Source organism: Streptomyces sp. SID14478, from assembly GCF_010548525.1.
In the GTDB taxonomy this organism is placed as follows: Bacteria; Actinomycetota; Actinomycetes; order Streptomycetales; family Streptomycetaceae; genus Streptomyces.
Window position 1 is genome coordinate 1 of sequence record NZ_JAAGMG010000424.1, and the last position, 53,715, is coordinate 53,715.

Below are 53,715 nucleotides of genomic sequence, written 5' to 3' on the forward strand. Positions count from 1 at the left end.
CACGCCAGGGTCGAGGCGCCCGCCCCGCCGCGGCCACCGATCACCCCGACGGTCGTCGCGGGCCGGCCCACGCCCTCGACGACGTCGGCGATCCGGTCCATCAGCCACTGCTCGCCGTCCGGGAGCATCAGCACGTGGTCGGCGCCGATCTCCACAGCCCGCTTCCACACCCCGGAATCGTCCTGATCCCGCCCAACCAGGACGACGCCACGCCGTCGGGTCACCCCGCGCAGCCGCCCCGCGGCGTCGTCCCCGACCAGGACCAACGGCGCCGCCTCCCAGCACCCCCTGCCCTCCGGTACTCCATGTCCGACCTCGGGCCGCACTCCCGCCGCCGCGCACAGGCGCAGCAGGTCGTCCAGCAGGTCCACGTCCTCCGTCACGATCAACGGCGCGCGCCGCGCACCCCGCGCGTCCGACGCAATGACTCCCGTCACGGTCCGATCCCCCTCTCCGCACTCGCCCGCACCCGCGGACGATCCGATCCGCCCGCGAAGCAGCGGCGCGACAGGCGCCGAATACCGGCCGTCTCATCACCGTCCGGCCATAACGAACCGGCCATGAACACCGATCCGAACTTCGCGTGCGGAATCACCGTGCAGCGATCCCGGAAATCATGTGGATCTTGGTCAATAACTGTGGACGCGAGAAGGGTTGTGAATATCCCCCTCACCCATACCGGTGAGGCCGTGGAAGGCGGGCCGAGATCTCCGCAGAGCAGCCCCACGGTCACGGAGAGTGACATCTGCGCGGCGCGCCAACTCCCGTACTCAGCACGGGAATCGGGGGCGCCGAGGCAAGAAAAAAGGACCCGAAAACGGGTCCGGACATGCGACGACCCCCGCCGGGGGGGAGAGCGGGGGTCGTCCCCACGGTCCGACTCGGGGGGGGAGGAGCCAGACCGGGTTAGCACGGTCGCGAACGATCCGTGACTTCCATGGTGTACCCGAGAGCCTTCTCAGGCAAACCCACGCGCCACACCTTACGCCGAATGGTGGGCGCCTATGCTCAACCTCGTGGAAAACCACTCCTTGACGCACTCCATGCCCCGCACGGCGGCGTTCTTTGACCTGGACAAGACCGTCATCGCTAAGTCGAGCACGCTCACCTTCTCCAAGTCGTTCTACCAAGGCGGGCTGATCAACCGCAGGGCCGTGCTGCGTACCGCGTACGCGCAGTTCGTCTTCCTCGCCGGGGGTGCCGACCACGACCAGATGGAGCGGATGCGCGCGTACCTGTCGGCGCTGTGCCGCGGCTGGAACGTGCGGCAGGTGAAGGAGATCGTCGCCGAGACGCTGCACGACCTGATCGACCCGATCATCTACGACGAAGCGGCGTCCCTCATCGAGGAGCACCACACGGCCGGACGTGACGTCGTCATCGTCTCCACCTCGGGCGCCGAGGTCGTCGAGCCGATCGGCGAGCTGCTGGGTGCCGACCGGGTGGTGGCCACGCGCATGGTCGTCGGCGAGGACGGCTGCTTCACGGGCGAGGTGGAGTACTACGCGTACGGGCCGACGAAGGCGGAGGCCGTCAAGGAACTCGCGCGGTCCGAGGGGTACGACCTCGCGCGCTGCTACGCGTACAGCGACTCGGCGACGGACCTGCCGATGCTGAGCGCCGTCGGACATCCGCACGCGGTCAATCCGGACCGGACCCTGCGCCGCGAGGCTCTCGCGCGGGAATGGCCGATTCTCGACTTCCACAAGCCGGTGCGGCTCAAGCAGCGGCTGCCGAACCTCTCCGCGCCGTCCCGTCCGGCCCTGGTCGTGGCGGCCGCGGTGGGCGCCGCGGCTGCCACCGCGGGCCTGGTCTGGTACGCCAGTCGGCGCCGCGCACCGGCCGCCTCGCGTTGAAGCCCCGGCGGCACCCCGGAAATGGGCGCCCGATTCGCCCCTTATTGAACCTAAAAGTAAAGAAGTGCAGCCAGGACTTCCGCTTCCTCCAGGGGAGGAGTACAAAGGAGTCAACGGCCCGCGAGACCAGGGACATCCGAGAGGATCACCTTCAACCGCAACCAAGGCCCCACGGACCGAAGCATGAACACCGGGCACCCACGCGACGTCGACCCGTCGATTACGGGCCAGCCGCACCAGGTGACGGGCACACGTCCCGACCTGATGGGCAACACTTCGAGGACGCTTGGTAACCCGGCGCATCATGCCAGCGGCGGTACGAGAACTCGTACCGCCGCACCCCTTTGCGGAGGCCTTTACGCGGCGCCGCGCTGCAGCGCCTCGCACACCGCGGTCGACTCCCGCACGCCGAGCTCGACGGCCTTGCCGCAGTGGGCGATCCACGCGGCCATCCCCTCCGGCGTACCGGACACATAACCTTCGAGCGCGGCCACGTACGCCGCGCGCCCCCGCTCCGCGTGACCGACCTCCGCGGGGCAGATCGACTTCGGGTCGAGACCGGAGCCCACCAGGACGATGCGCTCGGCGGCGCGGGCGACCAGGCCGTTGTGCGAACCGAAGGGGCGCAGCGCGAGGAGTTCGCCGTGCACCACGGCGGCGCTCACCAGGGCGGGGGCCGAACTCCCCGCGATGATCAGCTGCGAGAGCCCCTCCAGGCGGCCCGCCACCTCGTCCGCGTCCGGCAGCGCAAGCTCGATGAGCGGCTCGTCGACCGGCTCGCCCGGCGTGCGCGGCCGACCCACAGCGCCCCCCTGATCGGCGGCCGCGACCAGATGCAGGCGCGCGAGCACCCGTAGTGGCGACTGCCGCCAGATGGACAGGAGTTGGCCGGCCTCTGCGGTCAGCCGCAGGGCGGCGCCGACCGTGCGTGCCTCGCCGTCGCCGCCCCCGCCGCTGAAGTCGGTCCGCCGCCGCACCTCTTCGAGGGCCCAGTCGGCGCCGGACAGCGCCGCGCTGCCCCGCGCACCGCGCAGCGCGGCCTCGGAGGTGACCTCATTGCTGCGGCGCCGCATGACCCGGTGCCCGTAGACCCGGTCCACCGCCTTGCGCACGGAGTCCACGGAGTCGCCCACACCGGGAAGCGTGCCCAGCGCGGCAAGGGGGTCGGCTGTCGTACTCATGAGTACGACCCTACGGGCCGGAGGGCCGCGCCCCACGAAGGAGTGGTCTTCTTCACGCGGCAAGGACACGCACAGCAATCACGCCGCTACCCTTGGTGAACATGAAGATCGCTTTCGTGGGGAAGGGCGGCAGCGGCAAGACCACGCTGTCCTCGCTCTTCATCCGTCACCTCGCCACCACCGGATCGCCGGTCGTCGCCGTCGACGCCGACATCAACCAGCACCTCGGGCCCGCGCTCGGCCTCGACGAGGACGCCGCCGCCGAACTGCCCGCCATGGGCGCGCGGCTGCCGCTCATCAAGGACTACCTGCGCGGCTCGAACCCGCGGATCGCCTCGGCCGACACGATGATCAAGACGACACCGCCCGGAGAGGGCTCCCGCCTGCTGCGCGTCGGCGAGAACAATCCCGTGTACGACGCCTGCGCCCGGCCCGTGGAACTCGACGGCGACGCCGTGCGTTTGATGGTCACCGGACCCTTCACCGAAGCCGACCTCGGTGTCGCCTGCTACCACTCCAAGACCGGAGCGGTGGAGCTGTGCCTGAATCACCTCGTCGACGGCCGCGGCGAGTACGTGGTGGTCGACATGACCGCGGGCTCCGACTCCTTCGCCTCGGGCATGTTCACCCGCTTCGACATGACGTTCCTGGTCGCCGAGCCGACGCGCAAGGGGGTCTCGGTCTATCGCCAGTACAAGGAGTACGCCCGGGACTTCGGCGTCGCGCTGAAGGTCGTGGGGAACAAGGTGCAGGGCGAGGACGACCTGGACTTCCTGCGCTCCGAGGTCGGGGACGACCTGCTCGTCACCGTCGGGCACTCGGACTGGGTGCGCGCCATGGAGAAGGGGCGGCCGCCGCGCTTCGCGCTCCTGGAGGAGGACAACAGGGCGGCCCTGCGGGCGCTTCAGGCCGCGGCCGACGCGACGTACGAGGCCCGCGACTGGGAGCGCTACACGCGCCAGATGGTGCACTTCCACCGGAAGAACGCCCAGAGCTGGGGCAACGAGAGGACCGGGGCCGACCTCGAAGTTCAGGTCGACCCCGGTTACGTCCTTCAGGAGAGCGTCACCGCAACGGCCTGACGGGCCTCAGGACTTGGCGGCCGGTGCGCCCGGCACCCCCTTGGGGGCCGGGGCCGGCTTGTCGGTGAGGAAGGACGCCCAGCCCTGCGCGGGCGCCTGCCCCACCTCGAGGCCGGTGAGCTTGGCCAGCGTCTTCGGGTCCTGCGCGTCGAGCCAGTCGGAGAGCTGGCGGAAGGAGACGCAGCGGGTCTCGGGCTTGCTGCAGACCGCCTTGACCGTCTCCTCGACGGCGCGCATGTAGTTGCCGCCGTTCCAGGACTCGAAGTGGTTGCCGATGACCAGAGGGGCGCGGTTGCCCTTGTAGGCGCGGTCGAAGCCCGCGAGCAGGCTGTCGCGCATCTGGTCTCCCCAGTACTGCTGCTTGTCGGGGTCGCCCTGCGTCGCCGTGCCCGACTGGTTGACCATGAAGTTGTAGTCCATGGTCAGCTGCTCGTAGGAGTGGCCCCGGAAGGGGACGAGCTGCATGGACAGGTCCCACAGGCCGTTCTTCTTCTTGGGCCACAGCTGGTTGTTGACGCCGCTGGTGTCGTAGCGGAAGCCCAGTTCGGAGGCCGCGCGCATGAAGTTCTTCTGCCCTTCGAGGCAGGGCGTGCGGGCGCCGATGAGCTCCTTGTCGTAGTCGAAGGGCAGCGGGGCCGCCTTCTTCATGCCCGTGTTGGTCTTCCAGCCCTTCACGAAGGACTTGGCCTGCTGGATCTCGCTCTTCCACTCGGCGACCGACCACTCGCCGACGCCGCCGCCCTTGCCGCAGAAGTGGCCGTTGAAGTGGGTGCCGATCTCGTTGCCCTCGAGCCAGGCGCCGCGCAGCTGGTCGACTGTGTCCTTGATTCCCTTGGCGTCGTTGAAGCCGATGTCCGAGCGGCCCGGCGAGTGCTGCGGCGCGTGGTAGAGGTCCGCCTTGCCCTCGGGGAGCATGTACACGCCGCTGAGGAAGTACGTCATGGTCGCGTTGTTGGCCTTGGCGACCTTGCGGAAGTGGGAGAACAGCTTCTGGCTGTCCTCGCCCGCGCCGTCCCAGGAGAAGACCACGAACTGCGGGGGCTTCTGGCCGGGTCTGAGGCGCTCGGCCCTCGGCAGGTGCGGCTGCGTTCCGGTGTACGCGGTCGAGCCGTCGCCGATCAGGCGCAGCACGCTGCCGGGGGCGGCGGGCGCGGCCTTCTTCGGGCCCGGGGCGCCTTGCTTGGGGGCGCCCGCGGCGCCTTGTTCGCTGTTCGCGCACCCGGCAAGGACCGCGGCGCATGCCGCGGCGGCGGCGATGGCCGCGGTGATCCTCAGGGTGACGATCCTCTGGGTGGCGGCCATCTTCCGCCCACCTACTTCCTTGGAGTCGGCCTACAAGACGGTGAATGCGAGAAATGCCCGCTTTGTGCGAGCGGCTCCGCCAACGTCGCACGAGGTCACCGTGATGCTTGTACGACAAGCCGACCAAGATTCTTATTCACTCCCTGGAGTGAATGATTGCCCCATTTGCCCGGTAAATCCGTCCACAAACTTTACTCTGCATTACGATCCATTTACCGAGCGTCACTTTCATCCCGCCGCTGCACGCCGTGAACCACGGCCGCGATCGACCCCTCCCACCACCCGGGGTCCCCCACATTCCGCGACCGCGCTGCACCCCGGAGGAGACGGGAAACATGTCAGCCTGCGTACCCACTCGCGCCAGTGACTCCGACCGCACGGACGAGCCGACAGAGGCCGCCCGTCACGCACACAGTCCCCCACCGCCGCCACACCGGCGCTTCCGCATCGCGGGCGCCGACCTGTCGGCGTCCATCGCGGTCTTCCTGATCGCACTGCCCCTCTCGCTGGGCATCGCCCTGGCGACCGGCGCACCCCTCGAATCGGGGCTCGTCGCGGCCGCCGTCGGCGGGCTCGTCGTCGGCCTGCTGGGTGGCGCCCCGCTCCAGGTCAGCGGCCCCGCCGCAGGCCTGACCGTCGTCACCGCCGAGCTGATCCAGCGCTACGGCTGGCGGACCACCTGCGCGATCACCGTGATGGCCGGTGCCGCCCAGATCGGGCTCGGCTGCCTGCGGGTGGCCCGCACGGCGCTCGCCGTCAGCCCCGCCGTCGTGCACGGCATGCTCGCGGGGATCGGGATCACCATCGCCGTCGCCCAGTTGCACATCGTCCTCGGCGGCACCCCGGAGAGCGCGGTCCTCGACAACCTCGCGGCGCTGCCCGCCCAGTTGGCCAACGTGCATCCCGCCGCCCTGGGCATGAGCGCCCTCACCCTCTCCGTGCTCTTCGCCTGGCCGCGCATCCCGGGACGCGTCGGGCGCCTCACGCGCAAGGTGCCCGCGGCGCTCGTCGCGGTGACCTCCGCGACCGTCGTCACCGCGGTGTTCGGCCTCACCCTGCCCGAGGTCGACCTGCCGTCCTGGAGCAGCCACGCGCTGGCCGGGCTGCCGGACGGGCCCGTGCTCGGGATCGCCGCCGCCGTGCTGACGACCACCCTGGTGTGCAGCGTGCAGTCGCTGCTCGGGGCCGTCGCCACCGACAAGCTGGCCACCAAGCGGACCGATCTGCCACCCCGGATGCGCCGTGCCAACCTGGACCGGGAACTGCTCGGCCAGGGCGCCGCGAACATCGTGTCCGGATCGCTCGGCGGTCTGCCCGTCGCCGGTGTCGCCGTGCGCTCGGCGGCGAACGTGAACGCGGGCGGCGTGAGCCGGAACTCCACGATGCTGCACGGCGTTTGGGTAGTAGCGGCCACGCTGTTCCTGGTCCCCGTCCTGGAGCTGATCCCGCTCGCCTCGCTCGCCGCCCTGGTGATGGCGGTCGGCATCCAGATGGTGTCCCTGAACCACATCCGCACGGTCACCCGCCACCGTGAGGTCCTGGTGTACGTCGTGACCACCCTCGGTGTCGTCGTGTTCGGCGTCCTGGAAGGCGTGGGGCTCGGGGTCGCGGTCGCCGTCGGTGTCGCACTGCACCGCCTCGCGCGCACCCGCATCACGCACGAGGAGGACCGCGAGGGTGTCCACCACGTGCGCGTGCGCGGGCAGTTGACGTTCCTCGCCGTGCCGCGGCTGAGCCGGGTGCTGCACCAGGTGCCCCACGGGGCGGACTGTGTCGTGGAGTTGGACGGGTCCTTCATGGACCATGCCGCGTACGAGGCCCTGCAGGACTGGCAGAAGTCGCACGCGTCGCAGGGCGGACGGGTGGAGATGACCGGGCGTTCCGGGAGCCGTATCGCCGAGCCCGCGCGCGCGAGCCACACCTGCTGCCGGCCCTGGACGCCCTGGCGCAACCACCACTGCGACCGGCCGCACGCGCACGCCCCCGAGGCCGCCGAGCCGCGGCGCGGCGGGCATCAACTGGCCAGTGGGATCAGCGCGTTCCAGCGCAACACGGCTCCCCTGGTCCGCGGGGAGCTGGCACGGCTGGCGAGAGAAGGGCAGCAGCCCACGCAGCTGTTCCTGACCTGCGCCGACTCGCGGCTCGTCACGTCGATGATCACGTCCAGCGGCCCCGGCGACCTCTTCGTCGTACGGAACGTGGGCAACCTCGTCCCCCTGCCCGGCGCCGAGAGCGGCGACGACTCGGTCGCGGCAGCCATCGAGTACGCCGTGGACGTGCTGAAGGTCCGGTCGATCACCGTGTGCGGGCACTCCGGATGCGGGGCCATGCAGGCGCTGCTGAGCAGCCCACCCGCCGAGGGGTCCGGCGCGCTCACTCCGCTCAAGAGGTGGCTGCGGCACGGGATGCCGAGCCTGGCGCGCGTGGCCGACGACGGACTCCCGTGGGCGCGGCTGGCCGGGCGGGCGCCCGCCGACGCGGTCGAGCAGCTCTGCCTGACCAATGTCGTCCAGCAGTTGGAGCACTTGCGGGCGCACGAGTCGGTGGCCCGCGCCCTGGAGCAGGGTGCGCTCGAACTGCACGGGATGTACTTCCACGTCGGTGAGGCGCAGGCGTATCTGCTGCAGGACTCGGACCCGGTGTTCGGTCAGGTCGCGGCGACCTCCTTCGAGGACAGCGACGCCAGTGGCGTCAGCGAAGTCAGCGACGTCAGCGGCGCCGCGCGGGCCTGAACCGGCCCCTGCCCACCCGCGTGTCACGGGTGAGAACGTGTGGCTCCCCGCCGATCACGGCCGGGAGCCACCACCCGTCGCCCTACAGGTCGCCCTACAGGTCTAAACCAATTCGCCGACCCCCCTTGTCACCAGGGGTCGGCGTCTGATGAGCTGTGGGCTGGGACACAACGGTCGCCCCGGCAAAGCACCGTAAGGGAGATGTCGTGAGCAACGAAAGCCTGGCCAACCTCTTGAAGGAGGAGCGACGCTTCGCGCCGCCGGCCGATCTGGCCGCGCACGCCAACGTCACGGCCGAGGCGTACGAGCAGGCCAAGGCTGACCGGCTCGGTTTCTGGGCCGAGCAGGCCCGCCGGCTGACCTGGGCCAGCGAGCCGACCGAGACGCTGGACTGGTCGAACCCGCCGTTCGCGAAGTGGTTCGCCGACGGCACGCTGAACGTCGCGTACAACTGCGTCGACCGGCACGTCGAGGCCGGCAACGGCGACCGGGTCGCCATCCACTTCGAAGGCGAGCCGGGCGACAGCCGCGCGATCACCTACGCCGAGCTCAAGGACGAGGTCAGCCGGGCCGCGAACGCGCTGACCGAACTGGGCGTCCAGGCCGGCGACCGGGTCGCCGTCTACCTGCCGATGATCCCCGAAGCCGTCATCTCGATGCTGGCCTGCGCCCGCATCGGCGCCGCGCACTCCGTCGTCTTCGGGGGCTTTTCCGCCGACGCGATCGCCAAGCGCATCGAGGACGCCGACGCCAAGGTCGTCATCACCTCCGACGGCGGCTACCGCCGCGGCAAGCCCTCCGCGCTCAAGCCCGCCGTCGACGAGGCCCTCACCCGCGTCTCGGTGGAGCGGGTCCTCGTCGTGCGCCGCACCGGGCAGGACGTCGCCTGGACCGAGGGCCGCGACCTGTGGTGGCACGAGGTCGTCGCCCGCCAGTCGGCCGAGCACGCGCCGCAGGCCTTCGACGCCGAGCAGCCGCTGTTCATCCTGTACACGTCCGGGACGACGGGGAAGCCGAAGGGCATCCTGCACACCTCCGGCGGCTACCTCACCCAGGCGTCCTACACCCACCACGCGGTCTTCGACCTGAAGCCCGAGAGCGACGTGTACTGGTGCACCGCCGACATCGGCTGGGTCACCGGGCACTCCTACATCACGTACGGGCCGCTCTCCAACGGCGCCACCCAGGTCATCTACGAGGGCACCCCGGACACCCCGCACCAGGGCCGGTTCTGGGAGATCGTGCAGAAGTACGGCGTCACGATCCTCTACACCGCCCCGACCGCGATCCGTACGTTCATGAAGTGGGGCGACGACATCCCCGCGAAGTTCGACCTGTCCAGCCTGCGCGTCCTCGGGTCGGTCGGTGAGCCGATCAACCCCGAGGCCTGGGTCTGGTACCGCAAGAACATCGGCGGCGACAAGGCGCCCATCGTGGACACCTGGTGGCAGACCGAGACCGGCGCGATCATGATCTCGCCGCTGCCCGGCGTCACCGAGACCAAGCCGGGCTCGGCCCAGCGGGCACTGCCCGGCATCTCGGCGACCGTCGTCGACGACGAGGCCCACGAAGTGCCCGACGGCGGAGGCGGCTACCTCGTCCTCACCGAGCCGTGGCCGTCGATGCTGCGCACCATCTGGGGCGACGACCAGCGGTTCATCGACACCTACTGGTCGCGTTTCGAGGGCAAGTACTTCGCCGGTGACGGCGCGAAGAAGGACGACGACGGCGACATCTGGCTGCTCGGCCGGGTCGACGACGTCATGCTCGTGTCCGGGCACAACATCTCGACCACCGAGGTCGAGTCCGCGCTCGTCTCGCACCCGGCCGTCGCCGAGGCCGCCGTCGTCGGCGCCAACGACGAGACCACCGGACAGGCGATCGTCGCCTTCGTGATCCTGCGCGGCACCGCGAACGCGGAGGACGAGTCCCTCGTCGCCGACCTGCGCAACCACGTCGGCTCCGTGCTCGGCCCGATCGCCAAGCCCAAGCGCGTCCTGCCCGTCGCCGAGCTGCCCAAGACCCGCTCCGGCAAGATCATGCGCCGCCTGCTGCGCGACGTCGCGGAGAACCGCGCGGTCGGCGACGTCACCACCCTCGCCGACTCATCCGTCATGGACCTCATCCAGACCAAGCTGCCGGCGGCACCCAGCGAGGACTGATCCGCGCACCCGCGCGACCACGGAACGGGCACCCGACGAGCGAGCCGGGTGCCCGTTTCGTGCGTATCGTGACGATCACCAGGTACGCCCGCGCGTACACCCGGTAGGGTGAAGGCCGCGTCAAGGACGCGACAGGAAGTCCACAGGGTGTGCCGGGAAGTCTGGTCGGCGTAGGTATCAGCCGTACCTGACCGGAGGTTTCACGCGTGAGCGCGCCCAGCAAGAACGACCGCAAGGCACTCGGCCGGCTCACCCTGCCCGAGCGCAATTTCGTGGCCAACGCGCTACGGGCCGAGACGGTCGGCGGCGTGCTGCTGCTCGTCGCCGCGATCGCCGCCCTCGTCTGGGCGAACGTGCCCGCCCTGCGACACAGTTACGAGACGGTCAGCCACTTCCACCTCGGCCCGGCCTCGCTCGGTCTCGACCTCTCCCTGCAGCACTGGGCCGCCGACGGACTGCTCGCCGTCTTCTTCTTCGTCGCGGGCATCGAGCTCAAGCGCGAACTCGTCGCCGGCGATCTGCGCGACCCCAAGGCGGCCGCCCTCCCGGTCATCGCCGCGGTCTGCGGCATGGCGGTGCCCGCGCTCGTCTACACCGTGGTCAACGTGGTCGGCGACGGCGCGATGGACGGCTGGGCCGTGCCGACCGCGACCGACATCGCGTTCGCGCTCGCCGTCCTCGCCGTCCTCGGTACGTCGCTGCCGAGCGCGCTGCGGGCCTTCCTGCTCACCCTCGCCGTCGTCGACGACCTCTTCGCGATCCTGATCATCGCGGTCTTCTTCACCAGCGACATCAACTTCGCCGCGCTGGCCGGCGCGGTCGTCGGGCTCGGCGTCTTCTACCTGCTGACGCGCAAGCGCGTGCGCGGCTGGTACCTCTACGTCCCGCTCGCCCTCGTCATCTGGGCCCTGATGTACAACAGCGGCATCCACGCCACCATCGCCGGTGTCGCCATGGGCCTGATGCTGCGCTGTCACAGAGAGGAGGGCGAGCGGCAGTCCCCCGGCGAGCACATCGAGCACCTGGTGCGGCCGCTGTCCGCCGGCTTCGCGGTGCCGCTGTTCGCCCTGTTCAGCGCCGGGGTCGTGGTGTCGGGCGGGGCGGTCGGGGACGTCTTCACCCGGCCGGAGACGCTGGGCATCGTGCTCGGTCTCGTCGTCGGCAAGGCGGTCGGCATCTTCGGCGGTACGTGGCTGACGGCACGGTTCACCAAGGCGTCGCTGTCGGACGAGCTGGCCTGGCCGGACGTCTTCGCGGTGGCCTCGCTCGCCGGCATCGGCTTCACCGTCTCCCTCCTGATCGACGAACTCGCCTTCGACGGCGACGCCACGCTCACCGCCGAGGGCAAGGCGGCGGTGCTGATCGGCTCGTTGATCGCGGCCGTCCTCAGCGGCGTACTGCTGAAGATGCGCAACGCCAAGTACCGGGCGCTGTGGGAGGAGGAGGAGCGCGACGACGACCTCGACGGCATCCCCGACATCTACGAGAAGGACAAGCCGGAGTACCACCAGCGGATGGCCGAGATCTACGAGAAGAAGGCCGCGGAGCACCGCAGGCTTGCCGAAGCGGCGGCCGGGGCAAGCGACGGGGACGAGCGTCCGGCATGATCTGACATCAAGCCCGCTTCTACAGGAAAACAGAGGGAGTACGCGATGAGCGCACCCGACGACAGCCCGGTCGGCGCCGAACGCAGCATCGGCCAGCTGTTCGCCTCGGCGACGACCGAGATGTCCGCACTGGTGCACGATGAGATCGCCCTCGCGAAGGCGCAGCTCAAGCGTGACGTGAAGAAGGGCGCGGCGAGCGGTGGCGCCTTCTCGGCGGCACTGATGGTGCTGATCTTCTCGCTGCCGATGCTGAGCTTCGCTCTCGCGTACGGCATCAACACCTGGACCGGCGGGCACAACGGCAACGGCGGCTGGAACCTCGCCTGGTGCTTCCTGCTCTCCTTCGCCGCGAGCGTGGTCCTCGCCGGCCTGCTCGCCCTCATCGGCACCGTCTTCGCCAAGAAGGCCAAGAAGGGCAAGGGGCCGCAGAAGGTCGCCGCCTCGGTCAAGGAGTCGGCGGGCGTACTGCAGAACGCCAAGCCGCACCCCCGTCAGGTGACGGCCGGCGACCGTGTCCCCGAGGCCATCGAGGCTGTGGCACGCTCGTCCTCATGACGGACCCCGCCACACCTTCGGCCCAACCGCCCTCCTCTGTCGTGCGCCTGGACATCCCCGGCGGACACGAGGTGATCCACCGGGACGTCGCGGCCAACGGCGCCCGCTTCCACATCGCGGAGACCGGTGACGGGCCGCTGGTGCTGCTGCTGCACGGCTTCCCGCAGTTCTGGTGGACGTGGCGCCACCAACTCGGCGCGCTCGCCGACGCGGGCTTCCGGGCGGTGGCCATGGACCTGCGGGGTGTGGGCGGCAGCGACCGCACGCCGCGGGGTTACGACCCGGCGAACCTCGCGCTCGACATCACCGGTGTCGTGCGTTCGCTCGGCGAGCACGACGCGGCACTCGTCGGGCACGATCTCGGCGGCTACCTCGCCTGGACCGCGGCCGTGATGCGCCCCAAGCTGGTGCGCCGGCTCGCGGTGGCGTCGATGCCGCACCCGCGGCGCTGGCGCTCGGCCATGCTCTCGGACGTCAAGCAGACCACAGCCGGGTCCTACGTCTGGGGCTTCCAGCGGCCGTGGCTGCCGGAGCGTCAACTGGTCGCGGACGACGCGGCGTTGGTGGGCAAGCTGGTACGGGAATGGTCGGGCCCGCACCAGCCCGACGACGAGAGCGTCGAGACGTACCGGCGCGCCATGACCATCCCGTCGACGGCCCACTGCGCGATCGAGCCGTACCGGTGGATGGTGCGCTCGATGGCCCGGCCGGACGGCATCCAGTTCAACCGGCGGATGAAGCGGCCGGTGCGGGTGCCCACGCTGCACCTGCACGGCTCGCTCGATCCGGTGATGCGCACGCGCAGCGCGGCGGGCTCCGGCGAGTACGTCGAAGCCCCGTACCGCTGGCGCCTGTTCGACGGTCTCGGGCACTTCCCGCAGGAGGAGGATCCCGTCGCCTTCTCCACGGAGCTGGTGAACTGGCTGAAGGATCCCGAGCCCGACCGGTAGCCGCGGGAACGCCTGTCCTACGAACAGCCAAATGCCTGGCGCATACGCCAATTTGGGGACCGTGGGGGTGATTACCGACCATGGGGCCCGGGCAGACGTCGAGGTATGGGCTGGACGCACGACTACAGTGACGCAGCACGCAACAGCCGCCCAGCGATGACGCTGGGCTCTCCCCGGAGGGGGGCGCCGGAGGGGAATCCGGCGCACGATCCCCATCTGGGTATTCCGCACATTCTGCGACGCCGGGCCCGGTGGGTGTCCGCGCGGCTGCGGCACAGCGGCCGCACCTGAGCGACCCCGCGGATCACCTCACGAGGCACGGCGGGTCACCTCACAAGGCGCAGGCGTCCGTGTCCACTTGCTGGACCGCGGTACGGCCCTGGGTGATGTCGGTGCGGATCTCGTCTCCCGACAGGGCGTACCCCGTGTCCGCGTCGTCCAGGGACTTGGCGAAGACCACGCCGTAGACCCGGCCGTCGGGGGTCAGCAGCGGGCCGCCGGAGTTGCCCTGACGGACCGTCGCGTACAGCGAGTACACGTCACGCTTGACCGTGCCGCGGTGGTAGATGTCCGGGCCGTCGGCCGAGATGCGGCCGCGCACGCGTGCGGGACGCACGTCGTACGCGCCGTTCTCCGGGAAGCCCGCGACGATCGCGCCGCCGCCGCGCTCCGCGTCCGCCGCCGTGAACCGGAGCGGGGGTGCCTTCAGTGCCGGCACGTCCAGGACGGCGATGTCGCGCTTCCAGTCGTAGAGCACGACCTTCGCGTCGTACTTGATGCCTTCGCCGCCGATCTGCACGGTCGGCTCGTCGACGCCGCCGACCACGTGCGCGTTGGTCATGACGCGGCGGTCGGAGAAGACGAAGCCGGTGCCCTCCAGGACCTTGCCACAACTGGGCGCCTGGCCCACGACCTTGACGATCGAACGCTGGGCGGTCCGGGCGACCCGGCTGTTCGCCAGGGCGGGGTCGGGGGGCGCGACCTCGGTGATCGGCTCGTTGGCGAACGGGCTGAAGACCTGGGGGAAACCGTTCTGCGCAAGAGTGGAGGAGAAATCCGCGAACCAGGTGTCGGCCTGGGTCGGCAACGCCTGGGAGACCCCGAGCAGCACTTTCGAACTGCGGACTTCCTTGCCGAGCGTGGGCAGCGTCGTACCGGCGAGGGCGGAACCTATCAGCCAGGCGACCAGGAGCATCGCCGCCACGTTGACCGCGGCGCCGCCCGACGCGTCGAGCGCGCGCGCCGGGGACCAGGTGATGTACCGGCGCAGCTTGTTGCCCAAGTGGGTGGTGAAGGCCTGGCCGACCGAGGCGCAGACGATCACGACGGCCACGGCGACGACCGTGACGGTCGTGGTGACCTCGGCGTCGTCGGTGGCCGCGCCCCAGATGACGGGCAGCGCGTAGACCGCGACGAGACCGCCGCCCAGGAAGCCGATCACCGACAGGATGCCGACGACGAAGCCCTGGCGGTAGCCCACGATCGCAAACCAGACGGCGGCGGCGAGCAGCAGGATGTCCAGCACGTTCACCGAATTCAGGCCTCGCCTCGCATCGCAGGTTTCCACTTCCGTGCCCGGGTCCCGGGTGCGGTCCCCGAGGCGGCCCGGCACGGGGCCCACCCTGTCATGTGCGCCAGTCGAGTGGGACCGTCTTCTCCCGGTCCCAGGGGCGCTCCCACCCCGCGTAGTGCAGGATCCGGTCGATCACGCCGGCCGTGAAGCCCCACACCAGCGCGGATTCCACGAGGAAGGCGGGGCCCTGGTGGCCGCTCGGGTGGACGGTCGTCGCCCGGTGGGCCGGGTCCGTGAGATCCGCCACGGGCACGGTGAAGACGCGGGCCGTCTCCGCCGGGTCGACCGCGGCGACGGGCGTGGGCACCCGCCACCATCCCAGTACGGGCGTGACGACGAATCCGCTCACCGGGATGTACAGCTTCGGCAGCACTCCGAAGAGCTGGACGCCCCTCGGGTCCAGGCCCGTCTCCTCCCAGGCCTCCCGCAGGGCGGCGCGCAGCGGGCCCTCGGTGCGCGGGTCGCCGTCCTCCGGGTCGAGGGCGCCGCCGGGGAAGGAGGGCTGGCCCGCGTGCGATCTGAGCGAGCCCGAGCGCTCCATCAGCAGGAGCTCGGGGCCGCGCGCGCCCTCGCCGAACAGGACGAGGACCGCGGACTGGCGGCCCGCGCCGCTCTTCGGGGGCAGGAAGCGGCTCAGCTGGTCGCCGCGGACCGTGCGGGCCGCGTCCGCGACCGGGGCCAGCCAGTCGGGCAGGCCCTCCGTGCGCAGCGTGACGTCCGGGACCGGCGGGGCGCCGCCCGTCCCGCCGGTGTCACCGGCGCCGCCGGTCCTGCCCGTCCCGTCGATCTCGCTCACGTGCTTCATCCCGCCGCCCCCGTACCTGTCGTGATTCGCCCAACGCCTGACCGTCCCCGTTTCGTTCCGTCACCGGGCTCGCTTCACCCGGACGTGCCGCCGCCCAGCGGCGGGGCGGGGATGCCGCCCGCGTCCAGGTACGACTGCGGCGGGTTGAGGCGCTGGCCCGGGAAGCCGCCCTTCTCGTACTTGAGCAGCTTCTTCGCCTTCTCCGGGTCCGTCTCCCCCTCGCCGTACGCCGGGCAGAGCGGGGCGATGGGGCAGGCGCCGCAGGCCGGTTTGCGGGCGTGGCAGATGCGGCGGCCGTGGAAGATCACGTGGTGGCTGAGCATCGTCCAGTCACTCTTCGGGAACAGCTCGCCGATCGCCTTCTCGACCTTGTCGGGGTCGGTCTCCTGCGTCCACTTCCACCGGCGCACGAGGCGCCCGAAGTGGGTGTCCACAGTGATTCCCGGCCTGCCGAACGCATTGCCCAGGACGACGAACGCGGTCTTGCGCCCCACGCCGGGCAGCTTGACCAGGTCCTCCAGCCGCCCGGGCACCTCGCCCCCGAAGTCCTCGCTCAGCGCCTTGGCCAAGCCCATGATCGACTTCGTCTTGGCGCGGAAGAAGCCGGTCGGCCGGATCAGCTCCTCGACCTCCTCCGGGTTGGCCGCGGCGAGGTCCTCCGGCGTCGGGTACTTGGCGAACAGGGCCGGGGTCGTCTGATTGACCCGCAGGTCGGTGGTCTGGGCGGACATCACCGTGGCCACCACCAGCTGGAACGCGTTCTGGAAGTCCAACTCCGGGTGCGCGTACGGGTACGCCTCCGCCAACTCCCGGTCGATCTTGCGCGCCCGCCGCACGAGCGCGGCATGCGACTCGCTCTTGGCCGCGGCCGGCTTCTTCGCGGTGGGCTTCTTCGCGGCGGGCTGCTGTTCTCTGGCGGGCTGCTTCGCCGCGGACTTCGCTGCTCCGGATTTCGCCGCGGCAGGCTTTGCCACGGCAGGCTTTGCCACGGTCTGCTTCACGGGGGTCTGCTTCGACGCGGTCTGCTTCTTCGCTGCGGTCTTCCCCACGGCGGATTTCGCCGCAGCAGACTTCGCAGCGGGCTTCTTCGCCGCGGACGTCTTCGCGGCCGACTTCTTCGCCGCAGGCTTCTTCCCGGCAGGCTCCTCCGTAGAAAGCTGCTGCTCCCCGGCGGGCGGCTTCGACACGGACTGCTTCACGGGAGCCTGCTTCGACGCGGTCTGCTTCTTCGCTGCGGACTTCCCCACGGCGGATTCCCCTCCGGCGGACTTCGCCGCGGACTTCCCCGCGGCGGGCCGCTTCGCAGCCGGCCTCTTCGCCACGGACTTCTTCACAGCAGGCTCCTCCGTAGAAGACTGCCGTTCCCCGGCGGGCGGCTTCGACGCGGACTGCTTCACGGGGGTCTGCTTCGACGCAGCTTTCTTCTCCGCCGCGGGCTGCTTCATGGGGGTCCTCTTCACCGCTGACCTCTCCACGGTGGCCTGCTTCGCCACGGGCTTCTTCATGGGGTCCTCTTCACCGCGGACTGCTCCGCCACAGACTTCTTCACCGTGGCCCGATCCACCACAGAGTTCTCCGCCCCGGGCTGCTCCGCCGCCGCCCTCTGCACTGCGACTTCCCCCGCAACGGGCCGCCTCACCGCAGACTTCCCGACCGCCGGCCTCGTGCCCGAGAACCTCCCGACCGCCGGCCTCCCCGCCGCGGGCCTCGTCCCCACGGACTTCCCGACCGCCGGCCTCGTCTCCGCGGGCCTCCCCGCCGCCGGCAACGACGCCGCCGGAAGCGTCCCCGCGAACCTCCCCGCGGCGACCTTCTTCGCGGGCCGGAGTGGAGCGGTCTCTCCCTGGTCGGGCAAGGTCTCGGGCCGGGGTCGGTGGGCCGAAGCGGGGGTGCTGCGACCCTGTTCGCCCACAGCGGAATCTTCCTTGGCCGACACCGTCCCCGCCCCCTCTGCCTGCGCTGTCACCGGCTTTTTGGACACCCGGCCAGCCTAGAGCCCGGCACTGACATCCGCCCCGGAGCCTTCGGATCGGCCCCCGATTGGCCCCCTCCCCCTCGGGTTGTGACGCAGGTGCGGCAGACTTGTGCCTGAGTGACTGATCACACTGTTTGGACCGTCCGGCAAAATGGGCGGCGGGAAGCATCCGTCCCCCACGGTGCAGGCGACATAGGAGAGAAACTCGTGGACGACGTTCTGCGGCGCGCCCCGCTCTTCGCGGCGCTCGATGACGAGCAGGCCGCGGAGCTCCGCGCCTCCATGAGTGAGGTGACCCTCGCACGGGGCGATGCCCTGTTCCACGAGGGCGATCCCGGTGACCGCCTGTACGTGGTCACCGAGGGCAAGGTGAAGCTCCACCGCACATCCCCCGACGGCCGGGAGAACATGCTGGCCGTGCTCGGCCCGGGTGAGCTCATCGGAGAGCTGTCGCTCTTCGACCCCGGTCCGCGGACCGCCACCGCCAGCGCGCTGACCGAGGTGAAGCTGCTCGGCCTCGGCCACGGCGACCTCCAGCCCTGGCTGAACGCACGGCCGGAGGTGGCCGCCGCCCTGCTGCGCGCCGTCGCCCGGCGCCTGCGCAAGACGAACGACCAGATGTCCGACCTGGTCTTCTCCGACGTGCCGGGCCGCGTGGCCCGCGCGCTGCTCGACCTGTCGCGCCGCTTCGGCGTGCAGTCCGAGGAGGGCATCCACGTCGTGCACGACCTCACGCAGGAAGAGCTGGCCCAGTTGGTCGGCGCCTCCCGCGAGACGGTGAACAAGGCGCTCGCGGACTTCGCGGGCCGCGGCTGGCTCCGCCTGGAGGCCCGCGCCGTGATCCTGCTGGACGTGGAGCGCCTCGCCAAGCGTTCGCGCTGAGCACCGCAGGCAGTGACGCAGACGGGCCCCGCCACACCTCGTGGCGGGGCCCGTCCGCGTATCCGTACGGAACTGCATACGTGCGGAACCGCAGGGGCACGGAACCGCGGACGTACGGAAGCGCATGCGCACGGAACCGCAGACGTACAGAACTGCAGCCGTACGAAGCCGCAGACGTACAGAGCCGCGGACGTACGGAAGTGCATGCACACGGAAACCCATGCACACGGAAGGGCAGCCCCACGGACCGGCAGCCGCTCAGAAGCGCAGCCGTACGGAAATGCCGTGCCCCGTGCGGTGCTTCCCTGCACAGTTGCCCCATGAGCAACCCCACCCGTGGGCTCGACCCCCAGGGATACATCGCGCGCGAGGGCTCCTTGGCCCGCGTGCAGGAACCGTTCCGCCCCGTCGTCGCCGCGGCCCGCGACCGGCTGCTCGACGTCTTCGGGGCGCGCATGGAAGGCGCGTACCTGTACGGCTCCGTGCCGCGCGGCACCGCCCGCCCCGGCCGCTCCGACCTCGACCTGCTGCTCGCCCTGCGCGCCGAGCCCACCGAGGCCGACCGGGCCGACGCGCGGACGCTCGAAGCGGCGCTGGACAAGGAGTTCGCGCAGATCGACGGCGCGGGCACGCTCCTGTACAGCCGCGCCCGGCTGCTGAGCGCGGCCGAGACGTACGACCTGGGCTGGTTCGTCTCCTGCCTGTGCACGCCGCTGCTCGGCGCCGACCTGGCCGAGGACCTGCCCCGCTACCGGCCCACGTCACTGCTCGCCCGCGAGACGAACGGCGACCTCGCGCTGTTGCTGCCGCGCTGGCGCGAGCGGATCGCAGCGGCCGCCGTCGAGGAGCGCCCCCGCATCCAGCGGTTCATGGCCCGGCATCTCGTGCGCACCGGCTTCACGCTCGTCATGCCGCGGTGGAACGGATGGACCAGCGACCTGCACGAGATGGCCGAGGTCTTCGGCTCGTACTACGCGCACTGGGCCGGGCCGATGCGCGCGGCGGCCACGGCCGGGTACGAGCCGACCGGGGACCTGGCCGCGCTGCATACGTACACACAGGACATCGGGCCGTGGCTGGCGGGCGAGTACGCGCGCGTGCACGGCATCAAGAACTCCCGAGAGGAGAACCCGGCATGACGCAGTCCGACCCCGGTTCCGACCTGGCGACCCGCTTCGAGGCGGAGCGCGGGCGGCTGCGGTCCGTGGCGTACCGGATGCTCGGCTCGCTGACCGAGGCGGAGGACGCCGTCCAGGAGAGCTGGCTGCGGCTGCAGAGGAAGCAGGAGGCGCAGCTCCTCGAAGGCGCGGTGGCAGGGGACGCAGGAGACGACCTCGCCGACGTGCGGAACCTGAGCGGCTGGCTGACGACCGTCGTCGGGCGGATCTGCCTGGACATGCTCCGCACGCGGGCGTCCCGCCGCGAGGACCCGCTCGACCCGGGGTCCGCCGAGACCCACGTCCCCGACCCGGTGGTGCGCCCCGCCGACCCGCTGTACGAGGCCGAACTCGCCGATTCCGTGGGGCTCGCGCTGCTCGTCGTGCTCGACACGCTGGCGCCCGCCAAGCGGCTCGCGTTCGTACTGCACGACATGTTCGCGGTGCCCTTCGAGGAGCTCGCGCCGATCGTGGAGCGCACCCCGGCGGCGACCCGGCAGCTGGCGAGCCGGGCCCGGCGCCGGGTGCAGGGCGCCACCGTGCCGCCCGCGACCGACCTGGCCCGCCAGCGCGAGGTGGTCGACGCCTGGCTCGCCGCCACCCGCGCCGGCGACTTCGAGGCGCTGCTCGCCCTCCTCGACCCCGAGGTGCTGCTCCGGGTCGACGCGGGCCCCGGCACGGCGTCCAAGCTGGTGCGCGGCGCCCTGGAGGTGGCGCAGCAGGCGGCGCTGTTCGGACAGCTGGTGCCGACGGCGTACCCGGCGTTCGTGGGCGACGGCATGGGCATCGTGCAGGTGCCGCGCGGCCAGGTCGTCACGGTCCTCGCCCTCACGTTCCGGGACGGCAAGGTCGTCGGGGTCGACATCATCGCCGACCCGCCGCGGCTGGCCGCCATGGGCGTCAGCTGGCCCCGGGAGCGTTAGATCAGCCCGTGTTCGCGCAGGTAGTCGAGCTGGGCCAGGACGGACAGCTCGGCCGCCGGCCACAGGGAGCGGTCAACATCGGCGTACACGTGCGCCACGACCTCGCCCGACGTCGCGTAGCCGCTCTCCACGGCGGTCTCCACCTGGGCGAGGCGGTTCGCGCGGTGCGCGAGGTAGAACTCGACCGCTCCTTGCGCGTCCTGCAGCACGGGGCCGTGGCCGGGCAGCACCGTGTGCACCCCGTCGTCGACGGTCAGGGACCGCAGGCGGCGCAGCGAGTCGAGGTAGTCGCCGAGGCGGCCGTCGGGGTGGGCAACCACGGTGGTGCCGCGCCCCAGGATCGTGTCGCCGGTCAACACGGCATGATCGGCGGGGAGATGGAAGCAGAGCGAGTCGGCGGTGTGGCCGGGGGTGGGGACGACCCGCAGTTCGAGCCCGCCGGTGCGCACCACGTCTCCGGCCGCCAGGCCCTCGTCGCCGAGCCGCAGCGCCGGGTCGAGCGCCCGCACCTTCGTGCCGGTGAGCTCGGCGAACCTGCCCGCCCCCGCGGCGTGGTCGGGGTGGCCGTGCGTGAGGAGGGTCAGGGCGATGCGCCTGCCCGCCTTCTCGGCGGTGGTGATCACCTGCGTCAGGTGGGCGTCGTCGAGCGGGCCCGGGTCGATGACGACGGCGAGTTCGCTGTCCGGCTCGGCGACGATCCAGGTGTTGGTGCCGTCGAGGGTCATCGCGGACGCGTTCGGCGCGAGGACGTTGACGGCGCGGGCGGTGGCGGGGCCGGACAGCACCCCGCCCCGCGGCTGCCCGGGCAGGGCTGCTGCTTCGGTCATGACGTGCTTCCCCCGGGGGTCGGGATGTGCTTGGTGAATTCGTCGTGCCCCGGCCAGGACAGCACCAGCTCGCCTTCTTCCAGGCGCGCGCGGGCCAGTACGGGGGTGAGGTCGCACGCGGCGGCACCGGCCAGTGCGCCGGCCGCCGAGCCGTGCGCCGCGAGGGTGCGCAGCGTCGCGATCGTCGGCGGCATCATCGACAGCTCGCCGCGGTCGTACGCCGCCGCGGCCTGCTGCGGGCCGATCCACACGGTGCGGTCGGCCTCGGAGGAGTCGTCGCTGGTGCGCTGGCCGGGCGGGAGCGCGGCCACGAAGAACCAGGTGTCGTAGCGGCGCGGTTCGAACTCCGGGGTGATCCAGCGGGCCCAGGCGCCGAGCAGATCGGAGCGCAGCACGAGCCCGCGGCGCTGAAGGAACTCGGCGAAGGACACGTCCCGGTCGATCAGGGCCTGCCGGTCGGCGGTCCAGTCGGCGCCGGTGGTGTCGTCGACGACGGTGTCCGGGGTGGGGCCCGCGAGCAGCACGCCGGCCTCCTCGAAGGTCTCGCGCACCGCGGCACAGACGATCGCCTGGGCGTCCCGCTCGGGCACGCCGAGACGCAGCGCCCACTCCCGGCGCGAGGGCCCGGCCCAGCGGACCTGCCGGTCGTCGTCACGGGGGTCGACGCCGCCGCCCGGATACGCGTACGCCCCGGCCGCGAAGGCCATCGACGTACGCCTGCGGAGCATGTGCACCTCGATGCCGCCGGCGTCGGCCGCGTCCCGCAGGAGCATCACGGTCGCGGCGCGCCGGGGCGTCGTGGGCGTGAGCGTGCCGTCGGCGAGGGCGCGGATGCGGTCCGGCCACTCGGGGGGATACCACTGCCCGTTTGCCATGGCCGGAGGCTATCCGGTGCCGGGCGGATGTTCGAGAGCCCGCCCGACACCGGAAACACGGCGGCAATACGCCGCCCTACGCCTCGGTGAGCTCGACCTGGATCTCGACCTCGACCGGCGCGTCCAGCGGCAGCACCGCGACGCCGACGGCGCTGCGGGCGTGCACGCCCTTGTCGCCGAGCACCTCGCCGAGCAGCTCGCTCGCGCCGTTGATCACCGCGGGCTGCCCGGTGAAGTCGGTGGCGGAGGCGACGAACCCGACGACCTTCACGACGCGCGCGATGCGGTCCAGGTCACCGGCGACGGACTTGACCGCGGCCAGCGCGTTCAGCGCGCAGGTGCGGGCCAGGTCCTTGGCCTGCTCCGGCTCGACCTCGTCGCCGACCTTGCCGGTCAGCGTCAGTACGCCGTCGACCATCGGCAGCTGCCCCGCCGTGTACACGTACACCCCGGACTGCACGGCGGGCTGGTACGCGGCGACCGGCGGGACGACGGGCGGCAGCTCCAGGCCCATCGACGCCAGCTTGTCCTCTACCGCGCTCATGCCTGCTTCTCGCGCTTCAGGTACGCGACGAGCTGCTCCGGATTGTTCGGCCCCGGCACGACCTGGACCAGCTCCCAGCCGTCCTCACCCCAGGTGTCAAGGATCTGCTTCGTCGCGTGCACGAGGAGCGGCACGGTCGCGTATTCCCACTTCTTTGCCATGGAGCCGACTGTAGCCGCCGGACCGGGGTGCGTCGTTCCGCAGGCTCCTGGCGTGATCGGGCCGCTCCTTGGTTAGGCTCGAATACGTGAGCAGGCTCCAGGTCGTCAGTGGCAAGGGCGGTACCGGAAAGACCACGGTCGCCGCCGCACTCGCGCTCGCCCTCGCGACCGAGGGCAAACGCACTCTCCTCGTGGAGGTGGAGGGCAGACAAGGCATCGCGCAGCTCTTCGAGACGGAATCGCTCCCCTACGAGGAGCGGAAGATCGCCGTCGCCAGCGGCGGCGGGGAGGTGTACGCGCTCGCCATCGACCCCGAACTGGCGCTGCTCGACTACCTCCAGATGTTCTACAAGCTGGGCGGCGCGGGCCGCGCCCTGAAGAAGCTGGGCGCGATCGACTTCGCGACCACCATCGCGCCGGGCCTGCGGGACGTCCTCCTGACGGGCAAGGCGTGCGAGGCGGTCCGGCGCAAGGACAAGCAGGGGCGCTACGCGTACGACTACGTGGTCATGGACGCGCCGCCGACCGGGCGGATCACGCGCTTCCTGAACGTGAACGACGAGGTCGCCGGGCTCGCCAAGATCGGGCCCATACACAACCAGGCACAGGCCGTCATGCGCGTCCTCAAGTCCCGTGAGACAGCGGTGCACTTGGTGACCCTGCTGGAGGAGATGCCCGTGCAGGAGACCCTCGACGGGGTCAGCGAACTGCGCGCCGCACAGCTTCCCGTGGGACGGATCATGGTGAACATGGTGCGGCCCGCGCTCCTCGGGGAACCCGCACTGGCCCTGGCCGGGGACAGCGGCGTGCGCCCCGCGGTCGCCGAGGCACTGACCGCGTCCGGGCTCGGCGGCGCCAAGAAGCTCGTCGGGCCGCTGCTGGCACAGGCCGGGGAGTACGCGGAGCGGTACGCCCTGGAGCGCACCCAGCGCGAGCTGCTCACCGAGGCGGAGCTGCCGCTGCACGAACTGCCGCTGCTCACCTCGGGGTTGGACCTGTCGGGCCTGTACCGGCTCGCCAGGGAACTGCGACAGCAAGGGATTTAGGGGACCGCTCCGATGACGCTGGATCCTGAGGGCACGCTCGACATCGACCCGCTGCTCGACGACCCGGACACCCGCATCGTGGTGTGCTGCGGCAGTGGCGGCGTCGGCAAGACCACCACCGCCGCGGCGCTCGGGCTGCGCGCCGCCGAGCGCGGCCGCAAGGTCGTCGTGCTCACCATCGACCCGGCCCGCCGCCTCGCCCAGTCCATGGGCATCGACTCGCTCGACAACACCCCGCGCCGGGTGAAGGACATCGACCCGGCCGGCGGCGGGGAACTGCACGCCATGATGCTCGACATGAAGCGGACCTTCGACGAGATCGTCGAGGCGCACGCGGACGAGGAGCGCGCCAGGGCGATCCTGTCCAACCCCTTCTACCAGTCGCTCTCGGCGGGCTTCGCGGGCACGCAGGAGTACATGGCGATGGAGAAGCTGGGCCAGCTGCGGGCCCGTGACGAGTGGGACCTGATCGTCGTGGACACCCCGCCGTCGCGCTCGGCGCTCGACTTCCTGGACGCGCCCAAGCGGCTCGGGTCCTTCCTCGACGGCAAGCTCATCCGCGTCCTGATGGCACCCGCGAAGGTCGGCGGCCGGGCCGGCATGAAGTTCCTGAACGCCGGGATGTCGATGATGACCGGCGCGCTCGGCAAGCTGCTCGGCGGTCAACTCCTGCGCGACGTCCAGACGTTCGTGGCCGCGATGGACACCATGTTCGGCGGCTTCCGCACCCGCGCGGACGCCACGTACAAGCTGCTGCAGGCGCCCGGCACCGCGTTCCTCGTCGTGGCCGCGCCCGAGCGGGACGCGCTGCGCGAGGCCGCGTACTTCGTGGAGCGGCTGGCCGCGGAGCGGATGCCGCTGGCCGGTCTCGTACTGAACCGGGTGCACGGCAGCGGCGCCGAGCGGCTCTCCGCGGAGCGGGCGCTCGCCGCCGCGGAAAATCTTGACGAGCATCGCATTGTGGATCAGGCGGACGGGAAGGAACAGGTGCGTACCGACCCCGCGACAGATCCCGCGCCGTCTCCCGCGTCCGGCTCCCCCGCCACGGCGCAGACACCGTCCGAGCCCACCGTCGAGGAACTGACCGCCGGACTGCTGCGCCTGCACGCGGAGCGCATGCACGTGGTCGCGCGCGAACAGCACACGCGTGACCGCTTCACCGCGCTGCATCCCGAGGTCGCCGTGACCGAGGTCGCGGCGCTGCCCGGTGACGTCCACGACCTGTCAGGCCTCAGGGACATCGGGGAACGGCTCGCGGCCGGTGGCACTCCGGCCGGAGCTTCATGAGCCGTACGTACTTCTCGGCAGGTACCGCGGAGGTCGGCTACCCGACGGCCGCGTACCTCTCGTACGTCTCGTCGTCGTCCAACTCCGCGGGCAACAGGCCCGCTCCGCGCTCGTACTCCGTCCGTGCCGTCTCAAGGAGATGGCGCCACGAGGTGACGGTCGGACGCCTGCGCAGCAGTGCGCGGCGCTCCCGCTCCGTCATGCCACCCCACACGCCGAACTCGACGCGATTGTCCAGCGCGTCCGCCAGGCACTCGGTCCGCACGGGACATCCCGTGCACACCGCCTTCGCCCGGTTCTGCGCTGCTCCTTGAACGAACAGTTCATCCGGATCGGTAGTGCGGCAGGCCGCCTGCGCACTCCAGTCGACTACCCAGCCCATACCGGCGCCGTCCTCTCCCGAATCGAGGCTCCCCCACGGCGGCAGCGGCATATTCACCCCTGCCAGTTGAGGACGTTACGGAAGGTGGGCACAGCGCAACACCCCCTTCGGGCCCAATCTTGAATGGCCCGAACGGACTATGCGTGAGCGGCAGATCACCCGACGGAGTGACCGGGGGACATACGCAATAACCCCGGCAAACCAGGACAGTTCACTTGCGCCACATCGGACGCCGGATGACACACGAGGCGGATTCGGACACCCTTCGGGCCTTGCGCGGGAGGCCCGCGGGAGGGTCCGGGAATGACTACAAGAGACACGGAAGACGTGCCGGGAACGTTTCGGGTTCGTCCCACGTCTTGATACGAGACCGCACTGCTGTGACAGTTGAGTGCAGCTTAGGCCAAGGCATATACGCCTGTCCGGAGAATGAGAACGTCGGCCGCGGCGCGGGGCGTGGCCGCCCCGGTGGCCCGCGGACCACCGGGGCGAAAGGTCACGCGGCGGTGCGCTTCTGGCGACGCTCGAGCGCCTGCGCCGTCTTGCGCCGCGCCGGCGCCAGGACGTCGACGGCCGCGCCGGGACCCTGTCCCGGAGTGGCGCGCCACGCACGCACCTTGTCGGCCGCCTTCGTCAGCCGGGGGTCGTCGGGTGCGACGGCGACGTAGAACAGCGACTCGTCCGGCGAACGGTCGTCGCCGCCCCAGCGCACGACGCCGTTCAACTCGGCGAGGATGTCGCGCACGACGACGAGCTGCTGGGGGAACAACCCGCCCCGCGTGCCCGCCGGGTAGAAGTTCGGGCGGATCTGCACCGCCGTACCGGACGCCTGGTTGGACTCCGGGCGGCGGGCACGCACCGCGTCCGGGGCCCGCCAGCCGACGACGTCGCCCTTGCGCAGTTCGTCGATCTCGTAGTGGAAGCGCTGCACGACGTAGACGAGGACGGTCTCCGGCTCGCCCAGGCGCACCTGGACACCGGTGAGCGGAACTCCGGGCACCGGCCGGGTGAAGATCGTGCCGTCCTTGTCGACGACCGTCTCGGTCTCCCATCCGTTCGCCGAGCGCACGTCGGCCAGCACGCGCTTGTTGCGCGCCTTGGCCCGCTCGACGGCTCTTCGGATCTCGTCCGAGAAGGGATCGCGGTCGGCGGCGGCGGCCGGGGCGGCCAGGAAGCGCGCACCGGGCAGCGAGACCGCGGCCGTGGCCGCGGCGATGACCACTGCGCGGGTCAGGACGGTGCGGCGCGACACAGGGGACGAGGTCACAGCTTCTTCTCCTTGTTTGCGGGACGGCGGGCAGAGCGAGCGGATTCGAGGACGGCGAGGGCCGTCAGCGTGACGGCGACGACGGCGAGCCCGGTGAGGGCGGGTGTCACGTATCCGGGCACGGCCGCCTCGTAGGAACCGCCGCCGGTGAGGTGGCACTGCAGTGACGGCGGCAGGTAGGAGACGCCGTAGCGGTCGACGGCGCCGAACTGCCCGGCGCCGCCCGCACTCCGGCAGGCCTGCGCCGTGCCGGTCTCGTCGAGGAACAGGTGTACGGCGCCCCACACGTACAGGGCCGCGGCCGCGGCCGCGCTCAAGGCAGCCGCGCCCCGGGCGAGTGCGGCCGGGCCCTCCGTCCGCCGCTCGGCGGACAGCGTGCTGAACCCGAAGCCGGCCAGGCCGAAGGCGGCCAGGGCTCCGACGAGCACGCACAGGCCGAGCGGCAGGGCCGCCGGGTACTGCGACGCCGTGGTCAGGGCCGTCATCCCGCGAGTTGCCGCATGATGCTGTTGTACTTCTCGAAGATCTGGTAGATCGCCATGCGCTTGCCGGCGTCGGCCTCGGCCTGGTCGCCCCATCCCTGGTAGCGGCGCAGGATCTGGAAGATCTCGTTCTCGGTGTAGTCGAGGCGCATCGACCGCAACGTGGTCTCGCCGCCGGGCGGGTTGCCCCCTCCGGGCTTGCCGTCGACTCCCCACAGGTGGACGAGGGGCACGGTGCGCATGCTGAAGGCGTTGTCACCGTTCAGCTGCTGCCAGCGCTCCCAGATGTCGGCGTCCTTCGTGGGGTCGAGGACCTTGCCCGTGACGAACCCCTTGTCGATGCAGTGGTTCCACGCCCGGATCCCCACGTCGCCGCTGATCTGGGCGATGCCCGTCGAGGAGTCCTTGACGATCCCGATCCCGTTGAGGTGGTAGGAGGCGACCTGGTGGTCGACGCCCTGGTCGATGAGGTCGTAGTGCCGCATCTCCCAGTACGCGGACGTCTGGATCAGCGCCTTGCGCATGTCGTACGCGTTCGACAGCTGGGTCGTCTGCTGGTCGTTGGCCATGATGGTCTCGAAGCACTCGGTGTGCGTGAACAGCCGTGCGTCCGCACCCGTACCGCCGTCGTCGGCGAAGCCGATGGACCTCATGTACTTGCCGAGGTCGTCGTGGAGGGCCGTGAGGTAGCCGCCGTCGTACCGGACGTCCGGGCCCGCGGTGCGCGGCGCGTCGAACGAGCCCTGGCCCGTGTCGCGGCCGGAGGCGACGTCGACGTCGATCTCGATGGCGCCGGTACCGGAGCCGATCGACCGCGTGACGACCTGGTCGTACGCCCAGTCGGCGGGAAGCGGGTAGCCGAAGTTGCCGGAGAAACCCGAGGACATGTCGGAGACGAACGAGGCCGTGGAATGGCCGGCTTCGGACACGCGCATGCACACGTTGCGCGGCCCGTAGACGCCGATCTCGAAGCGCCCGCCGTCATCGCCGAGCGCGTCCTGGATGCCCTTGAAGTGCGGCAGCACGCTGTCGGTGACCTGGTAGTCGAGCGCGTCGAAGTCGACGGCGAAGAAGATCCGGGTGCCGGATCTGAAGCCGTGGTCGAGCGCCGCGTTCACGGCCGCGGCCCCCGCGGCGCGGCCGGCGGCGTAGTTGAAGCCCGTCGCGTCGCGGCCGAACGTCTGGTAGATCGGGAAGCAGCGCAGCCCGTTGTCGGCGATCGTCTTCAACTCGCCCGGCTGGATGGCCTTTTCCGGCAGCTGGGTGTCATTCGGAATCGGGTTGGTGAGGTAGCGCCCCACATAAGTGATCCCGGCGGCCTTCAGTGCCTGCGCCCGGGCAGTGGTGATCTTGGTGACGCCGTCGCAGGCCTGCCCGCTGCGGTCCTGGTCGCCGTAGGAAACGAGCAGTGACGCCCAGGTCGAGAAGTCTCCCTTGCCGGTGACGGGCAGCTTCACGAAACTCTGGAAGTCGCTGGTGGCACCGGACAGGGCCGAACTGAAAGTGGAAGTGAAGGAAACCGGACGCTGGTTGAGCACCATCCCGGCGGAGAACAGCTGCACCCACACCCCGGTGGAACCCGAGGCCACCGTGTGATCCTTCAGGCCCGACTTCGTCCCCGGACCGAAAACCCCGTTCGCGACGCCGTCGGCCATGCCGAGCTCGTACTGGATGGCGAACAGCATCGACTTGGCGACGTCCCGCGAATGGTGGCCGTCACACGGGATGACGTAATAGTCCTTGCGCAGGACGTACTTGCCGTTCAACCACTGCTGGACCGACCGAATGGTGCCGGATCCATTGCTGACGGTGACGTAGGCGTCCATGTTGAACAGACCCTTGGCCGTCTTCGGCCATAGCGCGGATCCGGGATAGGTACTGCCCACGCCCATGTCCTGGTGCAGCTTGGCCACTGCGGCCTTGACCCGGTCGTTGTACTTGCCGTCGATGTCCCCGCCGTCGTACCCCTTGCAGTAAAGGGCGGACTGGAGGATGCGGCAGAAGTTGGCGGACGGCACGGTCGTCTCGTCCAGCTTGCCGTACTTCTCACCGATGGTGGCGAGGGTGGTGGGCCCGAAGCTGTCCGAGAGGGCGGTGATTCCCATTTCGTACTGGAGCGCCCTGGTGAGGGCGTACATCACGGTCCAGCTGGTCTGGCCGTTCTCTTCCAGCTTGGATATGCCGAGCGTCGCACCATTTCCGTAAGTCGTGTTTACGAATTGTTGGGCGCGCAGCACCATTTCATCGGCCACGAATCCTCCTGTTACCCAATGAACATTGCGACGCCGGTGATCTTGTGCCCTGAATCACCGCAGGTCAAGTCCGGTATGGCCCGGAATACTCGTGTCTGGAGAGCAAGATTCTCCGGATGTGTGCCGCAACCGTGACATGATCGATGCGGAACGTCTCCCCAACCATCAACCCGTCTCGTGCGTCTATTTGGCATTCCCGTCGGGGTCGTCGGGACACCGTCTTGACAATGCAAATACGAGCATGATCTCTTTGCGGCGCCGACAGGTTTCACCAGCAGGTGGGACAGGTGAGAGCCAGGCTGGATTTAGCGTTCACTGATTGAGTGGTAAAAAAATGAGCCCTGCGGAGTTCACGGGAATCATTCGGCGGCGAATTTCCCACTCCCCCGCCCTCGCGATCGGCCTGTTGGCGATGGTGGCCGGCACCAGCGCATGCGGCGGCGCCACGGAGGGCGAAGCGCACAAGAACGCCCCGGCGCCCTCGGCGCGCGTGATCACCATGCGCCTCGACGCCGCGATGGAAAAGACCGCGGACCAGGGAAAAGGCTTTGCGCTGCGTGACGCGACAAGCCTGGGCCGGTACATCAGCCCGGCCGGCGCCAAGAACTTCAAGACGTGTTTCGAACGGGACAAGCCGAAGCTGAGCGCCGTGGAGATATTCGTCGTCCGCCGGCCCGAGACGTGCCCGTCACGCATCGGAGGCGCGATTCCTCCCGAGCAGGTTCCCGCGGTGACCGGAATGGACGTGCGCACCGCGGCCGAGCGACTCGTCGCCCTCGGGTACGACCCGAAGCACATAAGCGTCGACGCCGAGCAGCAGGACGGTCACAAGGCAAAGGGAACGCACTGGTCGTGGAAAGTCTGCGCACAGACTCCCGCCGCAGGCACCCCTTTCTCAGCGAAAGCAATGCCGAAAGTGACGGTCAGATCCGCCTGCTCGGCCGACTGAACCCGCACCAACCACATCACAGCAGAAGACCGAGGTAACAGCATGCGTTTTCCGAAGCGCGCAGCGATGATCGTTCCGATCGCGGCGGCACTCACCCTGGGAATGGCGTCGACCGCCAGCGCCGGAACGGACTGCACCGACTACTCCGACAACGGCGGAGCAAAGGTGACGTTCAAGGCCTACGGCGAACACCTGCTGGTCACTGATGTCTTCGGGGACTACCACTCCGCCGTCGGCGGAATAGAGATCTACGGCGACGGCCACTACTACTACTGGAACCGGGACGGAAAGGGCACGACGCGCGACGTCAACCTCTCCATCACGGACGGAACGTCGGTCATCGTCAATGCCTTCCTCGGGGACTGGGAAGGCACCCCCAGCGGCGGCATCTCCTGGAATTCCAACGTCGTCAGCAACGCCCAGGGCGTCGCCTGATTCCCCGCCTCCCGTGAGGGCCCGTCAGCTCTGCCGACGGGCCCTCACGGGCGTGCGCAATCACCCCTATAGCAACCGAATACGGTCACGATCCCGCACCCGAACATCCCGATGGCGCATCGCTCCCGCGGAACGCTCCGGTCTACGGATTAGGCTGCCCCCATGGGAAAGAAGCGCTCGGCAGGTAGCGGCGGCGGACTGTCGCCGGCCCAACAGGCCGCAAAGTTCCTCGGCGTCAGTGTCCTCGCCGGCGCCGTGCTCGCCGGCATCGCCCTGCCCGCGGCGGGCGCGCTCGGCCTCGCGGCCAAGGGATCGGTCGAGGGGTTCGACGAGATCCCCGCCAACCTGAAGACCCCGCCGCTGAGTCAGCGCACCACGATCCTGGACAACCAGGGCGGCAAGATCGCCACCGTCTACTCGCGCGACCGCACCGTGGTCCCGCTCGACGACATCTCGCCGTACATGCAAAAGGCGCTCGTCGCCATCGAGGACTCCCGCTTCTACGAGCACGGGGCGGTCGACGCGAAGGGCATCCTGCGCGCCATCAACGCCAACGCGCGCGACGGCGGCGTCTCCCAGGGCGCCTCGACCCTCACCCAGCAGTACGTGAAGAACGTCTTCATCGAGGAGGCCGGCGACGACCCGACGAAGGTCGCACAGGCCACCCAGCAGACGATCGGCCGCAAGGTCCGCGAGCTCAAGTACGCGATCCAGGTCGAGGACGAGCTCGGCAAGAAGAAGATCCTCGCCAACTACCTGAACATCACGTACTTCGGGCAGCAGGCGTACGGCGTCGAGGCCGCCGCCCAGCGGTACTTCTCCAAGCCGGCCAAGGACCTGAACATCCAGGAGTCCGCGCTCCTCGCCGGCATCGTGCAGTCGCCGAGCCGCTACGACCCCATCAACGACGAGGCCGAGGCGAAGAAGCGGCGCAACGTCGTGCTCCAGCGCATGGCCGAGGTGCACGACATCTCGCCGTCCGAGGCCGAGAAGGCCAAGGAGACCCCGCTCGGCCTCAAGGTCAGCACGCCGCAGAACGGGTGCATCACGGCGGTCAAGGGCGCGGCCTTCTTCTGCGACTACGTCCGGGAGGTCTTCCTCAAGGAGCCGGTCTTCGGCAAGACGAAAGAAGCCCGCGCGAAGGTCTGGAACCGGGGCGGTCTGACGATCAAGACCACGCTCGACCCGCAGTCGCAGGACTCGGTCCAGGCGGCCATAAAGGCGAACGTCTACAAGACGGACAAGGTCGCCACGGCGGTCACGCTCGTCGAGCCCGGCACCGGCAAGATCCTCGGCATGGGCCAGTCGAAGTCGTACGGCACCGACAACAAGAAGAACGAGACGGTGCTCAACTACTCCGTCAACGCGGCGTACAACGGCTCCGGCTACGGATTCCCGACCGGTTCGACGTTCAAGCCGTTCCTGGCGGCGGCGGCCCTGGAGAAGGGCACGCCGATCTCGCAGCAGTACCCGGCCCCGTACCAGATGCCGTACCCCAAGCGCGTGCAGTCGTGCAGCGGCAAGCCGTGGGTCAACGACAGCAACTACCAGGTGGAGAACGAGAACGAGTCGGAGGTCGGCCCCTATCGCCTCAAGGAGGCGATGGAGAAGTCCATCAACACGTACTTCGTGCAGATGCTCGGCGACACCGGCATGTGCCCGGTCGTCCAGATGACCGACAAGCTGGGCGTGGTGCAGGGCAACGGCACCAAGGTCGACGAGGTGCCCTCCTCGATGACCCTCGGTTCGACGGGTCTGTCGCCGCTGACCATGGCATCCGCGTACGCCGCGTTCGCCAACGAGGGCACGTACTGCACGCCGATCGCCATCGAGTCGATCACCGACACCACCAACGGCAAGTCGCTGGGCGTGCCGAAGACGCAGTGCTCGCGCGCCATGTCGACGGAGACCGCGGACAAGATCAATACGCTGCTCAGCGGCGTGACCGACTCCGGTACGGGCAAGCAGGCCGGTCTCCAGGACCGGGCCAACGCCGGCAAGACCGGTACCACCGACGGCCGCAAGAACGCCTGGTTCGTCGGCTACACGCCGAACCTGTCCGGCGCCGTCTGGGTCGGCAGCGCCCTGCAGAACGTCGAGATGGAGGACATCACCATCGGCGGCACGTACCACGACAAGGTCTTCGGCGCCGACACCCCCGGCCCGATCTGGCGCAGCGCCATGACGGGCGCCCTGTCCAACAAGCCCGCGCCCGGCTTCACCCTCGTCAACATCCCGGACCCCGACAAGGGCAAGGACAAGGACAAGGGTCAGGACCAGGGCCAGGGCCAGGACGACGGCAAGCCCGGTGGCGGCGGCCACGGCGGCGGCGACCCGCTCCCCGGCATCTCGATCCCGCCCGGCCTGATCGGCGGGAACGACGGCGGGAACGACGGCGGTGGTGGCTGGGGCCGCTGAGGTCCCTGAGACCTCGTCAGGCGAGAACGTGTGAGAGGGGCGCCCCGGTCTTCGGGGCGCCCCTCTCACACGTTCACTCACCCAGGGCGTCGGCGTCTGCGCACGTCCAGGACGTCTCCTCCTGCGTCTACGCATCCTGCGCCGCGCCCGCGCATCCTGCGTCTACGCACGCGTTCTCCGCACACGACGCCGGCCGATGCACACGACGCCGGGCGGTCAGCCCGCGAGCAGCCGCTTCACCGTCGCGGCGACCCGGCCGCCCTCGGCGCGGCCCGCGATCTTCGGGTTCGCGATCTTCATGACCTGGCCCATGGCACGCGGTCCCTCCGCGCCGGCCGCCCTGGCCTCCTCGACGGCCTGGCCGACGATCTGCTCCAACTCGGCGTCGCTGAGCGGCTGCGGCAGGTACACGGCGAGGATCTCGCCTTCCGCCAGCTCACGGGCGGCGGACTCGGCACGCCCGCCCTTCTCGAAGGCGTCCGCGGCCTCGCGGCGCTTCTTCGCCTCCTTCGCGATCACCTTCTGTACCTCGTCGTCGGAGAGCTCGCGCTTCTCCTTGCCCGCGACCTCCTGGTTCGTGATCGCGGAGAGGGTCAGCCGGAGCGTCGAGGAGCGCAGCTCATCGCGTCCCCGGATCGCGGCGTTGAGGTCGTCCTGCAGCTTCGACTTGAGCGTGGTCATGCCTCGATTGTCGCAGGTACGAAGGCGTCGGCGCCCGCCGATTTCCGGTGCGGGGCGGGTCTGACACGATGGGCACATGCGCGCGCGATACGGGATTCCCCTGAAGGTCTCTGCTGGCATCGTGGCGGCCGGCGCCGCCACCGTGGCTTACGCGGCGGGTTTTGAAGCCCGCTCCTTCAGACTGCGCCGCGTCACGGTCCCCGTCCTGCCTGCGGGCATGCACCCCCTGCGGGTCCTGCAGGTCTCCGACATCCACATGGTCGGCGGGCAGCGCAAGAAGCAGCGCTGGCTGCGCTCGCTGGCCGGCCTGCGCCCCGACTTCGTCATCAACACGGGCGACAACCTCTCCGACCCGGAGGGCGTTCCCGAGGTGCTCGACGCACTCGGGCCGCTGATGGAGTTCCCGGGCGCGTACGTCTTCGGCTCGAACGACTACTACGGGCCCAAGCCGCGCAACCCCGGCCGCTACCTGGCCGAGAAGATCCGCGGACAGCACGGCCTGAACGGCAACCCGCCCGTGGTCGGCGCCATCCACAACCCGTGGGAGGGCCTGCGCGACGGGTTCGACGAGGCGGGCTGGCTGAACCTCACGAACACCCGGGGCGTGCTGAAGGTGGCCGGCGTCGAGATCGGCCTGACGGGCGTGGACGACCCGCACATCAAGCGGGACCGTTACGCGGAGGTGGCGGGCGGCCCCCTGCCGGGCACCGACTTCTCCATGGGCATCGTGCACGCCCCGTACCTGCGCGCCCTCGACGCCTTCACGGCCGACGGCTACCCGCTGGTCCTCGCCGGGCACACCCACGGCGGCCAGCTCTGCATCCCGTTCTACGGCGCCCTCGTCACCAACTGCGACCTGGACACGGACCGGGTGAAGGGCCTGTCGACGCACGAGGCGGAGGGCCGGACGTCGTACCTGCACGTCTCGGCCGGCTGCGGCACCAACCGGTACACCCCGGTGCGCTTCGCGTGCCCGCCCGAGGCGACGCTCCTGACCCTGACCCCGGCCGGCCCCTGACCCCGCCCGCCCCCGCTACCTCCTCCTCCTACTACTGCGGCCTGCTACTGCCTCCCGCTACCCCGACGCCCCTTTCGCACCACTACGTACACGGGACTTACGGTGGGGTGCATGATCGCGCCGTCCAGTGCCGCCTCCGTCCCGGCGGAGGCCGTAGTCCCCCAGCGCCGCCGCCCGGTGGCCGCCGCCTTCCGCGCGCTCGTCGCGCTCGCGGCGCTCACCGGCATCGTCATCGACCTCTCGATCAGCGACAGCGCCCTGCGCGTCCTCAGCTACTTCACGATCCAGTCCAACATCCTCGTCGCGGTCGCCTTCGCGCTCTCCGCCTGGCGCGCCTGGACCGCCCGCCCGCCACTGCGCCCGCTGGTGACCGGCGGCGTCCTCCTCTTCATCTGCATCACGGGGCTCGTCTACCACGTCATCCTGGCCAACTCCGCGAGCGGCTTCTCGATGACCGACGACCCCGACGTCGCCGTGACCGGCGCCCGCCAGGTCTCCAACCAGCTCCTGCACACCGTGACCCCGATCGGCGCGGTCCTGGACTGGCTGCTCCTCACCCGGCCCGGCGCCCTGCGACCGCGCCACGCCGCGATCTGGCTCGCCTACCCCCTGGCCTACTTCGGCTTCGCCCTGGCCCGCGGCGCGATCATGACGCCGGGGACACCGGCCCGCTACCCGTACCCGTTCCTGGACGTCGACGCCCACGGCTACGCGGGGGTCCTCGGCAACGCCGTGATCTTCGGCCTGGCCTTCTACGTCCTGGCCCTGGCCCTGGTTCTCCTCGACCGGATCCGCCCCGAGATCCGGGGCCCCGAAAACCGGATTTCGCCTCAGGCCGCCGGTCCGCTAAAGTAATCGATGTCGCCGGGACCTGCAGCACTGCGGGAAGCGGAGCAACGACATCGGGGTGTAGCGCAGCTTGGCAGCGCGCTTCGTTCGGGACGAAGAGGTCGTGGGTTCAAATCCCGCCACCCCGACAGCTAAGCACCAGGTCAGAGGCCCGGTACCGGATTCGGTATCGGGCCTCTTGCTTTGTGCGTGACTAACTGCGTGACTACCGCTCCGGAGGCGGGGGCGTGCCGAAGATCCCGTCCATGGCCGTCGCGCCGGTCTGGATCACCGGGCGGATCTGCTTCCGGTAGACCTCCTCGGTCACGGCTGTAGACGATCACACCGACCACGATCACGTGCGCATCCAGGCCCGTCGATGCCGAGCCACCGCATAGATCTGTTCCACTTGATCCGGGGCGAACGTCCCGGAGAGCGGCCCGAGAGCGGAGACCTCCCGTTCTTGATAGATACGCACCGCGTATTGAGTGGCAGCCCGATGCAGTGAAGCGATGTCCACGAAGACGAGCACCGGTTCTACCGGAACAGCGAAAGGACAGCGGCGTTCCAAGACGAGCTGGACGTACGCAGCCTCCGCCTTGCTGGCTGCTGCGTACGCAACGGGCGGACCTCCGTTGATCTTGGCCATCGTGTCGCCGACCCACACCGACGCGCCCGGATGCCGTTTGGTGTTGACGCTGTAGGCGCCGCCAGGCCCGATCAGCAGGTGATCGACGTCTCCGCCCTTGCCGTTCGGGACGCCGTGCAGCACGCGCCAGCCATGAGCCCGCAGACGTTCTAGCTCACGACCCACACGCCGTTCACCGGCAAGACCGCTGTAGAACGAATCCCACTCCGAGGAGCGGCCTCGCGCCTTGGACCAGAGCCGTTGAACTGTCGAGGGCCCGCGCGCGGCCATGGCCTCCAGGAGCCCGGCGCCAGGGCGATTCTGTGCCAGATCATCGGCCACGGTCAGATCTGGAAGCTTCATGATCCGCGCGTCTGCACGAGCGGGAGCAGGCTCAGCCCGCGGTCGCGGTTGCACCGGTCGAGAACGAGCGGGGTCAGTAGATCGTGACGGTCCCTGCCGTTCAGTGAGGGAGCTCCCAAGATGTTGCCGCAGAAGCACCAAGGCTTCATCCCGGTACGCCAGGACCTTGATCGTGACAACCTTGGTTGCCCTATCAGCCCAAGCAACTGCTGTGCCGTCCGGCAAGTTGACGTAGAGCCGATCGCGTCCATGCCGACGCCATTGATTCACCGTGAGATCGCTCAATGCCCCGCCCCCAGGTAGGCCGCCCTCAACAGCCATGGGAGCAGCCGACCAGGCCCTGAGCAAGAGTGCCCGGCGCGGTGGAACTTTCCCTACTTCATCAAGCACCCGGCTGCGCTCCGCTCCGCCGGGCGGGCTTCCCGGCTCCGCTGGGGCTGCCGCTCCTGCCTCCGGCCCGCTCCGCCCCGCTGCGCCGACGCCCGCCCACTGTGGATAGGCCCGGAGGTCATGAGGCGAGCACACGGACGCATCCTGCCCACGGTCACAGGCGATGCCTCCGGCGGGGGATCGGCCGGCACCGGGTGGGAGGGGGCGCCGTTCCCGGCCGCGGGCACATCGTGGCGAGCGTGGTGGGCTCCCATCCCGTCCACCATCGACCCAGGCAGAGCCGAGCAGACGCGGCCCATGGCGTCCAGGTCGTTCGTACAGTGGCGCGCTCCACCTGGACGCCATGAACCACGCCCGCTCCACAGACGTGTGGGTCGACGGCGGACGGGATGGGAGCTGGGGTAGTTGGTGGGTCAGGAAGGGAACGCGTTTGCGGCGCCTGCATCAGTCCAGGCTGGTAGTGGCAGGTAGGGCCTCGTCACGAAGCCAGGCCTCAATGTCGCTTCGCCGCCAGTACAGGCGATACAGGAAGCGATGAGGCGGCGGAAATGGCCGCTTCTTCGGGCCGCCACGGGCCAGCCAACTAGTGATGGTCTTCGGGTTCACTCGAACCAGCGCCGCAGCTCCGGCTGTGTCCACCCAGACGTCAGCCTCGGGCAACTCGGGCAGGCCCAGCAGGCGCCCCGCAGGCACCTCCTTGGCTTCGGCCAGGGCCGCAAGTAAGGCCTGGTGCTGGGTAGCCAGCGTCACGTGCCTGTCGTCCACGATTCCTCCCGTGTGCAGTTTTAAAACTGCAATACAGGCTACACGCCCCCCGCCCAGGAGATCTTTGGTTTCAAATAGCCGTCTTAGCTATTCCTGGACTTCGCCTGTTCCGGCATCAAGTCCGGGGAATATCGAGGCCACTTGGGCGTCAGGGATTCGCTGAATTATCTGCTGCTTCAGCGCTTGCTCTGCCCGCTTAGTCCTGTAGTCCAAGATGTCGCGAACCACGCACCGCAACACCCATGCCACTCCGGGGAGAGAACCCAACGACGCCAGTTCACCAAGGATTTGCACCTGGGTCTCCTGGGTTGAGTAGCGGCCCTGCCAGCCAGACGCCAGCTAGGCCACACAGATGTCACCGTCCCCGAGGCGGGGCGGCAACAAAAAGCCCGAACTCAAGGTTCGGGCAACAAAAAAGACGGAGCGCGATGTCTCCGTCTTCGAGGCCTGGGCATGCCGGACCTGCCTTCGAGTTTGCGACACTCAGCACTGGAAGTCAACGGCGGCGTACAAGCAGCAGGTCAAGCGCCTACCTGGTAGGCAGTCCTCGCATCTGCGGTGACAACTAGGCTTGTCACTGTGCCTCTACCTCTGGACGACCCCATCACTCTGTACCTGTACGGACTTGCTTGGGAAAGGGCCGTAGATCGCCTCCCGGGTCCCCCGCACAGTTCCTCTGCTCCGGTGACCAAGGAGGAACATCTGGCGTTCATCGCCACACTATCTGAATTGTCGGCCGGTATCGAAACAAACATTCTGACCGCGACGTACTATGCGTGCCGATCCAACGTTTCTCAGGCCGATATCGGACGCACATGCGGAATCTCTCGTCAGGCAGTTCGTCAACGGCTCGGCAAGGCGACCGGCATCAGAGACGAGTATGCGCGCCAACACTCTTACTGGGATTACGAGTACGACGACTACTCTGAGGACGAGTGACCTGTGGCTCCGCCAGCCCTAGTGCGTGGTCTGGGGGTGCAGGCTGACTGTCAGTGGGGCACTGTATGACATCTCCATGCAGATCCTGGACATCGTGAAGAACGTTGCCGTCATCGGTGCCTGCCTCTCCGTCGTCTCCGCCATCACAGTGGCCGTCGTGACATCGCGGGCAAACCGCAGGCTGGAAGAACGCAAGCGCATCGCGCAGTTGGCCACGGACGCGTTTCTGGACAGCTGGAAGGCCCTCGTTGAAATAGGCACGTGCGAGAACCTGTTGTCGGAACTCCGGCCCAACGCACCAACTGAGCGTAGAGAAGAACTCGAGTCACGGCTGAGGACAGCCAAGCCCCTGTGGACCTCAGCCAAAGTGCGTATGTCTCTGTACGGAGGCAGAGAGGTGTCCCGCCTCGTCGCAAAGATCGAAGTAGCAGGCGGATTCGACGCAGGTGACTCCGAGAAGGTCTACGACCTAGCGTGCATCTTCCTGCAGGTCCGAAAGGACCTGGGACTGAACGAAGAGATCGACCCGGTGCACATCTTCCAGGCCTTGGTTGGTGATCGCGTCAGCCTGCCGCCCCACGTGGGTGCCAGAGGGGCCATCCCTCCGACAAGCGAGTGAGTATTCGAGTGGGAGCGAGTCTCCTCCGAGGGCCTTGTGGCAAGGCGCACGCACTGAGTGTCTAACTGCGTGACAACCACGACGCACAACCGCGAACAATCATGGACGTCAGCGGACCATCAGCGCAGGTGACAGGCAGAGCAGCCCAAGGACAGCGAGCAACCCGAGTTGCTTCGGGACGAAGAGGTCGTGGGCTCAAATCCCGCCACCCCGACAGCTGTAACACCAGGTCAGGGGCCTGATCCAGTTAATGGATCAGGCCCCTGAATGGTTTTGGGGGGTCATTCGGGAGCCACCACCGCATGCTCACTGCCAGAAGCACTCCTCGATCACGATCTGTGGATCAACGACCCGTCGGGTGAACTGGTAGCGCAGCCAGCCCCTGCCGTGGTCGAAATACAGAACATGCTGCCCACCGGGCCGGGTGGACTGGGCAGGCTCGACGCTCATCCCCGTTGGAAGGTCTCGGTCGGTGTCGATGCCCCGGAAGTACGGGTCCGCAGCAGTGACGAGTTCGGCACGGGCAGCGAGGACCAGGTCCCTGGCCGTATCGGGGAGGGACTCCCGGTCCTCCTCCGCCTGCTTGGTCCAGTCCGCTTGCCAGGGCGGCCCCATGAATCCCTCGGTCACTGGCCCGGCTCCGCCTTCGCCGCCTGACGGCGCAGCAGACCAGCCTCCTCGATCAACGCTTTGGCGCGGGCGTAGTCGGGCTCCTGGTCGGCCGCATCTTCCAGCCCGTGCACCTTTGCTTCGAGTTGAGGGTCACGAGCGAGTGCGAACTCCCCCCACCAGCGCGCCATGAAGGCAGGCACCGGCGCAAGGTCGTAGGCATCAGCGATGTCACGGCGCCAGTGCCGGTCGAAGTCGACCAGGAGTTGCGGTGCGTACTCGGCGATCGCAGCCCGGAGTGCTTTCGGTGTCCTGTCGGGCATGGGGGCTGTGGCCCTGGAGCCGCGGGGAGCAGTCGTCATGAGGGAGCTCTTCCTTCGGCGACGGGTGGGAAGGTGGCGGCCATTGAAACGGTACTACTCGCCCGTGATTACGGAGGAGTAGCCCACGATGCCCGAGAAAGACGGAGCCGGGAGCCCCTGAGGGAGCCAGAGGGGTGCCGACTTGCTCCCCGAGTCCTTTCCGCACCACCCGAGATCGGCGACCGAACATCGTTCGGGACGTAGAGGCCGTGGGTTCAAATCCCGCCACCCCGACAGCTGAAACAGCAGGTGAGGCGCCTACCGGATGCGGTAGGCGCCTCACCTGTTCCTGTGTGCGTGTCCATCTGTGGGACCAGGGCCCCGGGCCCCGCTTGACGGTCTAGTCGCCCTTGGGCCAGGTCGGGCCCTCGTCGGTCCAGGTGACGCCCTTGTTGCGGCACAGGCAGAAGGGGTGGCCGATCGGGTCGGTGTAGACCCGCCAGCCGTAACCGTCGGGGCCGATGAAGTCCTGCCTCAGTGTCGCGCCGAGGTCGAGGACGCGGCGCTGCTCGGACTCGATCTCGTCCACCTCGAAGTCGAGGTGGAACTGCTTGGGGTGCTCGCTGTCGGGCCACTGGGGAGCGCGGTAGTCGTCCACCCGGATGAACGCCAGCTCGATCTCGCCGAACTTGATGCCGGCCCAGTCCTCGGAGCTGTCCTCCTTGACCGGACGGCCCGTCACCTCGGAGTAGAAGGCCGCCAGCTTCATCGTGTCCGGGCAGTCGATGATGAAATCAGTGAGTCGCAGCATCCCGCGATCCTGGCACAGGCTCGGCTTTCCGGGGCTTCACCAGATCCGCAGAGCGCCCCACATCGCTGACTGCACCGGCTGACATCAACAGGGGGCGAACGGCAGCGGTCAGCGCCTCGCCCCTGCGGGAACCGTTCGAAGTGACCGGACCATCTGCGGCAGAACCGCCAGTTGCAAGTAACCACCAGTTGCAAGTTCGGACGGGCAGTCCACCTGAGGCTCGGGAGCGCACATGCCCAGCAGTCCTACCGGGATGGCAGGGGCGTCGGACTGCCGGCCGGCCGCGGACAGTGCCCGCATCCGCAGCCCGGCCACCCGCTCGCTCAACGGCCGTTGCCTGCCCGCTGATTCGAGTGCGGCGAGCACGTCCGCGGACCGTCCGAGCCGCAGTTCGGCGTCCCAGTGGTCCTCGGCCGCCGCGGTGCGCAGGGCGTCCAGCCGGGTTCCTCGAAGCGGTGGACGTCCACGTCCTCGGCCCGTACCGAGAGCCGGTAGCCGCCGGCCTCCCCCTCAGGACCGACCGACCCCGATCGGATCGATCATCGTCCAACGCCGGGTCAGCATCGTCGACTTGCCGCCGCGGGTAAAGGTCCGCGCTCGCGGGGGCAGGCCCGCGCGCGGCGCGGGCCGCCGCGCCGCGTCACGGGTCGAGCAGCAGCACCCGGCACGGTACGAAGAGCGGTGCGCCCCAGCTCTCGCGCGGCGCGTCCCGCCACCCCCAGACGCGCAGCGCTTCGAGCGCCCACACGTCGGAGCGCTCCACCAGCGTCACCCCCGTGGCGTCGCCGTGGTCGCCGAGCAGGCGGCGTTGCAGGCGTCGGGCCAGGTTCCAGTCCCGGTCGGCGCCCTCCCGTCGCACCCGGGGGCCGACGACGATCTCCCGGATCACGAAGAGTCCGGCACGGACGGGGAAGCCGTAGGCGAACGCCGTCGTCCGGGTGTTCTCGGCGACCAGCAGCGCGAACCCGGGGCGGCGCATGTCCAGGGCGAGGCGCCCGAGGAAGGCGTGGTGGATCTCCTCCCAGCGCCCCGTCTCGGCACCGGAGTGGGCCGCGTACAGCTCGCCCAGCTCCTGGAAGTGGTCGACGACCTGGACCCGGGTCAGGGGGCGCACCCGCTCGGCGTCCCACGGCGAGGAACCCCGCTGGGCCACGGGCTTCGGGGACCGCCCGGCGGCCGGGGCGAGGTCCTGCTCTGTCGGCTCTCTCATGAGGCGAACCCGTCCCGTGCCCGGTCGGCGGCGGGCGCGGTGTCGTGGATCACCGAGAACGGCACCGGCGCGTGAGCCGGAGCGCGGGAGGCCCTCGGTTCCCACACCGTACTCCCGGCCCCCGCGGCCGCCGCCGGGCCTCGTGGCCCTCGAACCCGCGCCGGTCGGCGTGTACCCTTGACGGAGCAAGCGAAGGGGAGTAGCCCCGCGAACCGGTCGTCGACACACTGGAACCCCCGGGTTCCCGGTGGCCGGGCCCGCGCCGTCACACGCTGTGAGGGCCGGGTGGGCGAGACCTTCGACCAGGCAGAACGACGCGCACGTACGGCTTCACGGCCCTCGTGCGTCCGCTGCCGGGTCGAGTGGTCCTCTCCGCGCGGCGGGTGGGTTGCGAGGACCCGGCCCGTACAGAAAGCACCCGCTGATGCATCTCGACCCCCTGGCGATCCTCACCGCCTTCGGGCTGATCTTCCTCGCCGAGCTTCCCGACAAGACCATGTTCGCCTCGTTGGCGATGGGTACGCGGATGAAGCCCCTGTACGTCTGGTTCGGGACCTCGGCCGCCTTCATCGTGCACGTGGCCATCGCCGTCGGGGCGGGCTCGCTGCTGGGGCTGCTGCCGGACTGGGTGGTGAAGCTGGTCTCGGCGCTGATGTTCGCGTTCGGCGCCTTCATGCTGCTGCGCGGGGGCGACGACGACGAGGACGACGAGGCGGGCGGCAAGACCGTGACCGGCTTCTGGCCCGTCTTCGGCACCGCCTTCATGGCCGTCTTCATCGGCGAGTGGGGCGATCTGACGCAGATCACCACCGCCAACCTCGCCGCCACGAACGGCACTTGGTCGACCGCCATCGGCTCCGCCGCCGCCCTGATGGCCGTGTCCGCGCTCGCGCTGGTCGCCGGCCGGTTCATCGCCAAGCGGGTGCCGCTGAAGACCGTGCAGCGGGTGGGTGGCGCGTGCATGCTGCTGCTCGCCGTGTGGACGCTGATCGAGATCTTCGTCTGAGCGAGATCTTCGCCTGAACGGAACTCTTCCTCCGACCGGGACTCTTCCTCCGACCGGGACTCTTCGTCCGACCGGGCCGCGGCGGCTGCCGCACCCTTGTGGATACAGGAACGTATCGAATACGTTCCTGTATCCGACGGGCGTACCGGGAAGGGGCGAGGATGCCGGGAACGGTCACCCGCAGGCGTGCGCGCACCCGTCGGCGGCTGCTCGACGCCGCGCTCGACGTGTTCGCCGGGGTCGGCTTCGGGCGCTCCACGGTCGAGCAGGTCTGTGAGCGGGCCGGATTCACCCGGGGCGCCTTCTACTCGAACTTCTCCTCCCTCGACGAGCTGTTCCTCGCCTTGTGGGAGGAGCGCTCGGCGCGGATGCTCGACGACATGCGGGCCGCGCTCGCCGGGCTCGACCCGGCCGACCCCGAGGCCGCGGTCCGGGCCGCCCTCGCCGCGCACCCGGTGGACGACGCCTGGTTCCGGATCAACGCCGAGTTCACCGCGCACGCCCTGCGCAATCCGGGTCTGCGCCGCGTCATGGCCTCCCGGGAGGCGGCGATCCGGGACGCGCTCGTCCCCGTACTCGTCGCGGCGCTGGACCGGATCGGGCGCGCCGTCCCCGACGAACAGGCGCTCGGCGACGCGCTCGTGGCCGTGCACGACGGCACCGCGGCCCAGGTCCTGCTGCAGCCCGACGACGAGGCCGTACGCGCGCGGCGCGAGGCCCTGTTCCTGAACGTACTCAACGCCTACAGCACACCGAGGGAGACCCGATGAGTGACGCCGGTGCCGATGTCGTCGTCGTGGGAGCCGGGCTCGCCGGGCTCGTCGCCACCTACGAACTGACTCGTGCGGGCAAGCACGTCATGCTCGTCGACCAGGAGAACGAGGCCAACCTCGGCGGCCAGGCGTTCTGGTCGCTCGGCGGTCTCTTCCTCGTCGACAGCCCCGAGCAGCGGCGGATGGGCATCAAGGACTCCTACGAACTGGCCCTCTCCGACTGGCTGGGCTCCGCCGGTTTCGACCGGGAGCGCGAGGACCACTGGCCGCGCAAGTGGGCCGAGGCGTACGTGCGGTTCGCGGCCGGTGAGAAGCGCGACTACCTGGCCGGGCTCGGGCTCAAGGTCACGCCGAACGTCGGCTGGGCCGAGCGCGGCGCCGGCACCGCGACCGGCCACGGCAACTCCGTGCCCCGCTTCCACCTCACGTGGGGCACGGGCCCGGAGGTCGTGCGGGTGTTCCGCGAGCCGGTCCTGCGGGCGGCGGCCCGGGGCCTGGTGACCTTCAAGTACCGCCACCAGGTGGACGAGTTGATCGTCGAGGACGGGGCGGCCGTGGGGGTGCGCGGCACCCTGCTGGAGCCCTCCGCGCAGGCGCGCGGCGTCAAGTCCTCGCGGGAGGGCGTCGGCGACTTCGAACTGCGCGCGCGGGCCGTCGTCGTCACCTCGGGCGGCATCGGCGCGAACCACGAACTGGTCAGGAAGAACTGGCCCGTCGAGCGGATGGGCACGCCCCCCGGGTCGATGGTGACGGGCGTGCCCGCGTACGTCGACGGGCGCATGCTGGAGATCACCGAGAACGCGGGCGCCTCCCTCGTCAACCGCGACCGCATGTGGCACTACACCGAGGGGCTGAAGAACTGGGACCCGATCTGGCCCGGGCACGGCATCCGGATCATCCCGGGCCCGTCGTCGCTGTGGCTGGACGCGACGGGCAAGCGGCTGCCCGCGCCGCTCTTCCCCGGCCACGACACGCTCGCCACGCTCCGGCACATCACGGCGACCGGGTACGACCACACGTGGTTCGTGCTGACCCGGGCCATCGTGGAGAAGGAGTTCGCGCTCTCCGGGTCCGAGCAGAACCCCGACATCACCGGCAAGGACCTGAAGCTGGTCCTGCAGCGGGTGAAGAAGGGGGCGCCCGGGCCGATCCAGGCGTTCCTGGACCGGGGCGAGGACTTCGTGGTGCGCAGGAACCTCAAGGACCTCGTCGCCGGGATGAACGAGCTGACGCCCCGGACGCCGGTGGAGTACGAGCAGGTGGAGCGGGAGATCGTGGCCCGCGACCGGGAGGCCGGGCACGGCTACTCCAAGGACCTCCAGCTGATGGCCGTGCGCAACGCCCGCGCCTACTGGCCCGACCGCATCACCCGCGTCGCCAAGCCGCACCGCCTGCTCGACCCGGCACAGGGCCCGCTGATCGCGGTGCGGCTGCACGTGCTGACCCGCAAGACGCTGGGCGGCCTGGAGACGAACCTCGACTCGCAGGTCGTCCGGCCGGACGGCGAGGTCTTCGACGGGCTGTACGCGGCCGGGGAGGTCGCCGGGTTCGGCGGCGGCGGCGTGCACGGCTACAACGCGCTGGAGGGCACCTTCCTCGGCGGCTGCATCTTCTCCGGCCGGGCGGCCGGGCGCGCGTTGGCGAGGACCCTGTGACGCGCGGCACGGCCCTGGTGACGGGCGCCTCGTCGGGGATCGGCGCGGCCGTCGCGGCCGCACTGGTCCGGCGCGGCTACGAGGTCTACGGCACCAGCCGCGACCCGGAGAAGGTCGACTCCCCCCTCCCCGGCGTCACGTACCTCGCCCTCGACCTCGGGGACGAGGCGAGCATCGAGGCGTGCGCGGCGGCCGCGGGCGAGGTGGACGTGCTCGTCAACAACGCCGGCGAGTCGCAGAGCGGCCCCTTCGAGGAGCTGCCGATGGACGCGGTGCGGCGGCTGTTCCAGGTCAACGTGTTCGGGGCGGTGCGGCTGAGCCAGCTGGTGCTGCCGGGGATGCGGGCGCGGCGTCGCGGCCGGGTCGTCATGGTCGGCTCGATGCTGGCCAGCTTCCCGCTCGCGTACCGCTCCTCGTACGTCTCCTCGAAGGCGGCGATCAAGGGGTTCGCGAACGCGGCGCGGCGCGAGTACGCCTCGTACGGCGTCGGCATCACGACGGTCGAGCCGGGCTCCATCGCCACCGGGATCAGCGAGCGCCGCACCCAGTACGTGGCCGCGGACTCCCCCTTCCGGGCCGCCTACGACACCATGCTCGCCGCCCTCAACGCCAATGAGGCGAAGGGGATCTCGGCCGAGCAGGTCGCCGCGAAGGTGCTCACGGCGATCGAGGCGCCGCGCCCCCGGCCGCTGTACGCGGTGGGCAGCAACGCGCCCGTGGTGTTCGCCCTGCGCAGGCTGCTGCCGCGCGGGGCGAGCGAGCGGCTGGTCGCGCGCCGGCACGGGCTCAAGTAGCCGCCGTCACAGGGGAGTCGTCAGTCCGGCGACACAGGAGAAGGCGAGGACGAGCAGCGCGGCGAGTGCGCACACCGCGGCCTCGGCGCGCAGCACGAGGCCGAGGCGGGCCCGCCGGGTGCGGGTGCCGTGCAGCAGCTGGTTGAGGGCGCGTTCGGCCTGGTGGTGCAGGGGGCGGCCGTCCGCGTAGCGGGGGTCGGCCGCGGGCACCGGGTTCGCGGCCCGCAGCAGGGCCAGCTCGTCGGGGACGGTGCGGGGCTCAGTCACGGTCTCGGTCTCCTGCCGTCACGGTCATGTTCATCCGGTCGATCTCGGCGCGCAGCCGGCGGCGGGCGCGGTGCAGCCGCATCGCCGCCGCGCTCTTCCCGCACTCCAGGGCCACGGCCAGCTCGTCGAGGGTGAGCTCCTCCCAGGTGGTCAGGCGCAGCGCCTCCTGGTCGGCGGGGTTCAGCCGGGCCAGCGCCTCGTGCACCCAGGCTCCGGGCGCCTCCGCGTCGGGCGGGGGCACGACGTGGCCGCGGTGCGCCGTCTCGTGGTGGCCGATCCGGTCGAGCAGGCGGCGTCTTCGGCCCAGGCCCCGCACGGTGTTGGCGAGGCAGTTGCGGGCGACGGCGTACAGCCAGGGCAGCGGGGTGGCGGGCGGCAGTTCCGCGCGGCGCCGCCAGGCTATGGAGAAGACGTCGGCGACCACCTCCTCGACGTCGTGGCCCGCGCCCGGGTCCAGACGCCGCGCCACGAAACGGCTGACCGCCCAGTAGTGGGCTCGGTAGGCCGCCGCGAAGGCTTCGTCCGTCGTACTCATGCTGATGCCGCGTCCGTGCTCATGATCCGTAGGTGTCCGGCAGTGCCCCGATCCTCACAGGCGCGGTGTGTGATCTTCCGGGCAGGGCCGGGACGTGAAGCGCGGGGCGGGCCCGGACACGTACCGGGCATGAAGCCGTCGCAGTCCTCACAGTCCCCGAAGTGGGTGGGGTGGCTGACCACCACCGACCACAAGACGATCGGCACGCTCTATCTGGTCACGGCGTTCGCGTTCTTCTGCCTGGGCGGCGTGCTCGCGCTGTTCATGCGGGCGGAACTGGCCCGGCCAGGCCTGCAGATCATGTCGAACGAGCAGTTCAACCAGGCGTTCACGATGCACGGCACGATCATGCTGCTGATGTTCGCGACGCCGCTGTTCGCCGGGTTCGCGAACTGGATCATGCCGTTGCAGGTCGGTGCGCCGGACGTGGCCTTCCCCCGGCTGAACATGCTCGCGTACTGGTTCTACCTGCTGGGCTCGCTGATCGCGGTCGGCGGCTTCCTCACGCCTCAAGGGGCGGCGGACTTCGGCTGGTTCGCGTACGCGCCGCTCTCCGACGCCGTGCACTCGCCGGGCATCGGCGGCGACATGTGGATCATGGGCCTGGCGTTCTCCGGGTTCGGCACGATCCTCGGCTCGGTCAACTTCATCACGACGATCGTGTGCATGCGGGCGCCCGGCATGACGATGTTCCGCATGCCGATCTTCACGTGGAACGTGCTGCTGACCGGCGTCCTCGTCCTGCTGGCGTTCCCGGTGCTGGCCGCCGCGCTGTTCGCCCTGGAGGCGGACCGGAAGTTCGGGGCGCACGTCTTCGACGCGGCGAACGGCGGGGCGCTGCTGTGGCAGCACCTGTTCTGGTTCTTCGGTCATCCGGAGGTCTACATCATCGCGCTGCCGTTCTTCGGGATCATCTCGGAGGTGATCCCGGTGTTCAGCCGGAAGCCGATGTTCGGCTACCAGGGGCTGATCGGCGCGACCATCGCCATCGCGGGGCTGTCGGTGACGGTGTGGGCGCACCACATGTATGTGACGGGCGGGGTCCTGCTGCCCTTCTTCTCCTTCATGACGTTCCTGATCGCGGTGCCGACCGGGGTGAAGTTCTTCAACTGGATCGGGACGATGTGGCAGGGCTCGCTGTCGTTCGAGACGCCGATGCTGTACGCGATCGGGTTCCTGATCACGTTCGCGTTCGGCGGCCTGACGGGGGTGGTCCTCGCGGCGCCGCCGCTGGACTTCCACGTCGGCGAGACGTACTTCGTCGTCGCCCACTTCCACTACGTCATCTTCGGCACCGTCGTCTTCGCGATGTTCTCCGGATTCCACTTCTGGTGGCCGAAGTTCACGGGGAAGATGCTCGACGAGCGGCTCGGGAAGGTGACGTTCTGGACGCTGTTCGTGGGCTTCCACGGAACGTTTTTGGTACAGCACTGGCTGGGGGCCGGGGGCATGCTGCGGCGGGTGCCCGACTATCTGGCGGTGGAGGGACTCACCGGGCTCAACACCGTGTCCACGATCTTCTCGTTCGTGCTGGGGATGTCGTTCCTGCCGTTCCTCTACAACGTGTGGCGCACGGCCCAGTACGGGCAGCCGGTCGAGGCCGACGACCCCTGGGGGTACGGGCGTTCGCTGGAGTGGGCCACGTCCTGCCCGCCGCCGCGGCACAACTTCGCGGCGCTGCCGCGGATCCGCTCCGAGTCACCGGCGTTCGACCTGCGGCACGGAGGCGCGGCCGCGCAGGAGCTCGTGGAGGCGGGCCGGTGATCCACGAGATCGAGGGCTACCTGATGGTGGAGGCGGCCCGCTCCGAGGGCCGGGCGGCGGCGCGGCGCTTCACGGACCGGCTCCCTTGGCTGACGGAGTCGCAGGCGGACGAGGTCCGACGGGCCTACGCGACCGAGTACGTGGCCCTGCGGGAGGCGAGCTGGCGTCGGACCCTGGAGCGGGCGCGGGTGCTGCGCGGCGAGTACGAGTGCCGGTATCGGGGGTTGCGGGTGCGGGTGGTGGGGCTGGCGGTCGCAATCGTGGCCGGGGTGGTGGTGCCGGCGGTCGCCGTTGCGGGCCGGTGTGGCCTGTGAGCTGCGGTCTCGTGGGCTCCGCCGGAGGCCGACCGGCGCCCTACTCCCCCTTCGGGGAGCGGTCGCCGTGGCCCGGCCACCACGCCGCGTGTCCGATCAGGGCGGTGAGCGCGGGGGTGAACACCATCGCCATCACGAACGCCGCGATCACGATGCCGAACGACAGGGCGAAGCCCATCTGGGAGAGCGTCGAGTTGCCGGCCAGCATGAGGGTCGCGAAGGTGCCCGCCAGGATGACGCCGGCGGAGGCGATGGTCGGGCCCGAGTGGCGCACCGCCGTGCCCGCCGCCTCGTGCGGGGTGCGGCCCTCGCGGGCCTCCTCGCGCAGCCGGGACACCATCAGGATGTTGTAGTCGGTGCCGAGTGCGACGACGAACAAGTACATGATCACGGGCAGCATGAACATCAGGCCCGGCTGGCTGCCGATCCGGGTGAACAGGAAGGACGTGGCGCCCAGCGTCGCGCCGAAGCCGAGGGCCACCGAGAGCATCAGGTACCAGGGCGCCACCAGGCTGCGCAGCAGCAGGCCGAGGATGACCATGATGCAGATCGCCGCCACCGGGAAGACCACGGAGTAGTCGCGGTCCACGGCCTTGTTGATGTCGACGTAGACCGCCGTGATGCCGCCGACCTGGGCCCGCGTACCGTCCGGCGCGTCCGCGTGGGCGGCCGGGCGCAGGTCGTCCTTGACGGTGGCCATCGCGCCCTCGGAGGCCGGCGGGTCGTCGAGGATCACGCTGTACGCCGCGGCCGTGCCGTCCTTGCTGAGCGTGGCCGCGCCGACCGTGCCGACGCCGTCCACCCGGGACAGGGACCGGTGGAACTCCGCGGCCTGCGCCGGGGTCAGCGGCCGGTCCGCCGTGGACTCCAGATAGACGCTGGTGGGGTCGGTCGTGCCCGCGGGGAAGCCCCTCTCCAGGTCCTTCAGGGCGACCATGGACTCCTTCGTCTTGGGCAGCGACGACGTGGCGAGGTCGAAGTTGGCCTTGTAGCCTAGGGCGCCGAGCGCCAGGACGGCCATGACGAGCCCCGAGACCAGCGCCCAGACCGCCGGGCGGCGCCCGATGGCCCCGCCCAGCCGGGCGAAGCCGGTGCCCTGCGGCTCGCGCTGCCAGGACTTGGAGGGCCAGAACACCTTGGTGCCGAGCAGGGAGACCACGGCCGGCACCAGGGTCAGGCCCGCGCACAGCGTCACGAAGACCGCGATGGCGAGCGCCGGGCCCATCGACTTGAGCATGCCGAGGGTGGACAGGGCGAGCGCCGCGAAGGCGACGATGACCGCGCCGGCCGCCGAGGTGATGGCCTCGCCGACCCGTTCCACGGCGTGCACCATCGCCGACTTGGCGTCCTCGCCGCCGCGCAGCGCCTCCCGGTATCTGAACAGGAGGAACAGGATGTAGTCGGTGCCGACGCCGAACAGGACGACGGTGAGCAGCTCCTGGATCGAGGAGTCCGCCTTCATGTCGAACGCCTTGTTGGCGGAGGCGATCAGACCGGTGGCCAGCGGCGAGATCAGGCCGATGAGGACGACCGGGAGCAGCGCGATGATCGGGCTCCGGAAGATCACCAGGAGCAGCACGATGATGATCACGATCGTGCCGACGCCGACGAGGAGGCCCGCCCGCTCGGAGGCGTCGGCCTCGTCGAGCGCGGTCGCGGCGGAGCCGGTGACGCCGGCCTTCAAGTCCGTTCCCTTGACGTCCTGTTGGAGGTCGCTGCGCAGCGTCTTGACCGCGTCCTGCTGGGAGGTGTCGGAGGGGTCGGTCAGCTTGGGCATCGCGACCATCGACGTCTGCACGAGCCCGTTGGGCGACGGCTTGCCGGGGACGACCGCCTCGACCTGGGCGATGTCCTTGCCGGCCAGGTCCTTGGAGACTCGGGCGACGTCGGCCTGGTCGGCGAGCGTCAGCCGTTCGCCGTCGGAGCGCTGGAAGACGATGACGGCGCCGACGTTCTGCTGCGCCGGGAACTTCGCCTCCTGGATGTCGGAGGCCTTGATCGACTCATAGTTGTCGGGCAGGAAGCTCGCCTCGTCCGAGCTGGACGTCAGCTTCGGCGCGAGCGAGATCACCGCTGCCGCCACCACGACCCAGCCGAGGATCACCCACCAGGGCCTGCGGACCACGAACCGACCGAGTGCTGCGAACATCCCTCATCGCCTCTCGTCACCCCCGGGTCACCCCGTCAGCCTCACCCGCGCCCCGGCGCCCCGCCACTCGACGGGCGCTCGACGTGCGAGGTCCCGGCGGGCGTCGGATGCTGGTGGCTGTCCGATCTCCGCACGTGGACGAGGTGCCGATGACGAACGAGCCGTCCGGCAAGGGACCGCCTCCCTGGGGGCGCGCGAGGATCCTCACGGCGGTCGTGGCGGTGATGCTCCTGGCGGTCGCCGCCGTCGCCGCCGCGACCATGGACGACGTGATCGAGGACCTCCAGGGCACCGGGCTGCGCTCCACGCTCACCATGATCTGCGGCGTCGCGGGCCTGGCCGCGCTGCTGGCCGCGCTCCTGTGGCCGAGCCCGACCCGGTTGCGGGCCCTCGCCTGGTTCAGCGCCGCCGTGAGCGTGCTGTGCGTGGCGGCCACCGTCTTCATCTGGGTGTGCGTGGCCGTCGACAGCGGGGTGCACTCGCTGCCCGGCAGGCAGGTGTCCGACCCGGCCCAGACCGAGAAGGCGCTCGCCAAGGAGGACCTGGCGGGCCGCAGGACCATCCCCACCGGCCTGATGATCGAGACGATGCAGTACACGGACAGCAACAACGTCAAACTGACCGGCTACATCTGGCAGCGGCTGCCCAAGGGCGAGGCCGGGTCCGCTCAGATCGACCTGCCCGACGCGGTCGACGGCGGTATCGGCGACGAGATCTACCGGGACCCGGTGGCCGGCGGCGACGAGGTCGTCGGCTGGCGGCTGAGCACCACCGTGCGCGAGAAGTTCGACTACAGCCACTATCCGCTGGACCGGCAGGTGATGTGGCTGGTGATGTGGCCCAAGCACTCCGCGACCACCGCGCTCGTCCCGGACTTCGGCTCGTACCCGCCGTGGGACGCCCACCAGAAGTACGGCATGTACCAGCACATCGTCAGCGGTGAGTGGCAGCCGCAGTTCACGACCTTCGGCATCGGCCACTCCAACGAGCGCACCAGTTACGGACGTCCGGGCCTGCGCCTGGACGGCAAGGTCCCGGAACTGTCGTACTCGATCGGCCTCAACCGCGCCTTCCTCAGCCCGCTGCTCGACCGTCTGGTCCCGCTGGCAGTGATCGCGATGCTGGTCTTCGCCTCGCTGTTCGTCGTCACCAAGGACTCCGACCGGCGCTCCCTGTCCGGCTTCAGCACCTGGGCGGTCATCGGATTCTGCGGCTCGATGATGCTGGTGGTCTCGGTGCAGCACAGTTCGCTGCGGTCCGCGACGGGGGCCGGCGGGGGCATCGTGTACGCCGAGTACTTCTACTTCATCCTGTACCTGGTCATCGGGCTCGTGGCGCTCAATGCCGTCGAGCACACCTCGGACCGGCGCATCGGGCTCGTGGACTGGCGGGGCAACGCCGCGGCGCGGCTGCTGTACTGGCCGGTCACGTGCCTGCTGCTGTTCGCGGTCACGACGGCGGTGTTCGTGGCCGGCAAGGTGCCCTAGCGGGCCGATACGGTCCAGGTCACGCTGTTGGCGGCCGCCGCGCGGGCCGCCGGGTCGCGCAGGGCGGCACTGGCGTCCACGGCCCGCGCGGTCACCTTGTGCGTGCCCTTGCGGACGCCCAGCGCGCGGGCGTCCACGGCG

At 69.9% G+C, this 53,715-nt stretch carries 51 protein-coding genes, 1 tRNA gene and 2 pseudogenes; 28 read left to right on the forward strand and 26 right to left on the reverse strand.

Annotation, left to right across the window (positions count from 1 at the left end):
- Positions 1–437 (reverse strand): annotated as a pseudogene (locus G3I40_RS13580) (septum formation initiator); the annotation flags it as partial.
- 567 nt (positions 438–1,004) lie between these two features.
- On the opposite strand from G3I40_RS13580, the gene G3I40_RS13585 reads away from it, so the two are divergent.
- Complete coding sequence (locus G3I40_RS13585; protein ID WP_164302412.1) at positions 1,005–1,856, forward strand: HAD-IB family hydrolase; 852 nt, start codon at positions 1,005–1,007, stop codon at positions 1,854–1,856.
- Positions 1,857–2,212: 356 nt separating this feature from the next.
- On the opposite strand, the gene G3I40_RS13590 is transcribed toward G3I40_RS13585, so the two are convergent.
- A complete protein-coding gene (locus tag G3I40_RS13590; protein WP_164302413.1) occupies positions 2,213–3,037 on the reverse strand; it encodes a Fic family protein in 825 nt (274 codons plus the stop codon).
- Between the two features lie 101 nt (positions 3,038–3,138).
- Between G3I40_RS13590 and G3I40_RS13595 the strand changes: the two genes are divergently transcribed.
- Positions 3,139–4,119, forward strand: coding sequence for an ATP-binding protein (locus tag G3I40_RS13595; RefSeq protein ID WP_164302414.1), 981 nt, complete (start codon positions 3,139–3,141; stop codon positions 4,117–4,119).
- Positions 4,120–4,125: 6 nt separating this feature from the next.
- Here G3I40_RS13595 and G3I40_RS13600 read toward each other — a convergent pair whose 3' ends face one another.
- Positions 4,126–5,421, reverse strand: a complete 1,296-nt coding sequence (locus G3I40_RS13600; protein WP_164302415.1) for a hypothetical protein — start codon at positions 5,419–5,421, stop codon at positions 4,126–4,128.
- A gap of 335 nt (positions 5,422–5,756) precedes the next feature.
- Here G3I40_RS13600 and G3I40_RS13605 point away from each other — a divergent pair, with 335 nt between their 5' ends.
- The 6 genes from G3I40_RS13605 (at position 5,757) to G3I40_RS47125 (ending at position 13,718) form a co-directional block, all read left to right on the forward strand.
- Positions 5,757–8,153, forward strand: a complete 2,397-nt coding sequence (locus G3I40_RS13605; protein WP_164302416.1) for a bifunctional SulP family inorganic anion transporter/carbonic anhydrase — start codon at positions 5,757–5,759, stop codon at positions 8,151–8,153.
- A 206-nt stretch (positions 8,154–8,359) separates the two neighbouring features.
- Positions 8,360–10,315 (forward strand): acetate--CoA ligase, encoded by a 1,956-nt coding sequence (acs, locus tag G3I40_RS13610; protein ID WP_343244922.1) that lies wholly within the window; start codon positions 8,360–8,362, stop codon positions 10,313–10,315.
- A gap of 206 nt (positions 10,316–10,521) precedes the next feature.
- Positions 10,522–11,922 (forward strand): Na+/H+ antiporter NhaA, encoded by a 1,401-nt coding sequence (gene nhaA / locus G3I40_RS13615; RefSeq protein WP_164302418.1) that lies wholly within the window; start codon positions 10,522–10,524, stop codon positions 11,920–11,922.
- A 45-nt stretch (positions 11,923–11,967) separates the two neighbouring features.
- Positions 11,968–12,477 (forward strand): phage holin family protein, encoded by a 510-nt coding sequence (locus G3I40_RS13620; protein WP_164302419.1) that lies wholly within the window; start codon positions 11,968–11,970, stop codon positions 12,475–12,477.
- On the forward strand, positions 12,474–13,427 hold the full coding sequence (locus G3I40_RS13625) for an alpha/beta hydrolase (RefSeq protein ID WP_164302420.1): 954 nt from the start codon (positions 12,474–12,476) through the stop codon (positions 13,425–13,427). The genes G3I40_RS13620 and G3I40_RS13625 overlap by 4 nt, the downstream gene beginning before the upstream one ends.
- A 105-nt stretch (positions 13,428–13,532) precedes the next feature.
- Complete coding sequence (locus G3I40_RS47125; RefSeq protein WP_239091715.1) at positions 13,533–13,718, forward strand: hypothetical protein; 186 nt, start codon at positions 13,533–13,535, stop codon at positions 13,716–13,718.
- Positions 13,719–13,758: 40 nt separating this feature from the next.
- Here G3I40_RS47125 and G3I40_RS13630 read toward each other — a convergent pair whose 3' ends face one another.
- The 3 genes from G3I40_RS13630 to nth form a co-directional block, all read right to left on the reverse strand.
- Positions 13,759–14,958 carry a MarP family serine protease gene (locus G3I40_RS13630; RefSeq protein ID WP_164302421.1) on the reverse strand — a complete coding sequence of 400 codons (1,200 nt, stop codon included), beginning with the start codon at positions 14,956–14,958 and terminating at the stop codon, positions 13,759–13,761.
- 94 nt (positions 14,959–15,052) lie between these two features.
- Positions 15,053–15,805, reverse strand: coding sequence for a CoA pyrophosphatase (locus G3I40_RS13635; RefSeq protein WP_203643999.1), 753 nt, complete (start codon positions 15,803–15,805; stop codon positions 15,053–15,055).
- 74 nt (positions 15,806–15,879) lie between these two features.
- Positions 15,880–16,992, reverse strand: coding sequence for an endonuclease III (gene nth / locus G3I40_RS13640; protein ID WP_164302457.1), 1,113 nt, complete (start codon positions 16,990–16,992; stop codon positions 15,880–15,882).
- 995 nt (positions 16,993–17,987) lie between these two features.
- Between nth and G3I40_RS13645 the strand changes: the two genes are divergently transcribed.
- The 3 genes from G3I40_RS13645 to G3I40_RS13655 all read left to right on the forward strand — a co-directional run bounded on the left by G3I40_RS13645 (position 17,988) and on the right by G3I40_RS13655 (position 20,742).
- Positions 17,988–18,662, forward strand: a complete 675-nt coding sequence (locus G3I40_RS13645) for a Crp/Fnr family transcriptional regulator (RefSeq protein WP_016642758.1) — start codon at positions 17,988–17,990, stop codon at positions 18,660–18,662.
- A 320-nt stretch (positions 18,663–18,982) separates the two neighbouring features.
- Entirely contained in the window at positions 18,983–19,801 is an 819-nt protein-coding gene (locus G3I40_RS13650) for a nucleotidyltransferase domain-containing protein (RefSeq protein ID WP_164302422.1), read from the forward strand.
- Positions 19,798–20,742: a sigma factor gene (locus G3I40_RS13655; protein ID WP_164302423.1), complete on the forward strand. Its 945-nt coding sequence runs from the start codon at positions 19,798–19,800 to the stop codon at positions 20,740–20,742. The genes G3I40_RS13650 and G3I40_RS13655 overlap by 4 nt, the downstream gene beginning before the upstream one ends.
- On the opposite strand, the gene G3I40_RS13660 is transcribed toward G3I40_RS13655, so the two are convergent.
- The 4 genes from G3I40_RS13660 to G3I40_RS13675 all read right to left on the reverse strand — a co-directional run bounded on the left by G3I40_RS13660 (position 20,739) and on the right by G3I40_RS13675 (position 23,149).
- Positions 20,739–21,569 (reverse strand): MBL fold metallo-hydrolase, encoded by an 831-nt coding sequence (locus tag G3I40_RS13660; RefSeq protein WP_164302424.1) that lies wholly within the window; start codon positions 21,567–21,569, stop codon positions 20,739–20,741. The genes G3I40_RS13655 and G3I40_RS13660 overlap by 4 nt on opposite strands.
- Positions 21,566–22,444 (reverse strand): NUDIX hydrolase, encoded by an 879-nt coding sequence (locus tag G3I40_RS13665; RefSeq protein WP_164302425.1) that lies wholly within the window; start codon positions 22,442–22,444, stop codon positions 21,566–21,568. The genes G3I40_RS13660 and G3I40_RS13665 overlap by 4 nt, the downstream gene beginning before the upstream one ends.
- Positions 22,445–22,520: 76 nt before the next feature.
- Positions 22,521–22,988, reverse strand: a complete 468-nt coding sequence (locus G3I40_RS13670; protein WP_164302426.1) for a RidA family protein — start codon at positions 22,986–22,988, stop codon at positions 22,521–22,523.
- Entirely contained in the window at positions 22,985–23,149 is a 165-nt protein-coding gene (locus tag G3I40_RS13675) for a DUF4177 domain-containing protein (RefSeq protein WP_073494871.1), read from the reverse strand. The genes G3I40_RS13670 and G3I40_RS13675 overlap by 4 nt, the downstream gene beginning before the upstream one ends.
- 86 nt (positions 23,150–23,235) lie before the next feature.
- Here G3I40_RS13675 and G3I40_RS13680 point away from each other — a divergent pair, with 86 nt between their 5' ends.
- Together G3I40_RS13680 and G3I40_RS13685 are read left to right on the forward strand one after the other, a co-directional pair.
- A complete protein-coding gene (locus G3I40_RS13680; protein WP_164302427.1) occupies positions 23,236–24,195 on the forward strand; it encodes an ArsA-related P-loop ATPase in 960 nt (319 codons plus the stop codon).
- Positions 24,196–24,207: 12 nt separating this feature from the next.
- Positions 24,208–25,482 carry an ArsA family ATPase gene (locus tag G3I40_RS13685; RefSeq protein WP_164302428.1) on the forward strand — a complete coding sequence of 425 codons (1,275 nt, stop codon included), beginning with the start codon at positions 24,208–24,210 and terminating at the stop codon, positions 25,480–25,482.
- 37 nt (positions 25,483–25,519) lie between these two features.
- On the opposite strand, the gene G3I40_RS13690 is transcribed toward G3I40_RS13685, so the two are convergent.
- The 4 genes from G3I40_RS13690 to G3I40_RS13710 all read right to left on the reverse strand — a co-directional run bounded on the left by G3I40_RS13690 (position 25,520) and on the right by G3I40_RS13710 (position 29,865).
- Positions 25,520–25,864 carry a WhiB family transcriptional regulator gene (locus G3I40_RS13690; protein ID WP_203644003.1) on the reverse strand — a complete coding sequence of 115 codons (345 nt, stop codon included), beginning with the start codon at positions 25,862–25,864 and terminating at the stop codon, positions 25,520–25,522.
- A gap of 496 nt (positions 25,865–26,360) precedes the next feature.
- Entirely contained in the window at positions 26,361–27,131 is a 771-nt protein-coding gene (locus tag G3I40_RS13700) for a hypothetical protein (protein WP_164302430.1), read from the reverse strand.
- A complete protein-coding gene (locus G3I40_RS13705; RefSeq protein WP_164302431.1) occupies positions 27,128–27,616 on the reverse strand; it encodes a hypothetical protein in 489 nt (162 codons plus the stop codon). Before G3I40_RS13705 ends, G3I40_RS13700 begins: the two co-directional genes overlap by 4 nt.
- On the reverse strand, positions 27,613–29,865 hold the full coding sequence (locus G3I40_RS13710) for a glycoside hydrolase domain-containing protein (protein ID WP_164302432.1): 2,253 nt from the start codon (positions 29,863–29,865) through the stop codon (positions 27,613–27,615). Before G3I40_RS13710 ends, G3I40_RS13705 begins: the two co-directional genes overlap by 4 nt.
- A 334-nt stretch (positions 29,866–30,199) precedes the next feature.
- On the opposite strand from G3I40_RS13710, the gene G3I40_RS13715 reads away from it, so the two are divergent.
- The 3 genes from G3I40_RS13715 (at position 30,200) to G3I40_RS13725 (ending at position 33,667) form a co-directional block, all read left to right on the forward strand.
- Positions 30,200–30,814 (forward strand): PASTA domain-containing protein, encoded by a 615-nt coding sequence (locus G3I40_RS13715; RefSeq protein ID WP_164302433.1) that lies wholly within the window; start codon positions 30,200–30,202, stop codon positions 30,812–30,814.
- Positions 30,815–30,856: 42 nt separating this feature from the next.
- Positions 30,857–31,249 (forward strand): hypothetical protein, encoded by a 393-nt coding sequence (locus G3I40_RS13720; RefSeq protein ID WP_164302434.1) that lies wholly within the window; start codon positions 30,857–30,859, stop codon positions 31,247–31,249.
- Between the two features lie 162 nt (positions 31,250–31,411).
- Positions 31,412–33,667 (forward strand): transglycosylase domain-containing protein, encoded by a 2,256-nt coding sequence (locus G3I40_RS13725; protein ID WP_164302435.1) that lies wholly within the window; start codon positions 31,412–31,414, stop codon positions 33,665–33,667.
- A 216-nt stretch (positions 33,668–33,883) separates the two neighbouring features.
- On the opposite strand, the gene G3I40_RS13730 is transcribed toward G3I40_RS13725, so the two are convergent.
- The gene (locus G3I40_RS13730) at positions 33,884–34,348 is read right to left on the reverse strand and encodes a GatB/YqeY domain-containing protein (RefSeq protein WP_164302436.1); all 465 of its coding nucleotides are present in this window, start codon (positions 34,346–34,348) and stop codon (positions 33,884–33,886) included.
- A gap of 76 nt (positions 34,349–34,424) precedes the next feature.
- On the opposite strand from G3I40_RS13730, the gene G3I40_RS13735 reads away from it, so the two are divergent.
- The 3 genes from G3I40_RS13735 (at position 34,425) to G3I40_RS13745 (ending at position 36,343) form a co-directional block, all read left to right on the forward strand.
- The gene (locus G3I40_RS13735; protein ID WP_164302437.1) at positions 34,425–35,366 is read left to right on the forward strand and encodes a metallophosphoesterase; all 942 of its coding nucleotides are present in this window, start codon (positions 34,425–34,427) and stop codon (positions 35,364–35,366) included.
- A 111-nt stretch (positions 35,367–35,477) separates the two neighbouring features.
- Positions 35,478–36,221 carry a Pr6Pr family membrane protein gene (locus tag G3I40_RS13740; RefSeq protein WP_164302438.1) on the forward strand — a complete coding sequence of 248 codons (744 nt, stop codon included), beginning with the start codon at positions 35,478–35,480 and terminating at the stop codon, positions 36,219–36,221.
- Between the two features lie 48 nt (positions 36,222–36,269).
- A tRNA-Pro gene (locus G3I40_RS13745) sits at positions 36,270–36,343 on the forward strand.
- Positions 36,344–36,420: 77 nt separating this feature from the next.
- Here the strand turns inward: G3I40_RS13745 and G3I40_RS13750 are convergent.
- The 3 genes and pseudogenes from G3I40_RS13750 to G3I40_RS13760 form a co-directional block, all read right to left on the reverse strand.
- Positions 36,421–36,534: pseudogene (locus G3I40_RS13750) on the reverse strand (site-specific integrase); the annotation flags it as partial.
- A gap of 15 nt (positions 36,535–36,549) precedes the next feature.
- Positions 36,550–37,185, reverse strand: a complete 636-nt coding sequence (locus tag G3I40_RS13755; RefSeq protein ID WP_239091716.1) for a nuclease-related domain-containing protein — start codon at positions 37,183–37,185, stop codon at positions 36,550–36,552.
- Positions 37,186–38,019: 834 nt separating this feature from the next.
- On the reverse strand, positions 38,020–38,340 hold the full coding sequence (locus G3I40_RS13760) for a helix-turn-helix domain-containing protein (protein WP_164302440.1): 321 nt from the start codon (positions 38,338–38,340) through the stop codon (positions 38,020–38,022).
- 684 nt (positions 38,341–39,024) lie between these two features.
- Here G3I40_RS13760 and G3I40_RS13765 point away from each other — a divergent pair.
- Positions 39,025–39,279, forward strand: coding sequence for a hypothetical protein (locus tag G3I40_RS13765; protein ID WP_164302441.1), 255 nt, complete (start codon positions 39,025–39,027; stop codon positions 39,277–39,279).
- A 76-nt stretch (positions 39,280–39,355) separates the two neighbouring features.
- Complete coding sequence (locus G3I40_RS13770) at positions 39,356–39,898, forward strand: hypothetical protein (RefSeq protein ID WP_164302442.1); 543 nt, start codon at positions 39,356–39,358, stop codon at positions 39,896–39,898.
- A 306-nt stretch (positions 39,899–40,204) separates the two neighbouring features.
- On the opposite strand, the gene G3I40_RS13775 is transcribed toward G3I40_RS13770, so the two are convergent.
- From G3I40_RS13775 to G3I40_RS13795, 5 genes are all read right to left on the reverse strand, one after another.
- Positions 40,205–40,528 (reverse strand): hypothetical protein, encoded by a 324-nt coding sequence (locus tag G3I40_RS13775; RefSeq protein ID WP_164302443.1) that lies wholly within the window; start codon positions 40,526–40,528, stop codon positions 40,205–40,207.
- A complete protein-coding gene (locus tag G3I40_RS13780) occupies positions 40,525–40,830 on the reverse strand; it encodes a hypothetical protein (protein ID WP_239091717.1) in 306 nt (101 codons plus the stop codon). The genes G3I40_RS13775 and G3I40_RS13780 overlap by 4 nt, the downstream gene beginning before the upstream one ends.
- A 379-nt stretch (positions 40,831–41,209) precedes the next feature.
- Positions 41,210–41,620: a VOC family protein gene (locus tag G3I40_RS13785; RefSeq protein WP_164302445.1), complete on the reverse strand. Its 411-nt coding sequence runs from the start codon at positions 41,618–41,620 to the stop codon at positions 41,210–41,212.
- Positions 41,621–41,728: 108 nt separating this feature from the next.
- Positions 41,729–42,058: a BTAD domain-containing putative transcriptional regulator gene (locus G3I40_RS13790; protein WP_164302459.1), complete on the reverse strand. Its 330-nt coding sequence runs from the start codon at positions 42,056–42,058 to the stop codon at positions 41,729–41,731.
- Positions 42,059–42,260: 202 nt separating this feature from the next.
- Positions 42,261–42,830: a hypothetical protein gene (locus G3I40_RS13795; protein ID WP_164302446.1), complete on the reverse strand. Its 570-nt coding sequence runs from the start codon at positions 42,828–42,830 to the stop codon at positions 42,261–42,263.
- A gap of 424 nt (positions 42,831–43,254) precedes the next feature.
- Between G3I40_RS13795 and G3I40_RS13800 the strand changes: the two genes are divergently transcribed.
- The 4 genes from G3I40_RS13800 (at position 43,255) to G3I40_RS13815 (ending at position 47,058) form a co-directional block, all read left to right on the forward strand.
- Positions 43,255–43,836, forward strand: a complete 582-nt coding sequence (locus G3I40_RS13800) for a TMEM165/GDT1 family protein (RefSeq protein ID WP_164302447.1) — start codon at positions 43,255–43,257, stop codon at positions 43,834–43,836.
- A gap of 161 nt (positions 43,837–43,997) precedes the next feature.
- Positions 43,998–44,606 (forward strand): TetR/AcrR family transcriptional regulator, encoded by a 609-nt coding sequence (locus G3I40_RS13805; RefSeq protein WP_164302448.1) that lies wholly within the window; start codon positions 43,998–44,000, stop codon positions 44,604–44,606.
- Positions 44,603–46,264 carry an FAD-binding dehydrogenase gene (locus G3I40_RS13810; RefSeq protein ID WP_164302449.1) on the forward strand — a complete coding sequence of 554 codons (1,662 nt, stop codon included), beginning with the start codon at positions 44,603–44,605 and terminating at the stop codon, positions 46,262–46,264. Before G3I40_RS13805 ends, G3I40_RS13810 begins: the two co-directional genes overlap by 4 nt.
- Positions 46,261–47,058, forward strand: coding sequence for an SDR family oxidoreductase (locus G3I40_RS13815; protein ID WP_164302450.1), 798 nt, complete (start codon positions 46,261–46,263; stop codon positions 47,056–47,058). The genes G3I40_RS13810 and G3I40_RS13815 overlap by 4 nt, the downstream gene beginning before the upstream one ends.
- 6 nt (positions 47,059–47,064) lie before the next feature.
- Here G3I40_RS13815 and G3I40_RS13820 read toward each other — a convergent pair whose 3' ends face one another.
- Positions 47,065–47,325 carry a hypothetical protein gene (locus G3I40_RS13820; RefSeq protein WP_164302451.1) on the reverse strand — a complete coding sequence of 87 codons (261 nt, stop codon included), beginning with the start codon at positions 47,323–47,325 and terminating at the stop codon, positions 47,065–47,067.
- Positions 47,318–47,860, reverse strand: coding sequence for a sigma-70 family RNA polymerase sigma factor (locus tag G3I40_RS13825; protein WP_164302452.1), 543 nt, complete (start codon positions 47,858–47,860; stop codon positions 47,318–47,320). The genes G3I40_RS13820 and G3I40_RS13825 overlap by 8 nt, the downstream gene beginning before the upstream one ends.
- 129 nt (positions 47,861–47,989) lie before the next feature.
- Between G3I40_RS13825 and ctaD the strand changes: the two genes are divergently transcribed.
- Both ctaD and G3I40_RS13835 read left to right on the forward strand, forming a co-directional pair.
- Positions 47,990–49,624 (forward strand): cytochrome c oxidase subunit I, encoded by a 1,635-nt coding sequence (ctaD, locus tag G3I40_RS13830; RefSeq protein WP_164302453.1) that lies wholly within the window; start codon positions 47,990–47,992, stop codon positions 49,622–49,624.
- Positions 49,621–49,938: a hypothetical protein gene (locus G3I40_RS13835; protein ID WP_343244923.1), complete on the forward strand. Its 318-nt coding sequence runs from the start codon at positions 49,621–49,623 to the stop codon at positions 49,936–49,938. Before ctaD ends, G3I40_RS13835 begins: the two co-directional genes overlap by 4 nt.
- Positions 49,939–49,978: 40 nt before the next feature.
- Here G3I40_RS13835 and G3I40_RS13840 read toward each other — a convergent pair whose 3' ends face one another.
- Positions 49,979–52,087 (reverse strand): MMPL family transporter, encoded by a 2,109-nt coding sequence (locus G3I40_RS13840; RefSeq protein ID WP_164302454.1) that lies wholly within the window; start codon positions 52,085–52,087, stop codon positions 49,979–49,981.
- 149 nt (positions 52,088–52,236) lie between these two features.
- On the opposite strand from G3I40_RS13840, the gene G3I40_RS13845 reads away from it, so the two are divergent.
- On the forward strand, positions 52,237–53,574 hold the full coding sequence (locus G3I40_RS13845) for a hypothetical protein (protein ID WP_164302455.1): 1,338 nt from the start codon (positions 52,237–52,239) through the stop codon (positions 53,572–53,574).
- Positions 53,575–53,715 lie beyond the last annotated feature (141 nt).

Excerpts from the sequence above, each read along its gene's own strand:
- G3I40_RS13655 (WP_164302423.1), top strand. The coding sequence starts at position 19,798 with ATGACGCAGTCCGACCCCGGTTCCGACCTGGCGACCCGCTTCGAGGCG.
- G3I40_RS13825 (WP_164302452.1), bottom strand. The coding sequence starts at position 47,860 with ATGAGTACGACGGACGAAGCCTTCGCGGCGGCCTACCGAGCCCACTAC.
- G3I40_RS13625 (WP_164302420.1), top strand. The coding sequence starts at position 12,474 with ATGACGGACCCCGCCACACCTTCGGCCCAACCGCCCTCCTCTGTCGTG.
- G3I40_RS13650 (WP_164302422.1), top strand. The coding sequence starts at position 18,983 with ATGAGCAACCCCACCCGTGGGCTCGACCCCCAGGGATACATCGCGCGC.
- G3I40_RS13730 (WP_164302436.1), bottom strand. The coding sequence starts at position 34,348 with ATGACCACGCTCAAGTCGAAGCTGCAGGACGACCTCAACGCCGCGATC.
- G3I40_RS13635 (WP_203643999.1), bottom strand. The coding sequence starts at position 15,805 with ATGAAGCACGTGAGCGAGATCGACGGGACGGGCAGGACCGGCGGCGCC.
- G3I40_RS13725 (WP_164302435.1), top strand. The coding sequence starts at position 31,412 with ATGGGAAAGAAGCGCTCGGCAGGTAGCGGCGGCGGACTGTCGCCGGCC.
- G3I40_RS13840 (WP_164302454.1), bottom strand. The coding sequence starts at position 52,087 with ATGTTCGCAGCACTCGGTCGGTTCGTGGTCCGCAGGCCCTGGTGGGTG.
- G3I40_RS13800 (WP_164302447.1), top strand. The coding sequence starts at position 43,255 with ATGCATCTCGACCCCCTGGCGATCCTCACCGCCTTCGGGCTGATCTTC.
- G3I40_RS13620 (WP_164302419.1), top strand. The coding sequence starts at position 11,968 with ATGAGCGCACCCGACGACAGCCCGGTCGGCGCCGAACGCAGCATCGGC.
- ctaD (WP_164302453.1), top strand. The coding sequence starts at position 47,990 with ATGAAGCCGTCGCAGTCCTCACAGTCCCCGAAGTGGGTGGGGTGGCTG.
- G3I40_RS13705 (WP_164302431.1), bottom strand. The coding sequence starts at position 27,616 with ATGACGGCCCTGACCACGGCGTCGCAGTACCCGGCGGCCCTGCCGCTC.
- G3I40_RS13755 (WP_239091716.1), bottom strand. The coding sequence starts at position 37,185 with ATGAAGCTTCCAGATCTGACCGTGGCCGATGATCTGGCACAGAATCGC.
- G3I40_RS13785 (WP_164302445.1), bottom strand. The coding sequence starts at position 41,620 with ATGCTGCGACTCACTGATTTCATCATCGACTGCCCGGACACGATGAAG.
- G3I40_RS13720 (WP_164302434.1), top strand. The coding sequence starts at position 30,857 with ATGCGTTTTCCGAAGCGCGCAGCGATGATCGTTCCGATCGCGGCGGCA.
- G3I40_RS13595 (WP_164302414.1), top strand. The coding sequence starts at position 3,139 with ATGAAGATCGCTTTCGTGGGGAAGGGCGGCAGCGGCAAGACCACGCTG.
- G3I40_RS47125 (WP_239091715.1), top strand. The coding sequence starts at position 13,533 with ATGGGCTGGACGCACGACTACAGTGACGCAGCACGCAACAGCCGCCCA.
- G3I40_RS13685 (WP_164302428.1), top strand. The coding sequence starts at position 24,208 with ATGACGCTGGATCCTGAGGGCACGCTCGACATCGACCCGCTGCTCGAC.
- G3I40_RS13770 (WP_164302442.1), top strand. The coding sequence starts at position 39,356 with ATGCAGATCCTGGACATCGTGAAGAACGTTGCCGTCATCGGTGCCTGC.
- G3I40_RS13665 (WP_164302425.1), bottom strand. The coding sequence starts at position 22,444 with ATGGCAAACGGGCAGTGGTATCCCCCCGAGTGGCCGGACCGCATCCGC.
- G3I40_RS13600 (WP_164302415.1), bottom strand. The coding sequence starts at position 5,421 with ATGGCCGCCACCCAGAGGATCGTCACCCTGAGGATCACCGCGGCCATC.
- G3I40_RS13805 (WP_164302448.1), top strand. The coding sequence starts at position 43,998 with ATGCCGGGAACGGTCACCCGCAGGCGTGCGCGCACCCGTCGGCGGCTG.
- G3I40_RS13715 (WP_164302433.1), top strand. The coding sequence starts at position 30,200 with ATGAGCCCTGCGGAGTTCACGGGAATCATTCGGCGGCGAATTTCCCAC.
- G3I40_RS13590 (WP_164302413.1), bottom strand. The coding sequence starts at position 3,037 with ATGAGTACGACAGCCGACCCCCTTGCCGCGCTGGGCACGCTTCCCGGT.
- G3I40_RS13660 (WP_164302424.1), bottom strand. The coding sequence starts at position 21,569 with ATGACCGAAGCAGCAGCCCTGCCCGGGCAGCCGCGGGGCGGGGTGCTG.
- G3I40_RS13845 (WP_164302455.1), top strand. The coding sequence starts at position 52,237 with ATGACGAACGAGCCGTCCGGCAAGGGACCGCCTCCCTGGGGGCGCGCG.
- G3I40_RS13780 (WP_239091717.1), bottom strand. The coding sequence starts at position 40,830 with ATGCCCGACAGGACACCGAAAGCACTCCGGGCTGCGATCGCCGAGTAC.
- G3I40_RS13795 (WP_164302446.1), bottom strand. The coding sequence starts at position 42,830 with ATGAGAGAGCCGACAGAGCAGGACCTCGCCCCGGCCGCCGGGCGGTCC.
- G3I40_RS13735 (WP_164302437.1), top strand. The coding sequence starts at position 34,425 with ATGCGCGCGCGATACGGGATTCCCCTGAAGGTCTCTGCTGGCATCGTG.
- G3I40_RS13810 (WP_164302449.1), top strand. The coding sequence starts at position 44,603 with ATGAGTGACGCCGGTGCCGATGTCGTCGTCGTGGGAGCCGGGCTCGCC.
- G3I40_RS13605 (WP_164302416.1), top strand. The coding sequence starts at position 5,757 with ATGTCAGCCTGCGTACCCACTCGCGCCAGTGACTCCGACCGCACGGAC.
- G3I40_RS13740 (WP_164302438.1), top strand. The coding sequence starts at position 35,478 with ATGATCGCGCCGTCCAGTGCCGCCTCCGTCCCGGCGGAGGCCGTAGTC.
- G3I40_RS13675 (WP_073494871.1), bottom strand. The coding sequence starts at position 23,149 with ATGGCAAAGAAGTGGGAATACGCGACCGTGCCGCTCCTCGTGCACGCG.
- G3I40_RS13585 (WP_164302412.1), top strand. The coding sequence starts at position 1,005 with ATGCTCAACCTCGTGGAAAACCACTCCTTGACGCACTCCATGCCCCGC.
- G3I40_RS13690 (WP_203644003.1), bottom strand. The coding sequence starts at position 25,864 with ATGGGCTGGGTAGTCGACTGGAGTGCGCAGGCGGCCTGCCGCACTACC.
- G3I40_RS13670 (WP_164302426.1), bottom strand. The coding sequence starts at position 22,988 with ATGAGCGCGGTAGAGGACAAGCTGGCGTCGATGGGCCTGGAGCTGCCG.